The organism is Cyanobium sp. Copco_Reservoir_LC18 (genome assembly GCF_009834675.1).
Taxonomy (GTDB): Bacteria; Cyanobacteriota; Cyanobacteriia; order PCC-6307; family Cyanobiaceae; genus Cyanobium; species Cyanobium minutissimum.
The window spans coordinates 55,649-110,301 of sequence record NZ_ASAC01000023.1 but is presented as its reverse complement, the minus strand read 5'-3'; the positions used below and the strand labels follow the sequence as shown (position 1 = coordinate 110,301).

General features: G+C 71.2%; 57 protein-coding genes (2 of these 57 running past the window's edge). 17 read left to right on the top strand and 40 right to left on the bottom strand.

Annotated features, from left to right (window positions below; translation table 11 throughout):
• Positions 1–463, top strand: partial view of an ABC transporter ATP-binding protein gene (locus L107_RS13320; protein ID WP_236550693.1) — the final stretch only. It extends 722 nt beyond the left edge of the window; 463 of the gene's 1,185 nt are visible here — the last part of the coding sequence; its start codon lies off the left edge, out of view; its stop codon occupies positions 461–463.
• Between the two features lie 28 nt (positions 464–491).
• Here L107_RS13320 and gloB read toward each other — a convergent pair whose 3' ends face one another.
• Positions 492–1,274: a hydroxyacylglutathione hydrolase gene (gloB, locus tag L107_RS13315; RefSeq protein ID WP_236550692.1), complete on the bottom strand. Its 783-nt coding sequence runs from the start codon at positions 1,272–1,274 to the stop codon at positions 492–494.
• Positions 1,275–1,303: 29 nt separating this feature from the next.
• Between gloB and hisG the strand changes: the two genes are divergently transcribed.
• Together hisG and L107_RS13305 are read left to right on the top strand one after the other, a co-directional pair.
• Complete coding sequence (gene hisG, locus L107_RS13310; RefSeq protein WP_159819579.1) at positions 1,304–1,984, top strand: ATP phosphoribosyltransferase; 681 nt, start codon at positions 1,304–1,306, stop codon at positions 1,982–1,984.
• Positions 1,981–3,780, top strand: coding sequence for an ABC transporter ATP-binding protein (locus L107_RS13305; RefSeq protein WP_159819577.1), 1,800 nt, complete (start codon positions 1,981–1,983; stop codon positions 3,778–3,780). Before hisG ends, L107_RS13305 begins: the two co-directional genes overlap by 4 nt.
• On the opposite strand, the gene L107_RS13300 is transcribed toward L107_RS13305, so the two are convergent.
• On the bottom strand, positions 3,732–4,523 hold the full coding sequence (locus L107_RS13300) for an alpha/beta fold hydrolase (RefSeq protein WP_159819575.1): 792 nt from the start codon (positions 4,521–4,523) through the stop codon (positions 3,732–3,734). The genes L107_RS13305 and L107_RS13300 overlap by 49 nt on opposite strands.
• A gap of 154 nt (positions 4,524–4,677) precedes the next feature.
• On the opposite strand from L107_RS13300, the gene L107_RS13295 reads away from it, so the two are divergent.
• Positions 4,678–5,148: a GNAT family N-acetyltransferase gene (locus L107_RS13295; protein ID WP_159819573.1), complete on the top strand. Its 471-nt coding sequence runs from the start codon at positions 4,678–4,680 to the stop codon at positions 5,146–5,148.
• Here L107_RS13295 and L107_RS13290 read toward each other — a convergent pair.
• Genes L107_RS13290 through L107_RS13280 form a run of 3 tightly spaced genes read right to left on the bottom strand, consistent with a single transcriptional unit; the run spans position 5,091 to position 7,593 of the window.
• Positions 5,091–5,837: a TIGR04283 family arsenosugar biosynthesis glycosyltransferase gene (locus tag L107_RS13290; RefSeq protein WP_159819571.1), complete on the bottom strand. Its 747-nt coding sequence runs from the start codon at positions 5,835–5,837 to the stop codon at positions 5,091–5,093. The two genes, L107_RS13295 and L107_RS13290, sit on opposite strands and share 58 nt — an antisense overlap.
• Positions 5,834–6,469 carry a TIGR04282 family arsenosugar biosynthesis glycosyltransferase gene (locus L107_RS13285; RefSeq protein WP_159819569.1) on the bottom strand — a complete coding sequence of 212 codons (636 nt, stop codon included), beginning with the start codon at positions 6,467–6,469 and terminating at the stop codon, positions 5,834–5,836. The genes L107_RS13290 and L107_RS13285 overlap by 4 nt, the downstream gene beginning before the upstream one ends.
• Complete coding sequence (locus tag L107_RS13280; protein ID WP_159819567.1) at positions 6,466–7,593, bottom strand: trypsin-like peptidase domain-containing protein; 1,128 nt, start codon at positions 7,591–7,593, stop codon at positions 6,466–6,468. The genes L107_RS13285 and L107_RS13280 overlap by 4 nt, the downstream gene beginning before the upstream one ends.
• Positions 7,594–7,684: 91 nt before the next feature.
• On the opposite strand from L107_RS13280, the gene dnaA reads away from it, so the two are divergent.
• Entirely contained in the window at positions 7,685–9,115 is a 1,431-nt protein-coding gene (gene dnaA / locus L107_RS13275) for a chromosomal replication initiator protein DnaA (RefSeq protein WP_370515491.1), read from the top strand.
• 3 nt (positions 9,116–9,118) lie between these two features.
• On the opposite strand, the gene cbbX is transcribed toward dnaA, so the two are convergent.
• The 16 genes from cbbX to L107_RS13195 form a co-directional block, all read right to left on the bottom strand.
• Positions 9,119–10,087, bottom strand: a complete 969-nt coding sequence (gene cbbX / locus L107_RS13270) for a CbbX protein (protein WP_159819565.1) — start codon at positions 10,085–10,087, stop codon at positions 9,119–9,121.
• Positions 10,074–10,319, bottom strand: coding sequence for a 4a-hydroxytetrahydrobiopterin dehydratase (locus L107_RS13265; RefSeq protein WP_015107683.1), 246 nt, complete (start codon positions 10,317–10,319; stop codon positions 10,074–10,076). Before L107_RS13265 ends, cbbX begins: the two co-directional genes overlap by 14 nt.
• A 15-nt stretch (positions 10,320–10,334) precedes the next feature.
• Positions 10,335–11,495 carry a CO2 hydration protein gene (locus L107_RS13260; protein ID WP_201295898.1) on the bottom strand — a complete coding sequence of 387 codons (1,161 nt, stop codon included), beginning with the start codon at positions 11,493–11,495 and terminating at the stop codon, positions 10,335–10,337.
• Positions 11,492–13,024, bottom strand: a complete 1,533-nt coding sequence (locus tag L107_RS13255) for an NADH-quinone oxidoreductase subunit M (RefSeq protein WP_159819563.1) — start codon at positions 13,022–13,024, stop codon at positions 11,492–11,494. Before L107_RS13255 ends, L107_RS13260 begins: the two co-directional genes overlap by 4 nt.
• Positions 13,025–13,031: 7 nt before the next feature.
• Positions 13,032–14,876 (bottom strand): NAD(P)H-quinone oxidoreductase subunit F, encoded by a 1,845-nt coding sequence (locus L107_RS13250; protein WP_159819561.1) that lies wholly within the window; start codon positions 14,874–14,876, stop codon positions 13,032–13,034.
• A 13-nt stretch (positions 14,877–14,889) separates the two neighbouring features.
• A complete protein-coding gene (locus L107_RS13245) occupies positions 14,890–15,357 on the bottom strand; it encodes a ferritin-like domain-containing protein (RefSeq protein ID WP_159819559.1) in 468 nt (155 codons plus the stop codon).
• Between the two features lie 5 nt (positions 15,358–15,362).
• On the bottom strand, positions 15,363–16,034 hold the full coding sequence (locus tag L107_RS16940; RefSeq protein WP_304523563.1) for a BMC domain-containing protein: 672 nt from the start codon (positions 16,032–16,034) through the stop codon (positions 15,363–15,365).
• 50 nt (positions 16,035–16,084) lie between these two features.
• On the bottom strand, positions 16,085–16,336 hold the full coding sequence (locus tag L107_RS13235) for a carboxysome peptide B (RefSeq protein ID WP_159819557.1): 252 nt from the start codon (positions 16,334–16,336) through the stop codon (positions 16,085–16,087).
• The gene (locus L107_RS13230) at positions 16,336–16,593 is read right to left on the bottom strand and encodes a carboxysome peptide A (RefSeq protein WP_159819555.1); all 258 of its coding nucleotides are present in this window, start codon (positions 16,591–16,593) and stop codon (positions 16,336–16,338) included. The genes L107_RS13235 and L107_RS13230 overlap by 1 nt, the downstream gene beginning before the upstream one ends.
• Before the next feature lie 2 nt (positions 16,594–16,595).
• Positions 16,596–18,134: a carboxysome shell carbonic anhydrase gene (locus tag L107_RS13225; protein WP_159819553.1), complete on the bottom strand. Its 1,539-nt coding sequence runs from the start codon at positions 18,132–18,134 to the stop codon at positions 16,596–16,598.
• Positions 18,135–18,141: 7 nt separating this feature from the next.
• Complete coding sequence (locus L107_RS13220; protein ID WP_159819551.1) at positions 18,142–20,520, bottom strand: CsoS2 family carboxysome shell protein; 2,379 nt, start codon at positions 20,518–20,520, stop codon at positions 18,142–18,144.
• A gap of 72 nt (positions 20,521–20,592) precedes the next feature.
• Entirely contained in the window at positions 20,593–20,934 is a 342-nt protein-coding gene (locus L107_RS13215) for a ribulose bisphosphate carboxylase small subunit (RefSeq protein ID WP_015107693.1), read from the bottom strand.
• Between the two features lie 101 nt (positions 20,935–21,035).
• On the bottom strand, positions 21,036–22,448 hold the full coding sequence (locus L107_RS13210; RefSeq protein WP_159819549.1) for a form I ribulose bisphosphate carboxylase large subunit: 1,413 nt from the start codon (positions 22,446–22,448) through the stop codon (positions 21,036–21,038).
• A 51-nt stretch (positions 22,449–22,499) separates the two neighbouring features.
• Positions 22,500–22,811: a BMC domain-containing protein gene (locus L107_RS13205; protein ID WP_015107695.1), complete on the bottom strand. Its 312-nt coding sequence runs from the start codon at positions 22,809–22,811 to the stop codon at positions 22,500–22,502.
• A 211-nt stretch (positions 22,812–23,022) separates the two neighbouring features.
• Complete coding sequence (locus L107_RS13200) at positions 23,023–23,304, bottom strand: hypothetical protein (protein WP_015107696.1); 282 nt, start codon at positions 23,302–23,304, stop codon at positions 23,023–23,025.
• A 65-nt stretch (positions 23,305–23,369) separates the two neighbouring features.
• Positions 23,370–24,386 (bottom strand): sodium-dependent bicarbonate transport family permease, encoded by a 1,017-nt coding sequence (locus tag L107_RS13195; protein WP_106221404.1) that lies wholly within the window; start codon positions 24,384–24,386, stop codon positions 23,370–23,372.
• Positions 24,387–24,613: 227 nt separating this feature from the next.
• Here L107_RS13195 and L107_RS13190 point away from each other — a divergent pair, with 227 nt between their 5' ends.
• Positions 24,614–25,222: a non-canonical purine NTP pyrophosphatase gene (locus L107_RS13190; protein ID WP_255451618.1), complete on the top strand. Its 609-nt coding sequence runs from the start codon at positions 24,614–24,616 to the stop codon at positions 25,220–25,222.
• 27 nt (positions 25,223–25,249) lie between these two features.
• Here the strand turns inward: L107_RS13190 and L107_RS13185 are convergent, their stop codons facing one another.
• Entirely contained in the window at positions 25,250–26,050 is an 801-nt protein-coding gene (locus L107_RS13185; protein WP_181280124.1) for a BMC domain-containing protein, read from the bottom strand.
• Positions 26,051–26,192: 142 nt separating this feature from the next.
• The gene (locus L107_RS13180) at positions 26,193–27,902 is read right to left on the bottom strand and encodes a diguanylate cyclase (protein WP_159819547.1); all 1,710 of its coding nucleotides are present in this window, start codon (positions 27,900–27,902) and stop codon (positions 26,193–26,195) included.
• 140 nt (positions 27,903–28,042) lie between these two features.
• On the opposite strand from L107_RS13180, the gene L107_RS13175 reads away from it, so the two are divergent.
• From L107_RS13175 to bchL, 4 genes are all read left to right on the top strand, one after another.
• Positions 28,043–28,552, top strand: coding sequence for a hypothetical protein (locus tag L107_RS13175; RefSeq protein WP_201295897.1), 510 nt, complete (start codon positions 28,043–28,045; stop codon positions 28,550–28,552).
• A 73-nt stretch (positions 28,553–28,625) separates the two neighbouring features.
• Entirely contained in the window at positions 28,626–29,960 is a 1,335-nt protein-coding gene (locus L107_RS13170) for a ferredoxin:protochlorophyllide reductase (ATP-dependent) subunit N (protein ID WP_236550691.1), read from the top strand.
• A 7-nt stretch (positions 29,961–29,967) separates the two neighbouring features.
• Positions 29,968–31,650: a ferredoxin:protochlorophyllide reductase (ATP-dependent) subunit B gene (locus tag L107_RS13165; RefSeq protein ID WP_159819545.1), complete on the top strand. Its 1,683-nt coding sequence runs from the start codon at positions 29,968–29,970 to the stop codon at positions 31,648–31,650.
• A gap of 135 nt (positions 31,651–31,785) precedes the next feature.
• The gene (gene bchL, locus L107_RS13160; RefSeq protein ID WP_159819543.1) at positions 31,786–32,691 is read left to right on the top strand and encodes a ferredoxin:protochlorophyllide reductase (ATP-dependent) iron-sulfur ATP-binding protein; all 906 of its coding nucleotides are present in this window, start codon (positions 31,786–31,788) and stop codon (positions 32,689–32,691) included.
• 29 nt (positions 32,692–32,720) lie between these two features.
• Here the strand turns inward: bchL and L107_RS13155 are convergent, their stop codons facing one another.
• The 5 genes from L107_RS13155 to psaM form a co-directional block, all read right to left on the bottom strand.
• On the bottom strand, positions 32,721–33,605 hold the full coding sequence (locus L107_RS13155) for a hypothetical protein (RefSeq protein ID WP_159819541.1): 885 nt from the start codon (positions 33,603–33,605) through the stop codon (positions 32,721–32,723).
• Complete coding sequence (locus tag L107_RS13150) at positions 33,602–34,099, bottom strand: hypothetical protein (RefSeq protein ID WP_159819539.1); 498 nt, start codon at positions 34,097–34,099, stop codon at positions 33,602–33,604. The genes L107_RS13155 and L107_RS13150 overlap by 4 nt, the downstream gene beginning before the upstream one ends.
• Before the next feature lie 100 nt (positions 34,100–34,199).
• Positions 34,200–35,225, bottom strand: a complete 1,026-nt coding sequence (locus L107_RS13145) for a protochlorophyllide reductase (RefSeq protein WP_236550690.1) — start codon at positions 35,223–35,225, stop codon at positions 34,200–34,202.
• A 35-nt stretch (positions 35,226–35,260) separates the two neighbouring features.
• The gene (locus L107_RS16395) at positions 35,261–35,848 is read right to left on the bottom strand and encodes a hypothetical protein (RefSeq protein ID WP_201295896.1); all 588 of its coding nucleotides are present in this window, start codon (positions 35,846–35,848) and stop codon (positions 35,261–35,263) included.
• 72 nt (positions 35,849–35,920) lie between these two features.
• Complete coding sequence (gene psaM, locus L107_RS13135) at positions 35,921–36,025, bottom strand: photosystem I reaction center subunit XII (protein ID WP_043325215.1); 105 nt, start codon at positions 36,023–36,025, stop codon at positions 35,921–35,923.
• A gap of 91 nt (positions 36,026–36,116) precedes the next feature.
• On the opposite strand from psaM, the gene L107_RS13130 reads away from it, so the two are divergent.
• The gene (locus L107_RS13130) at positions 36,117–36,614 is read left to right on the top strand and encodes a CRR6 family NdhI maturation factor (RefSeq protein ID WP_159819537.1); all 498 of its coding nucleotides are present in this window, start codon (positions 36,117–36,119) and stop codon (positions 36,612–36,614) included.
• A 62-nt stretch (positions 36,615–36,676) separates the two neighbouring features.
• Positions 36,677–37,471 (top strand): lipoate--protein ligase family protein, encoded by a 795-nt coding sequence (locus L107_RS13125; protein ID WP_236550689.1) that lies wholly within the window; start codon positions 36,677–36,679, stop codon positions 37,469–37,471.
• Here the strand turns inward: L107_RS13125 and L107_RS13120 are convergent.
• Entirely contained in the window at positions 37,405–38,712 is a 1,308-nt protein-coding gene (locus L107_RS13120) for a site-2 protease family protein (RefSeq protein WP_159819717.1), read from the bottom strand. The two genes, L107_RS13125 and L107_RS13120, sit on opposite strands and share 67 nt — an antisense overlap.
• A 76-nt stretch (positions 38,713–38,788) precedes the next feature.
• Here L107_RS13120 and L107_RS13115 point away from each other — a divergent pair, with 76 nt between their 5' ends.
• Together L107_RS13115 and L107_RS13110 are read left to right on the top strand one after the other, a co-directional pair.
• On the top strand, positions 38,789–39,469 hold the full coding sequence (locus L107_RS13115; RefSeq protein ID WP_159819715.1) for a phosphoribosylanthranilate isomerase: 681 nt from the start codon (positions 38,789–38,791) through the stop codon (positions 39,467–39,469).
• A 54-nt stretch (positions 39,470–39,523) separates the two neighbouring features.
• The gene (locus tag L107_RS13110) at positions 39,524–40,057 is read left to right on the top strand and encodes a hypothetical protein (protein ID WP_159819535.1); all 534 of its coding nucleotides are present in this window, start codon (positions 39,524–39,526) and stop codon (positions 40,055–40,057) included.
• Between the two features lie 6 nt (positions 40,058–40,063).
• Here L107_RS13110 and folE read toward each other — a convergent pair whose 3' ends face one another.
• The 6 genes from folE to L107_RS13080 form a co-directional block, all read right to left on the bottom strand.
• Complete coding sequence (gene folE, locus L107_RS13105; RefSeq protein ID WP_159819533.1) at positions 40,064–40,807, bottom strand: GTP cyclohydrolase I; 744 nt, start codon at positions 40,805–40,807, stop codon at positions 40,064–40,066.
• A gap of 8 nt (positions 40,808–40,815) precedes the next feature.
• A complete protein-coding gene (locus L107_RS13100; protein ID WP_159819531.1) occupies positions 40,816–41,526 on the bottom strand; it encodes an SDR family oxidoreductase in 711 nt (236 codons plus the stop codon).
• A gap of 24 nt (positions 41,527–41,550) precedes the next feature.
• Positions 41,551–42,540: an acetyl-CoA carboxylase carboxyltransferase subunit alpha gene (locus L107_RS13095; protein ID WP_159819529.1), complete on the bottom strand. Its 990-nt coding sequence runs from the start codon at positions 42,538–42,540 to the stop codon at positions 41,551–41,553.
• Positions 42,541–42,560: 20 nt separating this feature from the next.
• Entirely contained in the window at positions 42,561–43,610 is a 1,050-nt protein-coding gene (locus L107_RS13090; RefSeq protein WP_106221375.1) for a long-chain acyl-[acyl-carrier-protein] reductase, read from the bottom strand.
• 83 nt (positions 43,611–43,693) lie between these two features.
• Positions 43,694–44,434, bottom strand: coding sequence for an aldehyde oxygenase (deformylating) (locus L107_RS13085; RefSeq protein ID WP_159819527.1), 741 nt, complete (start codon positions 44,432–44,434; stop codon positions 43,694–43,696).
• 35 nt (positions 44,435–44,469) lie between these two features.
• Positions 44,470–45,276 (bottom strand): creatininase family protein, encoded by an 807-nt coding sequence (locus L107_RS13080; protein ID WP_159819525.1) that lies wholly within the window; start codon positions 45,274–45,276, stop codon positions 44,470–44,472.
• A gap of 73 nt (positions 45,277–45,349) precedes the next feature.
• On the opposite strand from L107_RS13080, the gene L107_RS13075 reads away from it, so the two are divergent.
• The 3 genes from L107_RS13075 to L107_RS13065 are packed head-to-tail and all read left to right on the top strand — an operon-like array spanning position 45,350 to position 48,362.
• Positions 45,350–46,654, top strand: a complete 1,305-nt coding sequence (locus L107_RS13075; protein ID WP_159819523.1) for a S1 RNA-binding domain-containing protein — start codon at positions 45,350–45,352, stop codon at positions 46,652–46,654.
• Positions 46,651–47,541, top strand: a complete 891-nt coding sequence (locus L107_RS13070; protein ID WP_159819521.1) for a Tab2/Atab2 family RNA-binding protein — start codon at positions 46,651–46,653, stop codon at positions 47,539–47,541. The genes L107_RS13075 and L107_RS13070 overlap by 4 nt, the downstream gene beginning before the upstream one ends.
• 5 nt (positions 47,542–47,546) lie before the next feature.
• Positions 47,547–48,362, top strand: a complete 816-nt coding sequence (locus L107_RS13065; protein ID WP_159819519.1) for a polyphenol oxidase family protein — start codon at positions 47,547–47,549, stop codon at positions 48,360–48,362.
• Here the strand turns inward: L107_RS13065 and L107_RS13060 are convergent.
• The 5 genes from L107_RS13060 to ilvB form a co-directional block, all read right to left on the bottom strand.
• Positions 48,322–50,010 carry an NAD(P)/FAD-dependent oxidoreductase gene (locus L107_RS13060; protein ID WP_159819517.1) on the bottom strand — a complete coding sequence of 563 codons (1,689 nt, stop codon included), beginning with the start codon at positions 50,008–50,010 and terminating at the stop codon, positions 48,322–48,324. The two genes, L107_RS13065 and L107_RS13060, sit on opposite strands and share 41 nt — an antisense overlap.
• Before the next feature lie 312 nt (positions 50,011–50,322).
• Entirely contained in the window at positions 50,323–52,773 is a 2,451-nt protein-coding gene (ppsA, locus tag L107_RS13055) for a phosphoenolpyruvate synthase (RefSeq protein WP_159819515.1), read from the bottom strand.
• Positions 52,774–52,868: 95 nt separating this feature from the next.
• Positions 52,869–53,078: a GIVxVP protein gene (locus tag L107_RS13050; protein ID WP_159819513.1), complete on the bottom strand. Its 210-nt coding sequence runs from the start codon at positions 53,076–53,078 to the stop codon at positions 52,869–52,871.
• Positions 53,075–53,431 (bottom strand): hypothetical protein, encoded by a 357-nt coding sequence (locus L107_RS13045; RefSeq protein WP_159819511.1) that lies wholly within the window; start codon positions 53,429–53,431, stop codon positions 53,075–53,077. Before L107_RS13045 ends, L107_RS13050 begins: the two co-directional genes overlap by 4 nt.
• Positions 53,413–54,653 carry the 3' portion of a biosynthetic-type acetolactate synthase large subunit gene (gene ilvB / locus L107_RS13040; RefSeq protein ID WP_159819713.1) on the bottom strand. Its footprint extends 559 nt past the window's final position, so the window shows 1,241 of its 1,800 coding nt (coding positions 560–1,800); the start codon falls outside the window, past its right edge — the gene reads right to left on this strand; the stop codon is at positions 53,413–53,415. The genes L107_RS13045 and ilvB overlap by 19 nt, the downstream gene beginning before the upstream one ends.

Here is a 54,653-nt window from a genome sequence, read left to right as displayed (position 1 = left end):
GCACCAGTGCGCCCCACCGCGGCAGCTGGTCGACCAGCCCGCCACCGCCTTCGTCGGCCAGTTCGTGCTCCAGTCCAACCTGTTGCCGGCCCGCTGGCGGGGCCGGCGGCTGCAGACCGCCCTCGGCGAGCTCGAGCCCCTCTCCGGCGGCGACGCGGGCTCCGGGGGATCGGCGGCCGTGGAGGTGATGGTCCGCCCCCAGGCCCTGGAGTTCCTGCCTGATGAGGAGGGATCCGCCTGGATCAGCGGCCGGGAGTTCCTCGGCCGCGAGTGGCTCTACCAGGTGCAGCTCGGGGAGCAGCGGCTGCGTTGGCGGGCCCCCCTGGAGGCCGACCATCCCCATGGCCGCCGCGGCCGGCTGCGGTTCCGCTCCGGCGAGTCGGCGCTGCTGTTCCCCGGGGGCCGGCCCCTGGTGACCCTGCCGCCGGGGCGTCGCGGGGAGGGCTTCAGCGCCCCGGACTGACCCTGGATGGCCGCCCATGCCGTCCTGCTCATCCCGTCCAGTCATTCTTGCTGCGGCGCAGGGCCGCCAATTCCTCCGCATCCGCCGCCCGCACGAACAGGTTGGTGCGGCGTTCCTCGCCGATGCTGCTGGGGATCGTGGGTCCGGCCTGGGCGCGGGTGAGCCGCACCGCGGCCAGCCGTTCGGCGATGGCTCCGTCCCCCGGCCGCTGGGCGGCCGCCCAGCGCAGGTTCCCCTCAGTGTACTCATGGGCGCACCACACCCTGGTCGTCTCCGGCAGGGCCGCCAGCCGCTGCAGGGAGTGGTGCATCTGCTCGGGGGTTCCTTCGAACAGCCGGCCGCAGCCGGCGGCGAACAGGGTGTCGCCGCAGAACAGCTCCCCCTGCAGGGGCAGGTGGAAGGCGATGTGGGCGCGGGTGTGGCCCGGCACCGCCAGCACCTCCACCGGCTGGCCCAGCAGGGTGAAGCGATCCCCGTCCGCCACCCCCCGGGTCTGGAAGGGGATCCGCTCCCGGTCGTCACGGGCCGCCACCACCTCGGCCCCGGGCCATTCCCGCAGCAGGGCGGGGGTGCCGCCGATGTGATCGCTGTGGTGGTGGGTGTGCAGCACGGCCACCAGAGCCAGCTGCCGCTGCCGCAGCCAGGCGATCGCCGGCTCCGCCACCGCCGGATCCACCAGCACCGCCCGCCGGCCGTCGTGGAGCACGAACAGGTAGTTGTCCCGCAGAACGGGCAGCAGCTCCACCTGCAGGGGTGAAGGGGCCGGCGCCGGGAGTCCGTCGGCGATGGCGGCTTCGGCGTGATCCGGCATCGTTACAGTCCAGGTTGCTGCTGGCTTCCATGATCACCGCCAACCAGCGGTCCCCGATCACCGTCGCCCTGGCCAAGGGCGCCCTGCTGAAGGACTCGGTGCGCCGCTTCCAGGCGGCCGGCCTGGATTTCTCCGCCCTGCTGGAGGAGGACAACCGCCTGCTGATGGTGCCCAGCCGCTGCGGCACCGCCCGGGCCCTGCTGGTGCGCAACGCCGATGTGCCGGTCTATGTGGCCTATGGCCAGGCCCAGCTCGGGGTGGTGGGGTACGACGTGCTGCGGGAGCACCAGCTGCCGGTGGCCCAGCTGGTGGATCTGGGCTTCGGCGGCTGCCGCATGGCGGTGGCGGTGAAGGCCAGCAGCGGCTACCGCCGGGCCGCCGACCTGCCGGCCCACTGCCGGGTGGCGAGCAAGTTCACCCGTTGCGCCGAAGCCTTCTTCGAGCAGCTGGACCTGCCGGTGGAGCTGATCCACCTCACCGGGTCTGTGGAGCTCGGTCCGATCACGGGCATGTCCGAGGCGATCGTCGATCTGGTGGCCACCGGCCGCACCCTGCGGGACAACGGACTGGTGGCGATCGAGGATCTGTTCAGCAGCACCGCCCGGCTGATCGGCCACCCCCTGGCCCTGCGCCTCGACGACGGCACCCTCCAGGGCCTGGTGGAGCGGGTCGCCACCGCCCACAGGCCCGCCCCGGTGCCGTCCCGATGAGCCGCCTCGACCGCCAGCGGCTGCGGCGCCTGCTGCCCTACCTCGGCCGGGATCGCAAGCGGCTGCTGCTGTCCCTGCTGCTGCTGATTCCCCTGGCCCTGGCGGCCTCGGTGCAGCCGCTGCTGGTGGGCCAGGTGATCTCCAAGCTCCGGGGCGAGCCGGTGATGTCCTGGCTGGCGCCGCTGCCGGTGCCGACGGCCCTGCGGGTGCTGGTGGCGATGCTGCTGGCGGCGGTGCTGCTGCGCCTCTCCCTCCAGGGCACCCAGACCTACAACGTGCAGGTGGTGGGCCAGCGCCTCACCGCGCGCATCCGCGACGACCTGTTCCGCCATGCGATGGCCCTGTCGCTGCGCTTCCACGACCGCACCCCGGTGGGCAAGCTGCTCACCCGCCTCACCAGCGACGTCGACGCCCTGGCCGAGGTGTTCGGCAGCGGCGCGGTGGGGGTGCTCTCCGATCTGGTCACCCTGCTGGTGATCGGCCTCACCATGCTTTCCATCGAGTGGCGCCTGGGGCTGCTGCTGCTCGTCAGCCAGGTGCCCGTCACCCTCGGTGTGCTCTGGCTGCAGGGCCGTTACCGCAAGGCCAACTACCGGGTGCGGGAGGAGCTGGGCCAGCTCAACGCCGACCTGCAGGAGAACCTCCAGGGCCTGGAGGTGGTGCAGATGTTCCGCCGGGAGGCCGTCAACGGCGAGCGTTTCTCCCGCACCACCGACGCCTACCGCCGGGCGGTGACCGGCACGATCTTCTACGACAGCGCCATCTCCGCCTTCATCGAGTGGGTGGCCCTGGCGGCCGTCGCGCTGGTGCTGGCCCTCGGCGGTGCCATGGTCACCGGCGGGGCCATGGGCCTGGGCACCCTCACCACCTTCATCCTGTTCTCCCAGCGGGTGTTCGACCCCCTGCGCCAGCTGGCGGAGCGCTTCACCCAGATCCAGGGGGGCCTCACGGCGGTGGAGCGCATCGGCGAGCTGCTGGAGCAGCCGATCGAGATCGCCGACCTGCCCACCAGCCAGCGCAGCGCCGCCGCCCTGGTGTCGGGGGCGGAACGGTTCAGCCCGGGTGAGGTGGAGTTCGAGAACGTCTCCTTCGCCTACCGCCCCGACGACCCGATCCTCACCGATCTCTCCTTCCGCATCGCCCCCGGCGAGCACGTGGCGATCGTGGGTCCCACCGGATCCGGCAAGACCACCGTGATCCGCCTCCTCTGCCGGCTCTACGAACCCCAGCAGGGCACCATCCGCCTCGATGGCGTCGACATCCGCGAGCTGCCGATCGCCACCCTGCGCCGGCGCCTGGGGGTGGTGCTGCAGGACACGTTCCTGTTCAGCGGCAACGTGGCGGAGAACCTGCGCCTGGATGCGGCCATCAGCGATGCGGATCTGGAGCGCCTCTGCGCCGACCTCGGCCTCGGTCCCCTGCTGGCCCGGCTGGGGGATGGGCTGGCCTCGGAGCTGCGGGAGCGGGGCGGCAACCTCTCCTCCGGCGAGCGTCAGCTGCTGGCGGTGGCGCGGGTGGCGATCCGCGACCCGTCGGTGCTGGTGATGGACGAGGCCACGGCCTTCATGGATCCCTCCACCGAGGCCACCCTGCAGCGGGACCTCGACACCTTGCTCAGCGGCCGCACCGCCATCGTCATCGCCCACCGCCTGGCCACCGTCGAGGCCGCCGACCGGATCCTGGTGCTGCGCCGCGGCCGCCTGATCGAGGAGGGCAACCACCGGGAGCTGCGGGCCGTCGGCGGGCTCTACGCCCAGCTGGCGGAGCTGCAGGAGAAGGGACTGGCCACGCTCTGAGGCCCGGGCGGCTGGGTCGGCAGGGCCAGGTCGTCCGCCAGCCAGGCGTCGATCAGGGCCGCCAGCTCGCGGGGCTTCTCGACCATCGGCAGGTGGCCCAGCCCGGGAAGGATCGCCAGCTGGTGGTCGGGGCAGTAGCCGGCCAGGTGGCGCACGTAGCGGGGCTCCATCACCTGGTCGCGGCTGCCGGCGAGCCAGAGGCTGGGCACCGTGAGGGCGGCGGCCAGCCTGGGCAGCTGCCGCACGGCGCCCCGGTTGGTGCTGCAGGCCAGCAGCCCCCGGGCGGCGCGGTCGTCGGCCACCAGCGGGCTGCGGATTGCCTCCGTGCCCGGCAGACGGGCCAGCCAGGACGGCCGCCAGCGCAGGAAGGCGGCCCCACCTCGGCGCACCCGGGCGAAGGGGCGGGGCTGGAACACGCCGCCCCCCGCCGCGATCTGCACCAGGCCCCGCAGCTGCCCCCCCAGCAGGGGCGCCGCATGGAGGGCCACGCTGCCCCCCAGGGAATGGCCCAGCAGCACCACCGGTCGGCCGGCGGCCTCCCGCTGGACGGCCTCCGCCAGCCAGCGCCCGTAGCTGGCCAGGCTGGCCTGCAGCCCCCGGGGCCGGTCGCTGGTGCCGAATCCGGGCAGATCGGGGCACCACAGCGTCCAGCGGGGCGCCAGTTCCCGCTGGAGCGGGAGCCAGAGACGTCCCGCCAGCAACCAGCCGTGCACGCCCACCAGCAGGGGGGACACGGGCGTCACCGAGGCCGGGGCCGCCTGGGTCCGATCGGAGCCGGTGGAAGGGACGCCCAGAAGGGTTGCCGCGTCAAACCCCCACCCTGCCGCAGTCCGGCCGGCATCCGCCAGGATCTTCAGAACGCGTAGCCCTCTCGCCGTGCCCGGGACCCTTCCGCTGATGACCGACCTCTACGGGCCCGGGCACCGCCTCTGCGCCTGCCCCAACCCCAGCCTGGAGCTGGTGCTCAGCCAGGCCCGTCCGATCGATCTGATCGAGCTGGAGGCCCTCTGCGACGCGGTGGGCTGGAGCCGCCGTCCGTTGCGGCGCGTGCGCAAGGCCCTCCAGCACAGCCTGCTCCAGGTGGGGCTCTGGCGCCATGACGCCCGCCTGCCGCGGCTGGTGGGCTTCGCCCGCTGCACCGGCGACGGGGTGGTGGAGGCCACCGTCTGGGATGTGGCGGTCCACCCCCGCTACCAGGGGGCCGGCCTGGGCAAGGAGCTGATGGATTACGTGCTCGAGAAGCTGCGGGCCATGGGCATCGACCGGGTGAGCCTGTTCGCCGACCCCGACGTGGTGGGCTTCTATGCCGCTCAGGGCTGGGAGCTGGAGCCGTTGCAGCGCCGCTGCGCCTTCTGGTACGCCCCCTGAGGGGCGGGGCCGTAGTAGCGGGCTGCCAGCTGCTCCACCGGCGTGCCGCGGCGCCAGTCGCGCCGCAGGCGGGCGTTGGCCAGCATGGTCTGCCACACCCCCAGCCGCCGCCAGCGGCGGCCGTTGACCCGCAGGGCCGGGGCGAGGAGGGCGATCCTGGCCAGGGGCCGCAGCCGCTGCAGGAACTCCAGGTCCTCCATCAGGGGCAGCGGGGCGATGCCACCGGCGGCATCGTGCAGGCGCCGGGCCAGCAGCAGCCCCTGGTCGCCGTAGGGCAGCTGGCGCCAGCGGCTGCGCAGCGCCACCGCAAGCTCCACCAGGCGCAGGGCCGGATCGTCGCCGGCGATGCGCAGCCGGAAGGCCCAGGCGGTGGAGGCACCGCCGTCGATGGCGGCGGCCAGGGCCCCGGCCCATCCCGGCGGCAGGCGCACGTCCGCGTGCAGCAGCAGCAGCCACGGGGCCGTGCTGCGGTCCACCCCGGCGGCCAGCTGGCCGCCGCGGCCGCCCCCCTCGCGCAGCACCAGGGCGCCGGCCAGGGCGGCCAGCCGCGGGGTGCCGTCCCGGCTGCCCCCATCCACCACCAGCACCTCCCGCACCAGCGCCGGTGCCGTGGCCAGATCGGCCAGCAGCATCGGCAGGCCCCGGGCCTCGTTGAGGGCGGCGATCACCACGCTCAGGGGCGGGCTCATCGCCAGCGGTCCAGGTCGGCGGGGCGGTCGAGATCGTGGCGCTCCGCCAGCAGGGCCGTGCCCAGGCCCGCCTTCCGGGCCAGCTGCAGGGTCTGCTCCAGCACCCGGTCGCTGCCCCAGTCGATGCCGGCGAACACCTGGGGCGTCGCCCGGCGGCGGCCGATCAGCCAGTAGCCCCCGTCGCCGGCGGGACCCAGCACCAGCTCACTGTGCTCCAGCGCCCGGAAGGCCGCCAGCAGGTCGTCGGCCGCCAGCTCCGGCAGATCGCTGCCGATCAGCACCACCGCGGCCGCCCCCTCCCGCCAGCCGCGCCGCATCTGGCGCTGCATCCGCAGCCCCAGGCTGCCCGGACCCTGGTCCACCACCCGGTCGACACCGAGCCGGCGTCCCCAGCGGTCCGCGGCCCCGGGGCCAAGGCCGCTGGTGGCCAGCACCAGCCGCAGGCCAGCCATCCCGCGGCGGGCATCGGCGGCGGCGGCCAGCCCGTGCTGGGTGAGGCGGGCCTGGATCGCGGCCGCCCGCCCCGTCCCCACGCCGGGGACAAGGCGGCTCTTGCAACGACCCGGCGCCGGCCAGCGGGCCAGCATCACCAGCTGGGGCGGCCCGGTTCCCCGGTCCCTCGGCGGTCTCAACCCTCGCGCGGCAGTTCGGCGGGACGCACGGTCAGGTTCTGGCGGGTGCCGTTGCGCTGCACGGTGATCGTCAGCGGCTCGCCCACCTTGCCCCGGTCGACGGCCAGCTGCACCTCCGAAGCGTTCTTCACCGCCTTGTCGCCGACCTTCTCGATCAGGTCGCAGGGTTTGAGGCCGCCCCGGGCCGCCGGGCTGTTGTCCATCACCTCGACCACCACCACCCCGTTCACCTCGGGCAGGCGGCACTCGTTGGTGGTGGCGTTGATCTCCTTGGCCAGCTGGGGGGTGAGGGCCTGCAGGCGCACGCCGATGTAGGGGTGGCTGGCGTAGCCGCGCTCGAGGATCTGGGCGGCGATCTGGCGCGCCGTGTTGATCGGGATCGCGAAGCTCAGGCCCGCCCCGGGTGCCTGGCGGATGGCGGTGTTGATGCCGATCACCTGGCCCCGGTCGTTGATCAGCGGCCCGCCGCTGTTGCCGGGGTTCACGGCCGCGTCGGTCTGGATGTAGGGCACGCGCTGGCCCTCACCCACGGCGTTGGTGCGCTGGATGGCGCTGATGATCCCCGCCGTCACCGTGTTGTCGAGGCCGAGGGGGTTGCCGATGGCGATCGCCCATTCCCCCGGCCGCACCTTGTTGGAGTCACCCAGGGTGGCGACCGGCAGCTTGGAGGCCACCACCTTCACCACCGCCACGTCGGTGAGGGGATCGGCCCCCAGCACCTTGCCGGTGAAGCTGCGCCCGTCGGGGAGGGTGACGCTCACCTCGCTGGCGCCCTCCACCACGTGGGCGTTGGTGAGCAGCACCCCGTCGGAGCGGGTGATGAAGCCCGACCCCTGGCCCTGCTGCTGCTGGATGGCGGGCCCGCGGCCGAAGATGCCCCCGAGGGGATTCACGGTGCGCTTGACCGTGTCGATGCGCACCACCGCCGGACCGGCCTTCTCGACGGCATCGACGATCACCGAGCTGCTGGGTTGCAGGGAGGGACCGGGCGCCGCATCGCTGATGGGGGGCTGCTCGGGCTGGCGCACCCCTGGCAGGGCCAGTCGGGTGCCGGTGCAGGAGGTCAGCAGGCCTGCCGTGGCCGCCAGCAGGGTGAGGCGTGACAGGAAACGGGGCTGGACCATCGGAGGTGGGCGGTCGGCGCTGAGGGAGTCATTAAAGACGAACCTCCGGGCCTGGGATGCCTATATTCGACCATCGCGTCGTGGGCTCCTGGTGCAGCAGGGTGATCAGCTGTGGCACCGGGTGAGCCAGGATCTTCAGGGCAGGCTCAGCAAGCCCACCTACGAGACCTGGATCCGCCAGGCCCGTTGCCGCGACTACGCCGACGGCCTGCTGCGTCTGGAGGCCCCCAACAGCTTCGCCTGCGGCTGGCTGCGCAAGAACTACCTGGTGATGATCGCCGCGGTGGCCAGCGAGCATGCCGGCCGGCAGGTGCGGGTGGAGGTGGCGGTGGCCCCCGATGCCGAACCCCTGGGCGGGCCCCCGGACCTGGTGGGTGAGAACGGCGCCGGCTCGCCCCCGGCTCCACCGGCCGCGGCCCCCGAGCGGCCCCAGGGTTCCCCAGCGGGCTCGGCCACCCCTGCCCGGCCCCTGCCCGTCCAGCAGCGCCCCGGGGCGGGCCTCAACACCCGCTACGTGTTCAACCGCTTCGTGGTGGGGGCCAACAGCCGCATGGCCCATGCCGCCTCCCTGGCGGTGGCCGAGGCGCCGGGCCGGGAGTTCAACCCCCTGTTCATCTGCGGCGGGGTGGGGCTGGGCAAGACCCACCTGATGCAGGCCATCGGCCACTACCGGCTGGAGATCGACCCGGAGGCGCGGGTGTTCTACGTGAGCACCGAGACCTTCACCAACGACCTGATCCAGGCCATCCGCAAGGACGGCATGCAGGCCTTCCGGGATCGCTACCGGGCCGCCGACCTGATCCTTGTGGACGACATCCAGTTCATCGAGGGCAAGGAGTACACCCAGGAGGAGTTCTTCCACACCTTCAACGCCCTGCATGAGGCGGGCCGCCAGATCGTGATCGCCAGCGACCGGCCCCCCAGCCAGATCCCCCGGCTGCAGGAGCGGCTGATCTCCCGCTTCTCGATGGGGCTGATCGCCGACATCCAGATCCCCGATCTGGAGACCCGCATGGCGATCCTGCACAAGAAGGCGGAGGCCGAGCATGTGGCCCTGCCCCGGGAGCTGATCCAGTACATCGCCGGGCGCTTCACCTCCAACATCCGCGAACTCGAGGGCGCCCTCACCCGGGCGGTGGCCTTCGCCTCGATCACGGGTCTGCCGATGACCGTGGAATCGCTCGCCCCGATGCTCGATCCGGTGGGTAACGAGGTGGCGGTCACCCCCCAGCAGGTGCTGGAGAAGGTGGCCGAGGTGTTCGAGGTGCGCATCGAGGAGATGCTCAGCCCCAGCCGCAAGCGGGCCGTGAGCCAGTCACGCCAGGTGGGCATGTACCTGATGCGCCAGAACACGAATCTGTCGCTGCCGCGCATCGGCGAAGCCTTCGGCGGCAAGGATCACTCCACCGTGATGTACGCGGTGGAGCAGGTGGAGAAGAAGCTCAGCAGCGATCCCGCCCTGGCGCGGCGGGTGCAGCAGGTGCGGGACCTGCTGCAGATCGCCTGCCGCCAGCGGCGCTGAGGCTCAGCCCGCGCCGGTGAGCGGCCGGGCCGGATCCAGCCCTTCCACTTCGCCGTGGAACACCCGGCTGGCAATGATGTCCTCGGCCTCGATCGTCATCAGGTCGGTCTTGGAGAGGGCCCGCCCCATGCCGCTGAACAGGCGGTTGGCCTGGCGCATGCGGGCCCGGTCGATGGCGTTGCGGATCGAGCGGGCATTGGCGAAGAAGGGCAGCTGCATGCGGCGCTGGATGTACTCGGCGAAGGCGGCGGCGGCCTCGGGGCTGAAGCGGTAGTTCTCGGCCGCCAGGATCAGCTGGGCGATCGCCAGCAGCTCGCTGGCGGAGTAGTCGGGGAAGTCGATGTGGTTGGCCACCCGCGAGGAGAGGCCCGGATTGCTCTGGTAGAAGACGTCCATCCGCTCCTTGTAGCCGGCGAAGATCACCACCAGGTCATTGCGGTTGTTCTCCATCACCTGCAGCAGGATCTCGATCGCTTCGGCGCCGTAGTCCCGCTCGTTCTCGGGCCGGTAGAGGTAGTAGGCCTCGTCGATGAACAGCACGCCGCCCATGGCCTTCTTGAGCATCTCCCGGGTCTTGGGGGCGGTGTGGCCGATGTACTGGCCCACCAGATCGTCGCGGGTGGCCGTCACCACATGGCCCTTGCGGACATAGCCGAGCCCGTGCAGGATCTTCGACATCCGCTCCGCCACCGTCGTCTTGCCGGTGCCGGGCCGGCCGGTGAACGACATGTGCAGGCTGGGGGGGGCCGTGTCCAGGCCCACCTGGGTGCGGGCCCGGTTGATCACCAGCAGGGCGGCGATCTCCCGGATGCGGGCCTTCACCGGCCGCAGACCGATCAGTTCCCGGTCGAGCTGGTCAAGCACCTCCTTGATGCCGGCGGCGTCGTAGGCCGCCCGCAGATCCACCAGCCGCGACTCCTGCGGCGCGTCCCCGTCGTCTCCGTCGGGAGCGGCGCCCTCAGAGGAGACCATCGATCGCCCGCGCGAAGGTTTCCTCCGGCTCGCCGATGGGGTCCTCGTCGGCTTCGGCCCGCACAGTGAGGTTCACGTAGGTGCGGCCGAAGCTGATGTCCGGGAAGCGACCCTCCTGCTCCGAGAGCCCGTTGAGGCGCTCCAGGAAGACGCGGGTGCGTTCGTAGTCGTCGAACTCGATGCGGCGCTCGAGCCGATCGGGGCGGGGCCGTCGGGTCCAGGGCTGATCCATGGGTCCGACCCTAGATCAGCCCGGATCGTCGAGGCAGTCGGTGCGGGCCACGCACAGGCGTGCGGCCCAGGCGGTGGCATGGGCCCGGTTGGCCGCCTGTTCCGCCGGCGACTCGGTGCTGAGTGGATGGGGGAAGGTGCCGGCGATGGCCGCGTTGGTGACGCAGAACATCGCCTTCTGGAAACTCATGCAGATCTTCACCCGCATGTCCCCGCCGCCGCGGATGCCGGCCAGGTAGCGGTGGCGCAGCCGTTCGGGGAGGTGGCGGTACATGTCCTGCATCAGCAGGCTGGGGGGGATGCCCGATCCCATGGTGGGCAGCGGGTCGGCGTAGAGGGCGCCGTACATGAACTGGGCCTGGTCGGGGGAGATCTGCTGGGCCTGGGCGTTGAAGGACACCGTGCCGAGGAACGGGGTGCCGCGCAGGAACACCGCCTCCACATAGGGCACGGCCACATCCCCCAGGAAGGTGAGACCGGCCTCGGGGGGCAGCACCCAGAAGGAGCTGCCGGCGATCTCCACCGCATAGGTGATCGGCGCCGCCGCCGCCGCCACCAGGCCCTCCTTGATGAACGTGACCACCGCGGCGATCGAATCCACGCGCCCGTCCCGCTCGGCCCGGGCCAGATCGAGGAACAGATCGCTCATCACCCGCCAGAACTGGCCCAGGGCATGGGTGGTGGCGGCCGAACGGATCAGTTCCGTGAGGAACTGGGGGAAGAGCGGATGGAGCACCGCCAGCAGGGGGTCGCGCCGGGTCTTGCGGGCGACGATGGCGGCGCAGTTGGCCGCGAACGCCTCGCTGTCGAAATAGGCATCGAGGCCGCCGGTGCCGTGCCAGAACATCGCCTTCTGGCAATACTCCGCGTACTCGAAGTTGATCCGGTCGTGCAGCAGGTGGCGCCAGATCTTCGCCGGGCTGAGGTCGCCGTCGAGGAAGCGGAACACCGGGAAGGGATTGAGGAACTGCTTCTCGGCCTGGTGGATGAGATTGATGCTGTAGGCATCCAGCACCTCGCCGTAGCTCTCCAGCACGTCCACCACCTGGAGCAGGTGATCGGGGGATTCGGCCAGCAGGGTGTGACCGGCCAGCAGCGTTTCCACCAGATCGCCGCTGGTGGGGCGGCCCCCGGCGAAGGTGAGGGGCGGCTTGGGGGAGCGGGGGATCGGTTTCATGACAGCAGCCCTCCGCCCTGCAGGGCCGCCACCAGCGCCGGCAGCTGGGCCATGGCGGTGGTGGCCTGTTCGCTGAGGCGGCCCAGGCCGAAGGGCAGCACCCCCACGGCCACCACGCCGCTGGCCAGGGCCAGGGCGGGCAGGGTCTCCCGCAGGGCCACCGCCGGCAGCCGCACCTCCAGGCGGGAGTCCGCCACCGCATCACCGCTGGGCGGGGTCACCGCCAGGCGGCCGAAGAAGGCCCGGTTGACGAGCAGCAGGAAGTACACCGCCGTGAGGCCTGATCCCACCATGCACAGCAGGGTGGCCACCGGGAAGGCGGCCAGGCTGCCGCGGAACACCAGGAATTCGGAGATGAAGCCGGCCATGCCGGGCATGCCGGCGCTGGCCATCACCCCCAGGATCATCAGGGTGCCGGTGAACGGCAGGCCCCGCTCGGGGTTGAGCAGGCCCCGCAGCACCTCCAGGTCCCGGGTGCGGGTCTTGCGGTAGACGATGCCCACCAGCAGGAACAGCAGGGCGGAGATCAGCCCGTGGCTGACCATCTGGAAGACGGCCCCCAGCAGGCTGACCGGGGTGGCGGCCGCCGCCGCCAGCAGGATGTAGCCCATGTGGCCCACCGAGCTGTAGGCCACCATCCGCTTCATGTCCCGCTGGGCGATGGCCGCCAGGGAGCCGTACAGCACCGACACCGCCGCCCAGCCCGCCAGCCACGGGGCGAGCAGGGCCCAGGCCTCGGGGAACATTCCCAGGCAGAAGCGCAGCAGGCCGTAGGTGCCCAGCTTCAGCAGCACCCCCGCCAGCAGCACCGACACGGGGGTGGAGGCCTCGGTGTGGGCGTCGGGCAGCCAGGTGTGGAACGGCACCAGGGGGATCTTGATGGCGAAGCCGATCAGCAGCGCCCCCAGCAGCGCCAGCTGGGTGCCCATGCCCAGCTGGGCGGTGGTGACGGGGTTGATGCTGAAATCCGCCTGGCCGGTGAACAGGGAGAGGCCCAGGAAGGCGCCCAGGATCAGCACCCCGGAGACGGCCGTGAAGAGCAGGAACTTGGTGGCGGCGTAGCCCCGGTTGGCGCCGCCCCAGATGGAGATCAGCAGCCAGAGGGGAATCAGCTCCAGCTCATAGAAGAGGAAGAACAGCAGCAGGTTTTCGGAAAGGAACGCCCCGTTGACCGCCCCGCTGATCGTCAGCAGCAGGGCGAAGTAGAGCCGGGGGCGCTGGCTGAGGTCGCGGGTGCAGATGCCCGACACCAGGGTGAGGCCGGCGTTCACCAGCACCAGGGGCATGGCCAGGCCATCGACGCCCAGGCGGTAGTCGAGGCCGATGCTGTCGACCCAGGCGAAGGACTCCTGCAGCTGCAGGCCGGCCTGGCCGGGGTCGAAGGCCAGCAGCACCCGCAGGCTCCAGAGCAGCTGCAGCCCCAGCAGGGCCAGGGCGGCGCGGCGGATGCGCTCGGTGGCCAGCTCGCCCGGCCAGCAGAGCAGGCCGAGGGCGCCGAAGAAGGGAATCAGCAGCAGGGCGCTCAGCATCGTGCGATCAGCCCCCCAGCCAGGAGAGGCTGCCGACCAGCAGCACGATCGCGGCCACCACGGTGAAGACGTAGGTCTGCAGCCGGCCGCTCACCCCCAGTTTGAGGCTTTCGGCCGAGCCCATCGAGACCGCGGCGATGCGGTTGACCATGCCGTTGACCACCAGCTGGTCGAAGCCGTTGGTGATCCGGGCCAGGCCGGCCACGAAGGCCACGATCGTGGCCCGGTAGATGCGGTCGGTGTAGAAGTCGAAGGCCAGCAGGTCCTGCAGGACCCGCAGGGGCCGCAGCACCGAGCGGGACCAGAAGGTGTCCAGCGGCACCAGGCTGCCCACCAGCAGGCCGCCCAGGCCGCTGCCCACCAGGACCAGGGCGGTGCCGCCCGAGAAGGCGCCGATGCCGGGAACCCGGTCGATGCGGGCCATCACCAGCGGTGTCACCAGCACCAGCACCGCGACCGTGACCATGGGCAGGGCCATCAGCCAGTTCACCTCCGGGGTCCGCCGGGTCTTGGGGTGGGGCGCACCCAGGAACACCTGGCGGTAGACCCGGGTGAGGTTGAGGGCCGTCAGGGCGTTGGTGAGCAGCACCACGGCGGCGAAGAAGGGGGCCCGCGAGCCCAGGCCCTCGAGCATCAGGCCGAAGCTCCAGAAGCAGCCCAGGGGCAGCAGGCCGGTGAGGCCCGCGGCCCCCACCAGGAAGCCGGTGGTGGTGGCGGGCATGCGGGTGCCGAGGCCGCCCAGTTCGGTGAGGTCCTGGCAGTTGGTGGTGGCGATCACGCTGCCGACGCTCATGAACAGCACGGCCTTGGCCAGAGCATGGGAGAAAAGCAGCAGCAGGGCGATGAAGGGCTGCTGCAGGGCGATGGCGATGAACACCAGCCCCAGGTAGGAGGTGGTGGAGTAGGAGCAGGCCCGCTTCAGGTCGACCTGGGAAATGGCCACCAGGGCGCCGCCCAGGGCACTGATGGTGCCCACCGCCAGCAGCACGTCGATGGCCACCGGCGAGATCAGCAGCAGCGGCATCACCTTGAGGAGCACCACGGCGCCGCAGGTCACCACCACGGAATTGCGCAGGATCGAGGCCGGATTCGGCCCCTCCATCGCCTCATCGAGCCAGAGGTGCATCGGGAACTGGGCGCACTTGCCCATCGGTCCGGCGATCAGGGCCAGGCCCAGCAGGGTGGCCCCGAGGGCCGGCAGGGTCCCGTTGGCCGCCCAGGCGTAGAGGTCGTTGAACTCCAGCGATCCGGCCCAGGCCGACAGGGTCACCACCCCCATCAGCAGCAGCACATCCCCCACCCGCTTGGTGAGGAAGGCATCGCGGGCGGCGGTCACCACCAGGGGCTGGGCGTACCAGAAGCCCACCAGCAGGTAGGTGGAGAGGGTGAGCATCTCCAGCAGGAAATAGCTCATGAACAGGTTGCTGCTCAGGACCACCCCGGCCATGGCGCCCTCGAAGAAGCCCACCAGGGCATAGAAGCGGGCCAGCGACCATTCCTTGTCGAGATAGCCGAGGGCGAACACCTGCCCCACCAGGCTCAGGCCGGTCACCAGCTCCAGGGCCGCCAGGTTGGTGAGGGACAGATCGAAGCCGATGCGCAGATCCAGATCGGCGGCCGAGAACCAGGCGATGTCGAGGTGCTGGGGGCCCAGGGCCAGCACGGCCCGCAGCACCAGGCTGCCGTGCAGCACCGCCAGCAGGGTGACGAGCAGGTTGAGATAGGCGGCCGGACGGGGACCATTGCGCTTCACCCAGCCCGCCGCCCAGGGCAGCGACAGGAGCATGCCGCTGAACCCGTAAAGGGGAATCAGCCAGCTGAGCTGGATCGACAGGGGAAGGGGGTCCGGCAAAGGGGGAGAGACGTCAGAAGGTGGCCCGTTGCAGGGCCCTGGACGGGACGGCGGCAAGGCTGCCGATCCAGGCCGCCAGATCCTCCCCATGCTGCTGTTCTTCGTCCCGCAGGGCACGGAAGAAGGACGCATTGTTGCCATCGCCGATCAGCAGGCAGAAGCGCATCGCTTCGCCGTAGTGCTGGATCAGGTCCTCCTCGAGGACGGCATTGAGGCGCAGCAGACCCTCCAGGTCGGCGGCGTGGGCGACCGGCCGCAGCTGGGAGGCGGCGGGGGCCACCCCCAGCTGGAGCATGCGCTGCACCAGCCGTTCCGCGTGCCGCATCTCCTCGACGGTCTCCTGGCGGAACCGTTCGGCGGCAGCGGTATCGCCCCAGAGCTCCACGAGGGAGGCCTGGGTCATGTATTGCTGCACGGCGGACAGCTCCAGACTCAACGCGCGGCCCAGGTAGCCGAGGACGCGCGGATGGGCGGCGTCCATGGGGATCAGCCCCTGCGGCCGACGCCGGAGGCCGCCAGGGCCGGCTCCACCTCGCTGTGGGGGCGGGCAATGATGTGGGCCGCCACCAGGCCGTCGCCGACCCGCTCGCAGGCATCGGCGCCGGCCCTTACGGCGGCGTTCACGGCGCCGGTCTCACCGCGCACCATGACGGTGACGTAGCCGCCACCGACGAACTCGCGGGCGATCAGGGTGACTTCCGCGGCCTTGGTCATGGCGTCAGCCGCCTCGATCGCCGGCACCAGGCCCCGGGTTTCGATCAGACCGAGGGCGATGCCGTGGATGGTGGGGGCCATGGAGGGGGTACGGGGAGTGGGGGTCGAAGGGGGGGTGCCGGCACCGCCGCTGCCGCGGCGGCTGGGGCTCGAGGCGCTGGAGCGCTGGCTGGTCGCCGTGGCGGCCTTGGCGGTGGTCCGGCGCGGCTGCCGGGTCGCCGGGCTGGAGCGGGCCGCCCGTGGGGCCCTGGTGGCCGCCACCGGCTTGGGATCCGCCGGCTTGGCCGCTGCCGGCTTGGTCACCGCCGCCGGTGGCAGGGCCGGTGGGCTGCCGCCTCCGGCCGCCCCCCCGACCGCCGCTGCAGGGGCGGAAGCTGGCGCTGCCGCCGGGGGGGCCGGTGTGACGGTGGCGTCGGGACCGGAGCGGGGGGTGCGGCTGGCCATGGGACGGGCGGGGGGAGGAGGAACTGGCGGGGCGGCGATGGGAGGGGCGCTTACCCGTCCGGTTCCCAGAAGTCGATGATGCCGCCGATGGTGAGATCGGTGTGCGTCTCGGGGTTGCCGCAGGCGAAGCGGGCGGCCGAGCCGCTGGCGGTGAAGACCCAGTTGCCGGGGGAGGCCCCGACCGGATCGACGGCGACGCTGAGCTTGCCCTTGGAGCTGCGCAGCACCCGCAGGTTCCAGTGCTCGAGGCCGGGCACCCGCTGGGTGCAGACCAGGGAGCCGGTGACCTGCATGATCTCCATCAGGCCTTGCCTCCCTCGGGATCCCAGTGGTCGATGATCCCCACGATCGTGAGGTCGCTCGGATACGACTTGCTGCCCGCCGCCTCGCGGGCGGCGGAACTGCCGACGCAGATCACCCAGTCGCCCGGGATGCAGCCCACCGCGTCGACGGCCACCTTCTGGGTGCTGCCGTCCTGGACCACCTGCAGGTGCTTGTGCTCGAAATCGGGGATGCGGTTGGTGGAGACCAGGGGTTTGACCACCTTGCAGATCAACATGGTCAGTGTCCTCCTGCGGTGGTGAGGCTGATGGTGGAACCTACCGCCTCGGCGGGCGCGTGGCGCTCCTGATCGCGCACGGTGAGCAGGGCATGGAGCAGGCCCTGGGCGAACAGGTCGGAATAGCGGTTCTCGATCGCCTCCTGAACCCGGCGGGCGTGGCGCACGGCCCGCTCCCGGGCGCCGGGCACCTTGCCGTTGTAGTCGAAGCGCACCACCACGGGCACCGGCAGGCCCCGGGAGACGTTGAGGCCCTTGAAGATCTTCACCCCCACGTCCATGTCGGGGGCGCCCTCCTCGACCGTGTCCATGTAGGCGAAGTAGGTGAGGTTGCGCAGGTGGATCTCCTTGAAGCCGATGCCCACGCCGATGAAGCGCTCGGCATGGCCCGCATCGGCGTAGTGGCCGTCGTGGTACTGGCGGACGTAGTCGATCTGGGAGATGTTGTGCTCCAGCAGCCGGGCGATCAGCCGCACCATGCCCGGGTCGGGGGCGGAGGCCGCCGCGGCCTCCGCCAGTTCGGCGATCCGGCGCCGGGCCTGCTCGGGAGCCAGATGGCGGGTGGCCTCGTACACCGTGGCGGCATCAAGCCACTGATCCAGGCGGGTGCTGCCGTCCATGCCCGGCACGTGCACCCGGATGGCGTCGGTGTCGGTGTCGATCCCCAGCAGCAGCAGGTCGACGGAGGCGCCGCAGCAGAAGCTGTTCTCCACGGCCTGCTGGAACTCCATCAGCCGCTGGCGGCCGCAGCTGGCCGCCAGGGCGTCGTCGCTGCCGTGGGCGGCGCAACCCTCGTGGCTCGGGTCAAGGGAACTGAAGTGGTACAGCACCACCTTCAGGTAGCGCGTGTCCTCGTGGGCAGGATTGGGGACGCCCTCCCGGTAGCGGCGGTGCTCGGTCTTGACCCAGCGGTTGACCGTGTTCTCCACATCGAACAGGGCCCCGGCATGGGGACGGCGCCGCACCGAACTGAAGGGCAGGCGCAGGGCGAAGGCGATGGCATGGGCCAGGCGGCCATCGGCGCAGGGGGTCACATCCAGCAGGTGGAAGCCGCAGGAGAGCAGGAAGGCGTTGAAGTCCTCGGCGGCGGCGCTGCCGGGCTGGCCATGGAGCGGATCGTCGCGGAAGAAGCCGTCGCTAGTCTGTTCGTAGGTCTCGAAGACGCACCAGGCGAACAGGCTGCGCATGTCGAGCTGGCTGACCCAGGCCTTCTCCAGGATCGGCAGGGGCAGGCTGAAGCCCAGCTCCGCCTGGGCCAGGGCCTGGGCCCGCTCGACGAAGTCATCCTCGTGCTGCAGGCCGGAGAGCCGCTTGAGCACGGGCACGATCCGGTCGAAGGCGTCCTTGACGCCCCGGTCGTAGCTCTCCAGGGCGGCGTTGGCCGCGTGGTCGGTGAGCGGATGGGCGCTGCCGGTGGTTCCCTGGCCGAGCCGCACCGCCGCCAGGCGCCGGGAGAGGTCGGCGCCGGAGGGGGCATCGGGGCGGCGCCGGGGGGCTCTCGGAGCGAGGGGACGGATCGTGGGGGCCGGGCGGCGGGGCATCAGGGGTTCAGCCGCGGGCTCCGCCGGAGACCGTGATCAGGGAGCCGGCGCTGGTGCTGCCGCTGGATCCGGTGATCTTGTTGGTGGGCTCGGGCACCGCCTCGTTGCGCTTGTTCTGGAAGCCGGGCATGGCCGACATCGGGCCGACGCGGCTGGGGTTGCGGCGGCGCGCCGAAGCCCCTTCGGTGCCGGTGACGTGCTTGCCCCGGTCCCAGTCGTCGCCGGTGATGTTGAGGCCGGCGGAGATCCCTTCGCCGGTGACCCGGGAGGTGGGACGGGCGTCCTCATCCACCGTCACCGCGGCTGCCGCCGCCGGCGGGCGAAGGCGCACCCGCTCCTGGCCAGGACGGTCGAAGCGGAACTGCTCGGTGCCGGTCACCTTGTCGGCGGCCATGTCGAAGGGCCCGGTGATGCGGTTGCCCTGCTCGTAGCTGTTGCCGGTGACCCCACCGGGGCGCTGGCGGGCGCTCTGGGCGGCCCGAGCCGGGGACTGGACGCTGAACTGCTGCCAGGGCTGGGCGCTCAGGGGCTGGGGAAAATCGGCGTCGGCGCTGGTGGCGGCCCCGCAGACCTCGGCCAGCTGGGCGCCGCCGATGTAAGGGGTGCCGGTGATGTCCTCGCAGGCGCCGCGCTCGGCACCGGTCATGGGTCCGCCGATGCCGGGCTGGATGCCGGTCATCACGGTGCCCATGCGCACCGGGGTGCGCTGGCGGATCTCGGCCACCTTGCTGGTGGGGCACCAGGCGCCGGCCTCCTCGAGGCCGGCATAGGGGGTGCCGGTGACCGCCTTGCAGGTGCCGGGCTCATCGCCGGTGACCTTTTCGGAACGGCCCGTGCGGGTGCCGCTCACCACCAGCGCCTTGTTGGTGACGCTGAAGCCCACCTTGGGGGCTTCCGGCGCCGGTTTGGTGCCGCAGAACTGCTCGTATTGCTGGGTGCCGATGTATTCGTCACCGGTGACCATGCGGCAGGAGCCCGGCTCGTCGCCGGTGACGTGCTGGCTGCGGCCCACATGGGTGCCGGTGATGCCGGTGCCCCGCAGGGTCTGCAGGCTGCTCACCTTGGTGGGGGCCCGGCCGGGGGCCGGGGATTCGGCGCCGATGTACTGGTCACCGGTGAGCCGGCGGCCGGAGCCGGGTTCGTCGCCGGTGACCTTCTCGCTGCGACCCACCAGGACACCGCTCACGGGCTGGCCGCCCAGGGTCTGGCTGCGGCCCACCTTGCGCACGGAGGGGTTGACGCCACCGCACCAGGCGGCTGACTGATTGGCGGAGATGTACTCGGTGCCGGTGACGTTCTTGCAGGTGCCGGGCTCGTCGCCGGTGACCTTCTCGGAGCGGCCCACTTCGTTGCCCGTCACCCGGTTGCCGTGGCTGGTGTCGGTGACCCGCACCTTGGGCGGCTGGATCGGGGTGGAGGGCTGGGTGCCGCAGAAGGTCTGAAACACTTCGGCGCCGAGATACTCGGTGCCGGTGATGGTGCGGCAGGTGGCCGCCTCGTTGCCGGTCGTGCGGGAGGAACGGTTGGCCTGGGTGCCGGTGACGGTCTGGCCGGAGAGGGTCTGGCTGGCGCCCACCTTCCAGTGGGCATCGGCGGCGGCATCGATCTTGGCCTGGCCGCGGCGGGGCCCGGTGGGACGGCTGCCGCCGCTGCGGGCGCACCCGGCGGAGCCCACCTTGCACTTCAGCTCACGCACCTTCTGGGCCAGCTCGCGGCTGCTCATGTCGGGGTTCGACTGGCGGGCCACCGAGGCGGCGACGGAGCTGGTGGGGGCGCTGGCGGACTTGCCCCGTTTGGAGAGGGCTTCGCGGCGGGCCATGACGATGGCCCGGCTGGGGTTGTGCTGGGCGGTGCGCTTGGGGGTGCCGTTGCGGCGCTCCCCATTGCGGGCGCTGCGGTTGGCGAGCGATGCCCCCAGACCGGAGGACGCGGGGGCGGGGGCAGCGGCGGCGGCCGGGCTGGCGGCCACGGGGGCGGGGGCGCTGACGTTGGCGGCGCTGGACCTGGTGGCGCGCATCACCTCCTGGCGGGTGCGGTCGCTGGAGGTGTCGGCCCGCTTGCCGCGGCGGGAAAGGGCTTCACGGCGCTCCAGCACCAGGTTCCGGCTGGGGTTCGCCAACGGCTTGGCGTTGCTGCGATGGCCGGAGACCGAGGCGGAGGTCAGGGAGGGGGAAGCCCCCCGGCGCGGGGCGGCGCTGACGCGGGAGGGGGCCGGGGCCGGCGTGGCCGGGGCGGCACTCACGGCCTCGGTGCGGCTGCGCTGGGCATCGGCGGCCGTGCGCACCCGTCCCGGGGAGGACATGAACTGGGCGGAGGCTTTCTTGCCGCCGTTGGTGAGGGCCTTGCGGCGCTCCAGAGCTGCTTCCCGACTGGTGGTTCTGGCCATGTCCGCCCCGTGAATGGATGATCAAAAGTGATGGATCCCGACCGCCGGCCGGGATCCGCTGTGGTCGCTGGATCAGCGGCCTTCGAACACGACGAAGCAGGCGCCCTGGCTCTGGGTGTAGGCGTCGTAACCGACGAGGCGCACGTGGTGGTCGGGGTAGGCCCGGTGGCAGGACTCCAGTTCGTTGACGATCACACCGAGATCCTTCTCACCGAAGAAGGGCAGCTTCCAGTACGACCAGTAGGTGGCCATGGAGCGGCTGGGGTGGACGTGCTCGACCAGGGGGCTCCAGCCCTGGGCAATGATGTAGGCGATCTGGTCGTAGATCTCGTCCTGGGTCATCGGCGGGAGGAAGCCGAAGGTCTCCAGGGTGGCGACTGTTTGATAGTCACCCACGGTGCTCTTGAAGGGCATGGGGATCCTTGTGGGAAATGGGTTGGGGAACCCGGCCCCGCCGACCCTGGGTGGGGGCACCCTCGGTCAGCGGTGGCAGGGCATGGGGCCGTGGTGTCGGATCAGCCGACGTCGAGCTTGTCGACGGTGTCGAACTCGAACTTGATTTCCTTCCAGGTCTCGAGGGCGATGGCCAGCTCGGGGCTGTGCTTGGCGGCTTCCGTGAGGATGTCGCGGCCTTCCTTCTCGATCTCACGGCCGGCGTTGCGGGCCTTGACGCAGGCTTCGAGGGCCACCCGGTTGGCGGCGGCGCCGGCGGCCGAACCCCAGGGGTGGCCGTGGGTGCCACCACCGAACTGGAGCACGGAGTCGTCACCGAAGATGGCGACCAGGGCCGGCATGTGCCACACGTGGATGCCGCCGGACGCCACGGCGAAGACGCCGGGCATCGAACCCCAGTCCTGATCGAAGAAGTTGCCGCGGGTGCGGTCTTCGGGGATGAAGGATTCGCGCAGCTGGTCGATGAAGCCCAGGGTGGTCTGACGGTCACCCTCGAGCTTGCCCACCACGGTGCCGGTGTGCAGCTGGTCGCCACCGGAGAGGCGCAGGCACTTGGCCAGCACCCGGAAGTGGATGCCGTGCTTGGGATGGCGGTCGATCACCGCGTGCATGGCGCGGTGGATGTGCAGCAGCATGCCGTTCTTGCGGCACCACTTCGACAGACCGGTGTTGGCGGTGAAGCCACCGGTGATGTAGTCGTGCATGATGATCGGCTGCCCGAGTTCCTTGGCGAACTCGGCCCGCTCGTACATCTCCTCGGGAGTGGCGGCGGTGCAGTTGAGGGAGTGCCCCTTCTTCTCGCCGGTTTCTTCCTGGGCGAGCTGGACGGCTTCGGCCACGAACTCGAAACGGTTCTGCCAGCGCTGGAAGGGCTGGGAGTTGATGTTCTCGTCGTCCTTGGTGAAGTCAAGACCGCCGCGGAGGCACTCGTAGACCACCCGGCCGTAGTTCTTGCCGGACAGGCCCAGCTTCGGCTTGATGGTGCAGCCCAGCAGGGGACGGCCGTACTTGTTCATCCGGTCGCGTTCGACGTGGATGCCGTTCGGCGGGCCGGGGCAGGTCTTGATGAAGGCCATCGGGAAGCGGATGTCTTCCAGGCGCAGGTGGCGCAGGGCCTTGAAGCCGAACACGTTGCCCACCAGGGAGGTGAGCACGTTGGTCACGGAGCCTTCCTCGAACAGGTCGAGGGGGTAGGCGATGAACGCGTAGAAGGACTCCTTGTCACCAGGGACGTCTTCGATGCGGTAGCAGCGGCCCTTGTAGAAGTCGAGATCGGTGAGGAGCTCGGACCACACGGTGGACCAGGTGCCGGTGGAGGACTCGGCGGCCACGGCGGCAGCCACCTCTTCCTTGGGCACCCCTTCCTGGCCGGTGCACTTGAAGCAGGCCAGCAGGTCGGTGTCGAGGGGGACGTAATCGGGAGTCCAGTAAGTGTCGCGGTACTCCTTGACCCCGGCGTCGTACTTCTTGCTCATGGGATTGTTCGGATGGGTTCGGATGGAAAACTCAGAGGGTCAGCTGACCGCTCAGTCCTTCGATCCCAGGCCGAAGCTGCTGTTCAGCGCCGGCTCCACCTCGCGGTGGGGACGGGCGATGATGTGGGCGGCCACCAGGCCGTCGCCCACCCGCTCGCAGGCATCGGCGCCGGCACGGACGGCGGCGTTCACGGCACCGGTTTCACCCCGCACCAGGACGGTCACGTAGCCGCCTCCGACGAATTCGCGACCGATGAGGCGCACCTCGGCGGCTTTGGTCATGGCGTCAGCCGCTTCGATGGCGGGCACCAGACCGCGTGTCTCGATCATGCCGAGGGCGATGCCCATGGTTTCGTTTGCCATTACCTGCTCCTGGAGGAGGGGGGTGGAATGTTCGTTGGCAACCTTGCTCCTCCGTCAAACCCTCCGTCAAGCGATTGGGAGCCGGGCGGCCATCAAGGTTTTCGGATCGGCTGATAAGGGCAGCTGATCAGTGCAACACAAAAAGCAAGCTTTGCTTGATCGCCGCCGGGCCGCCCGGCCTGCCCGGCGGCCCGGCGTCCGTCCCGGTGCCTCAGAGCGGCTCGGCGCTGGAGACGAAGCCGACCCCGCCGTAGCGCTTCAGCAGGGGCCGCAGGGCGGTGCCCACCGCGCCGAGCAGCTCGTCCTCCACGAACACGATCACGTGGGCGTTGGCCCCCAGCCCGCTGAAGTCCATCGCTTCGGAGATCTCTCCCGAGGGGCCCATGCCGGTCACGTGCCGCATCACCGAATAGCCCTTCGCCCCGGCCGCGGTGATGGTGCGGCAGACACGGTTCAGTTCCCGCTCGCTGAGAAAGAGATCAATGCGCTTCATGGGAATGGGGCGACGGGTCGGCAGGGGGTCGACGGTTCGGCGAGGGTCGGCCGCGGGGGCCGGGCTCAGCCGAGCGGAATGAACTGGCGGGTCAGCGCCATGTAGAGCGGAATCCCGATCACCACATTGAAGGGGAAGGTGAGACCCAGGGCGGTGGAGATGTAGAGGCTGGGGTTCGCCTGCGGGACGGTCATGCGCATCGCCGCCGGCACCGCGATGTAGGAGGCACTGGCGCAGAGCACCATGAACAGCAGGGTGTTGCCCTGGCTCAGGCCGAGAAGGGCGCTCACCAGCAGCCCCAGCAGGGCATGCAGGGGAGGGGCCAGCAGGGAGAAGCCGATCAGGAACGCCCCCGCCTGCCGGAGGTCCCGCAGCCGCTGGGCCGCCACGATGCCCATGTCGAGCAGGAAGAAACAGAGGGCTCCGTAGAAGAGTTTTTCCGTGAAGGGATCCATCTTCGCCAGACCCGCCGGACTGAAGGCCGCCACCACATAACCGATCACCAGGCTGCCGATCAGCAGGTACACCGAGCCATTCAGAAAGGCCTCCTGGAGAATCTCCTTCCAGCGCAGACTGCCGCCGCCGTTCTGCTGATCGGCGGGGATCTCCGCATCCTCGGCGGGGGCCGAAAGCCTGGCCAGGATCACCCCCACCACGATCGCCGGCGATTCCATCAGGGCCAGCGCCGCCACCATGAACCCGTCGAAGTTCACCTCCACGACATTGAGGAAGCTCTCGGCGGTGATGAAGGTGACGGCACTGATCGAGCCGTAGGAGGCGGCGATGGCGGCGGCGTTGTAGCCGTCGAGGCGCAGGCGCAGGAACAGGAAGCTGGTCAGCGGCACCAGCAGCGACATCGCCACCGCCGCCCCGATCGTCAGCAGCACCTGGGGGCCCAGGCCGCTGTGGGCCAGCTCCATGCCCCCCTTGAAGCCGATCGCCAGCAGCAGATAGAGGGAAAAGAGCTTGGGCAGCGGCGAGGGGATCTCCAGGTCGGAGCCCACGAGCACCCCGAGGATGCCCAGGAAGAAAAAGAGAACCGGCGCGGAGAGAAGGTTCTGTAGGACCAGGCTCGACTGCATCGCCCTCCGGCGCCCAAAGGGTGGAGGCAACTTAGGGGCGAATCCGGCCGTGGGCGGTCACCGGTCGCGCAACGTTGTCGGGTCCTTCCGTCCGATCGGCGGCGGATTCCCTATCGTCCGCCCGGGGCAGGAACCCTGGAGTTTTCCGGGGGTGGAATGTTCAACCCGTCCTGCCCCACCCCTTCCCCACCGCGCTGCACCACAATGGGGCCCCCCGTGGGCCCGGCTTGACCCTTTCCCCTCCCCCCTCGGTGCTGGTGATCGCGAGCGGCAACCCCCACAAGGTGGCGGAGATCACGGCCATGCTCGCGGGGGTGGGACCGGAGGTGGGGCTGGAGGTGCGCCAGCAGCCCAGGGATCTGGAGATCGAGGAGACGGGCCTCACCTACGCGGAGAATGCGCGCCTCAAGGCCTCCACGGTGGCGTCGCTCACGGGCCACTGGTCGCTGGCCGACGATTCGGGTCTGGAGGTGGATGCCCTCGGTGGCCGCCCCGGTCTGCATTCGGCCCGCTACGCCCCAACCGACCACGAGCGGATCCACCGGCTGCTGCACGAGCTGGGCGATTCCCTCTACCGGGGCGGCACCTTCGTCAGTGCCATGGCCCTGGCCGATCCCACCGGTGCCGTGGTGCTGGAATCGGAGGGGGTCTGCCGGGGTCTGATCCTGCGGGAGCCCTCCGGCCAAGGCGGCGGCTACGACCCGATCTTCCATGTGCGGGAGGCGGGCTGCAGCTATGCCGAGATGGGCGAGCACCTCCGCAGCCGGCTGGGCAGCCGCGGCAAGGCCGCCCGGGCGATGGCCCCGGGACTCAAGCGGCTGCTGGGGCTGGCCTGAGCCGGACGGGTCGCGAGGCGGCGGAGCTTAGCCGCGGGCCCCGGCGTTGATCTGGGCCACGGCCCGCATGGCGGCGGCGGCGGCCTCCTCCACATCGCCCTCCTTGCCCGCCAGGGTGAGGCGGCCGAAGGCCCCCACCGCCTTAACGTCCACCACGGTGATGTTGGAGCTCTTCTCGGCTTCGTTGGCGGCGATCAGCACGTAGCCCGCCGGTTCGGTCTCGAGGATGAACATGCTCATCCCGGCCTGGATCATCGAGCCGCGGCGGTTCTGGCGGTTGATCAGCACGGCGTGGTCGGGGGTGATCGCCCGGATGATCTCGGTCCAGGTGACCTCGCAGCGGCTGCGCAGCTCCACCCGGCTGGCGATGGCCTCCAGCACCACGTCGCCGGAGTGGAGCACGTTGCTCTGGTCGCGGTGGTAGAGGGCCAGGGAGCCGAAGGCCCGCTCCACCACCATCTGGCCGAGCCGCACCGTGCTGGCCTTGAGGGCGATGTCGGTGACCCGGTGCACCGCCATCCCCGGGGAGACCTCCAGCCAGAGGCAGGCATCACCGGGGATCGGCAGGAAGCCATGGGACACCGTGCCCATGTACGACGCCAGCTGGGGCTGGAGGGAATCCAGGAAGACGTAGGTGCGCAGTTCGATCGACTGCACATGGCTCGACTGGCGGGCCAGACGCCGGCCTTCGCTGTCGGTGGTGATCACACAGCTGGCCCCGGAGGCCTCGCCGCTCACATCGGTGCCGGTGATGCGCAGGCTCGCCGCCTTCCTGCGGGCGTCCGACCGGTCGTCGCGAAGGAAGGAACGGGCACTCTGCGAATCCATCACGGCGCGAGGCGCCAACCCCCGGAACAAATGGTCATGGCGATCCTCGGGGTGGTTGAAGCGCCGGGATCCCTGGCCGCCGCCAGGGGCAGTCCAGAAGGGGAGGGTACTCCCGGGCGGGGCGTAAGCGGGCGGCCATGCCCTAGCGGTTGCTGAGGGAAAGGCCCTCGGCGACCCGGACCCGGTCACGGCCGGCGGCCTTGGCGGCATAGAGGGCCCGGTCGGCCAGCGCCATCATGCGCGGGAAGTCGGCCGTCGGCTCGGCCGCCGTCGTGCTCACCCCCAGGCTGACCGTGAGGCGTCCGCCGGGGGCCTCCCCCCGGAGGTCGAGACGGTGCATCGACCGCCGGATCCTCTCGGCCACCAGCAGGGCCGTGGCCCGGTCGGCCTCCGGCAGCAGCACCAGGAACTCCTCGCCGCCGAGGCGGAAGGTCCGGTCGTGCTCCCGCACCGAATCCGTCAGGACCCGCGCCACCTGCCGCAGCACCCGGTCGCCGGCGTCGTGGCCGAAGCTGTCGTTGACCTGCTTGAAATGGTCGAGGTCCAGCTCGATCAGGGCGTAGCAGGGGGGCAGGGGGGCCGCCTCCAGGGCGCGGCGGTTGGCCAGACCGGTGAGCGGATCGCAGTGGGCGGCGGTGTTGAGGGCCGCCACCTCATGGGCATGGCGCTGATCCTCCAGGAGATGCTCCACCCAGGGGCGCATCGACTCGGCGAACTCCCGCACCATCCGCTCCATGTCGGGATCGAACGGCGTGGCCGAGGTCCCATCCCGGATCGCCAGCACCATGGCGGGCTCGCCGGTCAGGCAGATGTGGTGCCAACCGGAGGTCGGCTGCCGTCGTTCGGGGTGGTCGGCCTGGGTCGACCAGGTGGTCCAGCCGTCGCCGGGCATCCGCACCGCCAGTTCGCAGGCGCTGGTCTGGCCGGTGGCGTCGAGGATGTGGCCGATGGCGCGCACCATCCCCAGGGGAGAGCTCTGGTGGATCAGGGCCTCCTGCAGTCGGCGCCGGGCCTCGGCGATGCGCAGCAGGCGCCTGAGGTCGAGGTCGGCGTCGGCGAGGCAGTAGACGCCGCACTCCATGGCCCCCAGGGCATGGAACACCTGGTCGACGATGGCGGCGGGGACGATGTGGCCGTGTTGCGGGGCGATCCGCTCGATGCGGCTCCAGCGGGAGCGGATGCGGGCCAGACCGGCGCTGAGCAGCTCACGGCTGGGCATGTAGTGCTGGTGGAAGGGCCGGGCGTTCTCGATGATGTAGGCGGCATCCTCCGACTCCAGAACGTCGCTGTCGGGGACGAAGCCGCCGAACAGGTCGGAGGAGAACAGGGTGCCGGTGCCGCTGTCGTGGGACACCATCGCCCCGGGGAAGTGGAGGTAGGGCGTCAGCTGGAACTCCAGCCGCCGGTCCCCCGCCAGGGGCAGGCACCAGTCGTGCTGCTCCACCAGGTAGGTGGAGAACCCATGGCCGTAGTGGCGGATCAGGGCATTGGCGCGCCACTCGGTGACCACCTGGACATCAGGGCGCGTCAGCTCCTGCCCCAGCCGGGGCAGGGCGGCGCAGATGTCGGGGTCGCAATGGTGACAGACGAGCCAGCGGATCGACTCCAGATCGGTGATGGCGCGCAGCTTGGCCAGGGTGCCCTCGATCGTGAGCGGCGAGCCCGGATCGATCAGCACACTGTCCGAACCATTGGCGATGAAATAGGTGTGGCACTGGAAGTGGTCGTGGGCCAGCCGCACCCCCCCCCACCACACACCGGGGGCAATCTCGACGGGATCCTCCCGGAGGGCCGCCGTGTCGACCGGATGGGTGGAGGCCTGGTCGCAGGGCCGATGGAGCGAACGGTCCATGGGGACGGAAGGGAAGCACTGCGCCGCGCCCGGACCGAGACACGGAGGGATGCTTGTTTCCATAGTGATCGCTTCCATCCGAACCCTTGCGACTCCGAAGGCAACCGATACCTTCCAGTTCAACCTCTCCAGGCGCGACCATGGCCACCCGGCGCACCGCTTCCGCCTCTCCTGACGCCACCTCCCACGGCTCCCCCGCCCCCGGGGTGGCCAGCGAGACCCAGCCCCTGCGCCATGCCCTCGACCAGGACACGGTGTCCGAATGGATCACCCGGGCCCTCGATGAGGGGGTGCGGCCGGAGCAGGCCCTCGCCTTCATCGGCCTCGGCCTGATGCGGCGCATGGGCGGCGGCATCGGCGACGGCTTCGCCGACTGGAAGGAGGCCCCCGAGGCGGATCACCCGGTCGACCTGGCGGGCCTGCGCCAGCGGCTGGAGATCACCGACCTGGCCATCCGCACCGGCGCTCCCCTCAGCACCGCCGAGGTGACCCAGTTGATGGGGGCCCGGCCGGGATCGGCGCAGGTGGAGCGGGGCGGACTGACGGCCCGCCGCCTGGGGCGCAACGTGTGGAAACTGAGCCGCAGCGCCGATGGCGAGCGGGAGGAGCGCAGCATCGGCTTCAGCGAGGGTTTCCGCCGCCGCCTGTGAGCGCGGGAACCCGCACACGATCCCGAAAAGATGTAACGCACCCGGGCGCGGACCCCGCCGTCCCCGCTAACCCATGGAGGCTCCATACCTGGCGATCCCCTCCATGGGTGTATCCGCTCCACCGGTTCAGCCTCCCACCGGCGACATCCCCGGGACCCTCCCCAGCGACAACCTCAGCGACATCCTCAAGGAGAGCGGCCAGCGGGAGGTGTTCTGCGGTCTCACCTCCATCGTCTGGCTGCACCGCCGCATGCCCGACGCCTTCTTCCTGGTGGTGGGTTCACGCACCTGCGCCCACCTGATCCAGTCGGCGGCCGGCGTGATGATCTTCGCCGAACCCCGCTTCGGCACGGCGATCCTGGGGGAGCGGGACCTGGCGGGTCTGGCCGATGCCAACGAGGAACTCGACCGCCTGGTGAAGGATCTGCTGGAGCGCCGGCCCGAGATCCGCACCTTGTTCCTGGTGGGCTCCTGCCCCAGCGAGGTGATCAAGCTCGACCTGGCCAAGGCGGCCGAACGCCTCAACACCCAGCTGCTGGGGCGGGTGCGGGTGCTGAACTACTCCGGCAGCGGCATCGAGACCACCTTCACCCAGGGGGAGGACAACGCCCTGCTGGCCATGCTGCCCCTGCTGCCCTCCTCCGATGAGGAGCAGCTGCTGATCGTGGGCACCCTGGCCGATGCGGTGGAAGACCGCTTCCGGCTGATCTTCGAGCGGCTGGGCATCCCCACGGTGCGCAGCCTGCCGCCGCGGCGCTCCACCGAGCTGCCCCCCGTGGGCAAGGGAACGCGGGTGCTGCTCGCCCAGCCCTTCCTGAGCGCCACCGCCCGGGCCCTGCAGCACCGGGGCGCGACACTGCTGAGCGCCCCCTATCCCTTCGGTGTGGAGGGCAGCCGCGACTGGATGGCCGCCGCCGCCACCGCCTTCGCCGTGCCCGCCGAGCGCTTCAATGCGGTGCTCGACCCCCTGGTGGAGCGGGGGCGCCGCGCCCTGGAGCCCCACCGCCAGGTGCTCGCCGGCAAGCGGCTGTTCCTGCTGCCGGACTCCCAGATGGAAATCCCCCTGGCCCGCTTCCTGTCCCGGGAATGCGGCATGGAGCTGGTGGAGGTGGGCACCCCCTATCTCGACCGCCAGCTGATGGCCGCCGACCTGGCCCTGCTGCCCCCCGCCACCCGGCTCAGTGAGGGCCAGGACGTGGACCTGCAGCTGGAGCGGGTGCGGGCCGCCCGCCCCGATCTGGTGCTCTGCGGCCTGGGGCTGGCCAATCCCCTCGAGGCCGAGGGCATCGCCACCAAGTGGTCGATCGAGCTGGTGTTCAGCCCGATCCACGGCTGCGACCAGGCCGGTGAACTGGCCGAACTCTTCGCCCGCCCGCTGCGGCGCCGGGCCGTGCTGCAGCTCTCCTGAGACCCCCATGGAACTGACCCTCTGGACCTACGAAGGCCCCCCCCACGTGGGCGCCATGCGCATCGCCACCTCCATGGAGGGGGTGCATTACGTGCTCCACGCCCCCCAGGGCGACACCTACGCCGACCTGCTGTTCACGATGATCGAGCGGCGGGGCCTGCGGCCCCCCGTCACCTACACCACCTTCCAGGCCAGGGATCTGGGTGGTGACACCGCCGAGCTGGTGCAGCGCTCGATCCGCCAGGCCGTCGAGCGCTTCCGGCCCGAGGCCCTGCTGGTGGGCGAGAGCTGCACCGCCGAGCTGATCCAGGACCAGCCCGGCGCCCTGGCCGCCGGCATGAACCTGGGGGTGCCGATGGTGAATCTGGAGCTGCCGGCCTACTCCAAGAAGGAGAACTGGGGCGCCGCCGAGACCTTCTACCAGCTGGTGCGCACCCTGCTCAAGGGCCAGCTGCCGGCGCCGGGCACCCCCAAGCCGTCCCCGTCCCGCTGGCGCGACGAGGGCCGCCGGCCCAGGGTCAACCTGTTGGGCCCCAGCCTGCTGGGCTTCCGCTGCCGCGACGACGTGCTGGAGATCACCCGGCTGCTGGCCCAGCACGGCATCGATGTGGCGGTGGTGGCCCCCCTGGGCGCCCGGCCCGCCGACCTGGAGCGCATCCCCACGGCGGACGCCAACGTCTGCCTTTACCCGGAGGTGGCGGGCCCGGTGTGCAGCTGGCTGGAGCGCAGCTTCGGCACCCCGGTGGTGCGCACGGTGCCGATCGGCATCGGTGCCACCGCCGCCTTCCTGCGGGAGCTGCACGGGGTTCTTGATCTGCCGCTGCCGGCCGAGCTGGAGGAGGTGGAGGGTCAGCCGAGCGAGGCGGAGCGCCGCTCCCGCCTGCCCTGGTACTCCAGGTCGGTGGATTCCACCTACCTCACCGGCAAGCGGGTGTTCATCTTCGCCGATGCCACCCATGCCATCGCCGCCGCCCGGATCGCCTCCAAGGAGCTGGGCTTCCAGGTGGTGGGCCTGGGCAGCTACAGCCGGGAGCAGGCCCGGGAGGTGCGGGCCGCCGCCGCCGAGCTCGGCCTGGAGGCCCTGATCACCGACGACTACCTCGTGGTGGAGAAGGCCATGGCCGAAGCGGCCGCGGAGCTGGTGCTCGGCACCCAGATGGAACGCCACAGTGCCAAGCGGCTGGGACTGCCCTGTGCCGTGATCAGCGCCCCCCTGCACGTCCAGGACGTGCCGGCCCGCTATTCCCCCCAGATGGGCTGGGAGGGGGCCAACGTGATCTTCGATTCCTGGGTGCACCCGCTGATGATGGGCCTGGAGGAGCACCTGATCGGGATGTTCCGCCACGACTTCGAGTTCGTCGACGGCCACCGCAGCCACCTCGGCGACGGGGCACCGGCGGCGGCCTCGGGCGCCGACCCCGAGGCCGTCACGGCTCCGACCCAGGTGTCGGCGCCGGCTGCCGTCGCCACCGCCGCACCGGCACCGGGCACCACCACCACCGCCGGCGCCGCTGTCCGGGAGGCCCTCGAAAGCCTCTGGACCGCCGATGGTGAGGCCGAGCTCGCCAAGATTCCCTTCTTCGTGCGGGGCAAGGTGCGCAAGAACACCGAATCCTTCGCCCGCGAACGGGGCCTGGAGAGGATCGATGCCGAGGCCCTCTACGACGCCAAGGCCCACTTCAGCCGCTGAGGACCCTCGTCTGCGGTTGAGGGCCTCTCTGGTGATGTGTCGGTTTGCGTGATCCCCTGACAGCCGGGATCCGATCTGAGCAGGCTGTTTCTGACGCGTGATCCGCCGGTTCTCCGGCTTCCCTTTGTTTTTCCTATGACCACCACACTCACGTCTCCCCCGAGCACCAACCCCCGCGAAGATGGCGAGGGCAGCCTGCAGGTGCATCAGGACGCGTCGATGAACATCGAAGAGGGGGCCCTGGTGATTGCCGTCTACGGCAAGGGCGGCATCGGCAAATCCACCACCTCCTCGAATCTCTCGGCCGCCTTCTCCAAGCTGGGCAAACGGGTGCTGCAGATCGGTTGTGACCCGAAGCACGACTCCACCTTCACCCTCACCAAGAAGATGGTGCCGACGGTGATCGACATCCTCGAGACCGTCGATTTCCACACCGAGGAACTGCGGCCCGAGGACTTCGTCTTCGAGGGGTACAACGGCGTCATGTGCGTGGAATCGGGTGGCCCCCCGGCCGGCACCGGCTGCGGTGGCTACGTGACCGGACAGACGGTCAAGCTTCTCAAGGAGCACCACCTGCTCGAGGACACCGACGTGGTGATCTTCGATGTGCTCGGTGACGTGGTCTGCGGCGGCTTCGCGGCCCCCCTCCAGCACGCCCACTACTGCCTGATCGTCACCGCCAACGATTTTGATTCGATCTTCGCCATGAACCGGATCATGCAGGCGATCAATGCCAAGGCCAAGAACTACAAGGTGCGTCTCGGCGGGGTGATCGCCAACCGCTCCGAGCAGACCGACGAGATCGACAAGTTCAACGAGCGCACCGGCCTGCGCACCATGGCCCACTTCAAGACCGTCGATGCGATCCGTAAATCACGGCTGAAGAAATGCACCATCTTCGAGATGGAAAGCACACCGGAAGTGGAGGCTGTGCAGCAGGAATACCTGAGTCTGGCCCGCAAGATGCTTGAGGATGTGGAGCCGCTGGAGGCCGAATCCCTCAAGGATCGGGAGATCTTCGACCTGCTGGGCTTCGACTGATCGTCCACTGACGGACCCCGGCGGGTCCGTCAGATCTCCGCGGCGGCCCGTTCCACGAGCCGGCGCGCCACCGCCTGAACGCCCGTGTGCTGGTAGGTGTCGGTGAAGGCGTCGAGGAAGGTGGCCATCTGCTGGAAGCTCCCCTGCCAGGGGCCCAGGGTTCCCTCCAGGGCCTGCACCGCCTTCTGGCCGGTGAGCCCCAGTTGACGGCTGAAGCCTTCCGCCCAGCCCAGCCACGGCTCGAGGCCCCGGCGCAGGAAGGTCAGGTGGGCCCCATCACCCCGACCCGGCAGCAGTCGGGCCATGCCGGCGTAGGCGGGCAGCTGGTGCAGGTCCCGCCTGTCGAGGCCCCCCAGCAGCCCATCCAGCCGCTGCAGGGCCTGGTCGCCCAGGGGCAGCAGGGCATCGAAGCAGATCAGCACGGCCATCCTCACCCGGGCCTCGCCGGCGTAGTCGCCCAGGGCGGCGGCGAAGTCGCCGAAGCTGTCACCGGGGAGGCCATTCACCTGGGTGAAGGCCAGCATCTCGGCGGCCACCTTGAGGCTCAGATCCGCCGCCTGCAAGGTGTCGCTTGCGGGAGTGAGATCGGCGACACGCTTCACCAGCGGCAGGGCGCCGCCGATGTTGGCCAGCAGCCGCAGGCCACCGGCGGCCTTCTGGGAGCGGTTGACGGCGTCGTACAGGCTCAGGGCACGGCCATAGCCTTCATGGCGCGCCCGGCTCAGCACGTCGGCCCGGGCCCGCACCTGGCGGATCAGCTCCGGATCGCTGCTGCCCAGCACGTCGGCGATCAGCGCGTCGGCACCGGTGGTGTTCTGCCAGCCGCCGGGCACCAGGGTGCTGAGGCCCTTGATGGCCAGCACCGTCAGGTTGCGGCGGGGCAGTCGCTCGAGGCGCTCGAGAACGGCGCTCATGCCGCCCCCTGCAGGGCCGCCAGGCCCCTGAGGTTGAAGCGGCCGAGCAGGTCCTGGCGCTGCTCCGGATCCAGTCCCTCACCCTGGCCGATCACCTTGACCTGGAAACGGTCGGCCACCAGCAGGGCGGTGGCCTGCGGCCCCTGCTCCACCAGCGGCCAGCCCTGCAGGAGGCTCTGGCTGGCTTCGAACTTGAGGCGGGCCTCCGGCGCGGTGGTGACATCGGAGATGGCCAGCAGGGCCTTCACCTGGCCGCCATGCCTGAGCCGGGCCTCGCTGAAGCCCCGCTTCTCCTGGGTGAACACCAGCTGGTCGCCGTCCAGGGGCTCGGGAAACAGCCGGTTGAAGGCGGCACCGTTCACCACCTGGCTCAGCGGCACATCGGCCACCGTCCCGCCCGGCAGCCAGGAGCGGAAGGGCACCAGCAGGAAGGCGCCGATGGAGAGGCTGACGACCAGCAGCAGTCCCACTCCCCAGCGCAGCGTGCGGGTCATCGGCTCCAGAAGGTGCTACTGGAAGACTCCTAGCGGCTTCTTCCGGCCGTGGGCCCCAATCGGCAGATTCCGATGCAATGGCGCCCGCCCGGCGATCGCCTCAGGCCAGCCCCACCAGCTGCATCGAGTAGTCCCACATCCGCTGGGCGGTGACGGGGTTGCTGGCCTTCTCCGAGAGCTCCTGGCTGAACTGCCTGCCCCCCTTGGTCTGCCGGTTGCCCCAGCTCCAGTGCACCCCGGAGACGGCGAACTCCGGATCAGCCACGACCTGGGCCACCCGCTCGCCCGCCAGGGCCTGGCTCACGTAGCCGCCGGTGATGTTCTTCTGGAACCAGGGGAAGATCGTCTGGAAGGCCCGCGGGGTGTGGCGGAACAGGGGGGTGTCGGCCACACAGCCCGGATAGAGGGAGGTGAACACGATGCCGGTGCTGTCGTGCAGCCGGCGGTGCAGCTCCTGGGTGGTGATCATGTTGCAGAGCTTGCTGTCCTTGTAGGCCTTGCCGGGCTTGAAGCTCTTGCCGCTGGCCATGGCGATCGGGGCCTTGAAGCCGGCGGCGAAGCCCGAGAGGTCGCCGAGGTCGGCGGGCGCCGGGATGGGGATCTTGCCCCCCAGCTCCTTGGAGTTGGCGGTGACGGTGCCCAGGATGACCAGGCGCCGCGACGGGTGGGAGGAGCGCTTGAGGTTCTCCAGCAGCAGGTGGATCAGCAGGAAATGGCCGAAGTGGTTGGTGGCCATCGAGATCTCGTAGCCCTGGGGCGAGCGCTCCGGGTGCTTCAGCCGCGGCAGGTAGACCGCCGCATTGCAGACCAGGGCATCCAGGGGGCGGCCGGTGGCACCGAAGGCGTCGACGAGGGCGCGCACGCTGTCGAGATCCGCCAGATCCACCTTGAGGTGGGTCACCGCGCCATCGGCCATGCCCAGGGCCGCCTGGGCCCGCCGGGCCTTGTCGGTGTCCCGGCAGGCCATCACCACGTGCCAGCCCCGGTCCACGAGGGCCTTGGCGGCGAACAGACCGACACCGGAGGAGGCGCCGGTGATCAGGGCCGTGCCGGGAACGCCTGGGCCGGCAGCCGTGCCCCGGGACGCGGCGGGGGAGAGGGCGGTGTCACCGGATGGGGTCACCATGGCGTTGCTGATCCGCGGGCGAAGGGGGCCCCAACCTACGGACGGGTGCCCTGGTTTCCGGATCCGGACGCGGGGGATTCAACAGTTGGAAACGGACGGTTCGACTGCCAGATCACCCGCAGGCGGTTCGGGGCGATCCACTGGCTCTGCTCCCGGATCAGGCGCTGCTCCCCCTCCACCATGAACAGGGCGTCGAAGCGCTCCCGGGCCTTGACCAGCTTGGCGTTCTCGAGCTCGAGCACGGCGGCGATCTCTCCCTGGCTCTCCATGCGCTGCTGGTAGGCGCCGGCGAGGCGGAACAGACTCACGCCGGTGAGGGCGACCAGCCCCAGCTTGACGGCCAGGCCGATCAGGCTGCAGACCAGCTCCTGGCGCTCGGCGGACAGGGACAGCAGCTGGCTTTCGCGGCCGCAGCCGCCGGGCTCGCCGCCGGCATGGAGGGGCTCAAGGCTGGAGCCGGCGACCGCCGGCTGGCCAGGGAGGCTGGGAATCGGCCGCAGCGAAAAAGGGCCGCCTGCGCCATCCCCGGCCGTCTGGAGGGACCGGGAACGCCGTGGACGGCCCGTGGAGCTTCGTGCAGCGGGGGGTTGACGCCGGGAAGGCTGGGGCTGGGTCTGGCGCACCTGAGGGAAGGCTGCGAGCCCTCCGCTTGTAGCAGCCTGCCCGGGCCTTGCCAAGGGAGCGGCGCAGCAGCTTCAGGCTTTGTAGAGGCTGAAGCAGAGACGGACGGCCAGCACACCGGCATGGGCCGCCACGATGAGGGCGATCAGCACTTCGGCCTGATTGATCGGAGTGACCATGTCCTTGACGGTGGATGGAGTTTGACCGACCCATTCTTCGGCCATCGCGAGCTACGGTCCAGCCTCCGGCCCTGCCCTGTCACAGCTCTTGATGGCGCCCCCACCCTCTCCCGAGCCCCCGCCCGAGCCCCTGAAGGTGTCCGCCGATCAGGTGCGCGGCCTCGACCTCTCCCCCCTGGCGCCCCTGACGTCGCTGGCGCCGGCGGCGCTGCTGAGCGCCGCCGGCGGTCTGGCCCTCGACTTCGACTGGCCCCGGCAGGCGGAGGATCCGCGCGAACTCTCGGAGATCCCCGAACTGCGGCTCTGGAGCCTGCGGGCCGATGCACTCCATCCCTGGCTGCCCCTGGTGCTGGAGCGCAGCGGCGGCCAGCTCACCCGCCATGTGGCCATGCTGCTTCCCCATGGCTTCAGCCCCACCGAGGGGATCCGGTTCGCCCCCGAGAGTCTGGAGCTCTGGATCACCCAGCGCCTGTTCCTGCTCGACCACTGGGCCGCCGGCGGCGGGATCGAGTGCCGCGCCAACCTGGGCCAGATGGCCGCCGTGCTCGGCTACGAGCTCGACCCCGGCTTCTGGAGCGTGTTGCCCTGAGCGTCGAACCCCGGACCGAGGGCGCGGCGGCCGCCGCCCCATCCCTGCCGCCGGAGGCGCCGGTGCGCTGGATCGGGACGACGTGCCTGGGCGGGGACTGGCAGATGGCGATCGACGCCTGGCTGCTGGACGGCCCGCCGGTGCCGGCCTTCCGGCTCTACCGCTGGTCGCGGCCCACCCTCTCCCTGGGCAGGCACCAGCAGCGGCTGGAGCCCCACTGGTGGGACCTGCGGCGCCAAGGGCGCCTCGACCTGGTGCGTCGCCCCAGCGGCGGCCGGGCCGTGCTCCATGGTGCCGATCTCACCTATGCCCTGGTGTGGCCCCGGCCCCAGGGAACCCGATCCGAGGTCTATGGCCTGGCCCTCACCTGGCTGGTGGAGGCCTTCGCCGCCATGGGCCTGCCGTTGCACGGCGGCCGCCAGGCGGCCAGCCTGCAGCGCAGCAGCTGCTTCGCCACCAGCACCGTCGCCGACCTGGTCCACGCCAATGGAGCCAAGCGGGTGGGCAGCGCCCAGCTCTGGCGCGGCGGCCACCTGCTGCAGCACGGTTCGATCCAGCTCGCCCCCTGCCCTGCCCTGTGGCGGGAGGTGTTCAGCGGCGATCCCCCGGACCTCGATCCCCTGCCGCTGGCGGGGATCGCGCTGGAGGAGCACCTGCTCCGCTCGGCCGCCCGCTGGCTGCCCTGGCTCCCGGTTCCCGATCCAGGTGGTGCAGGCGGGTCGTCACCGGTGCCGCCCTTGGCCCCCCTGGCGCCGCAGGAGCTGGGCGCGATCGCCGCGCGGCTCGGCCGCTACCGGCTGACCGAATCCGTCAGCGGTGAGACCTCTCCCGAGCTGACCATCCCGCGGGCCACCTGACCGAGGGCCATGCCGAGGGGATAGCCGTTCTCCCGCCGGGCGACGGAGAGAAGATTGGCGGGGAGGCGCAGCCCCAGTTTCTTGAGCACCGCGTCCCCCAGTTCGGGCCGCTCGACCGTGCCGCACGGCAGTCCGGCCGGACTCAGCACCAGCAGCCGCTGGTGGTTGCCGTCGTCGAGCTGGAGGGCGGCCTGCCAGAGCGGGGCCGATTCGGAGATGGCGGGCAGGCTGGAGAGGGGCTGGAGGTGGTGTCCCACCGTCTCCCGGTCCCAGCACTGGACCGGCAGGGACTGGAGGGGCCCGTCATCGATGACCCCCTGCCAGCGACCCCGGTCGCAGACCAGGAGCCACTCCGGCGGGCCGCCGGACTGCCGCTCGGCGGGGGGGGCACCGTCGCCGGCGTCGGCGATGGGCGGCGCCGCGGTGCCCAGGCGCATCCGGCTCAGCTCCCGCAGGGTGGTGTCGGCCTCCAGCACCCGGAAGCGGCGCTGGGCCACATCCCGGACCTTGAGATCCTTGAGGGCCTGCTGGACGACCAGCATCTGTTTCTGGTTGCGGGCCGCCCCGAGGCCGAACCAGCCGAGCAGGATCAGCCAGGCGCCGCCGATGCCTCCGCCCCGGAGCAGCAGCACGGTGCCCATGCCGACGGCGAACAGGGACAGGAACCGGCCGCAGGCATTGGCCACCTCCACGCCCCGACGCTGGCTGCCGGAGAACTGCCAGACCAGGGCCTTGACGATCAGCCCCCCATCCAGGGGCAGGCCGGGCAGCAGGTTGAACAGGCCCAGGATCAGGTTGAGGGCCGCAAGCCGTTCCACCATCTGACCCAGCACCGGGGCCACGTGGCTGGCGGCATGGGTGGAGGCCAGCAGGCCGAACCCCAGCACAAGGCTCACCGCCGGTCCCGCCGCCGCCACCATCAGGGCGCCGCGGGCGGTGGAGCATTCCCGCTCCACACTGGCGACGCCACCCAGCAGGAACAGGGTGATGCTCTTCACCTTGACCCCCTGGCGCAGGGCCACCAGGGAATGGCCCAGCTCGTGCAGCAGCACGGAGACGAACAGGGCCAGGGCGGTGACCAGGGCCACGGCCCAGAGGGCCGCCGGGGCGAGCTGGCTGCCCAGGCTGAGGGCGTACTGCTGCTGGAAGGCCAGGGTGGCCAGCAGCAGGATCACGAACCAGCTCGGATGGATGCGCAGGGGGATGCCGCGGATCGTCAGCAGTTGCCAGCCTTCACCCACGCGCACCGTCCGCTCGGAGATCCGGCCGTGGCCGGAATTGTTGCTCCCATCCTAGAAAGACTGGCCAGCCGCCCCGATTCCGGTCGCCACTCCCCTGCTCAAGATCTGCGGGCTCCGGGAGCCGGCCCAGGCCACCGCCATCGCGGCCCTGGGGGCCGATGCCATCGGGGTCATCGCCGTTCCCGGCTCGCCCCGCTACGTGCCGCCGCCGCAGCGGCCCGGAGTGTTCGCCGCCATGGCCACCGGCTGTCCCTCCATGGCCGCCGGCCACCCAGCCTGCTTCGGTGTGCTGGTGGTGGCCGATCCCGCTGACGACCAGCTGGAGGAACTGGCGCCGGGGCGGGGCCATGCGGTGCTGCAGCTGCATGGGGAGGAGAGCGTCGAGCGCTGCCGAGAGCTGGGCGACAGGCTGGGGGTGCGCCTCTGGAAGGCCCTGCGGGTGCGCACCCCCGCAGACCTGGAGCGGGCGGCCGCCTATGCCGGCGTGGTGGAGGCCCTGCTGCTCGATGCCTGGTGCTCCGGCCAGCTGGGGGGGACCGGGCACCGGATCCCGATCGAATGGCTGGAGGATTTCCGCCCGCCCCTGCCCTGGTGGCTGGCCGGTGGTGTGGGCCCCGGGACGGTGGCGGAGCTGCTGGCCCGGCTGCAGCCCGATGGCCTCGATGCCTCCAGTGCCCTGGAGGAGCGCCCCGGCGTCAAGGATCTGGCGCGGGTCGCGGCCCTGGTGGCGGCGGTGCGTGGATCCGCCCGCGCCTGATTGGCGTTTGGCCCCGCCGGGTGCAGGATCGGTGCAGCCCATCCCTGAGCCCCCTTGGCCTTCCTCCGCCTCTCCTCCCCAGCCCGTGTCGTGCTTCCCCTGGCCCTGGTGCTGGCGGCCCTGCCGGGGGCTCCCGGTCTCCGGGCCCAGGATCTGGTGGGTTGCCAGCTGGTGGATGGCACGCTCCAGTGCGTCCCCGGGGTGACGGCCGATCCCCAGCAGCAGATCCGGCTGCTGCGCCAGCAGATCGCCGGCGACCAGGGGCTCGAGGGGGCGGTGGAGCAGCGGATCGCCGGGCTCGACCAGCTGCTGCTTCAGGGGGAGGCCGTGCAGGGGACCCTGCTGCAGGCCACGGCGGCCGCCGAAGGGCTGGCCGCCCTGCCGCCAGCCGCCTTCCACTGGTACCGGCTGGCCCCCGGACAGGTCCAGTGGCAGCTGATCGAGGGGGCCAGCGGCCCCACGTACGCCCTCACCCCCGCCGATGTGGCCTCCCAGGTGATGCTGGTGGTGGCGGTGCCCACCCCGGGCGGCAGTCAGCGCAGCGTTTCCCAGGTGGTGGGGCCGGTCCAGCCGCGGCCTGCCAACTGAGCGGGCTCAGGTGCTGAGCAGGGCCTCCTGCTGACGCACGAGCTCGAAGAACTCCTGCTTGAGGCTCGGGTCGTGGCGGAAATCACCGCGCACGACCGAGTTCACCATGCTGGTCTGGGGCTCCTTCACCCCGCGCCATTTCATGCAGTAGTGCTGGGCCTTGACCAGGATCGCCAGGCCGAGGGGCTGGCAGAGCCGCTCGATCTCGTTGGCCAGGATGATCACGGCCTCTTCCTGGATGTGGGGCCGGGAGAAGACCCAGTCGGCGACGCGGGAGAACTTCGACAGGCCGATCACCCGTTCGCCGGGCTTGATGCCGATCCAGCAGTTGCCGAGGATGGGCACCAGGTGGTGGGAGCAGGCGGAGCGCACGGAGATGGGCCCGACGGTGTAGATCTCATCGAGCTGCTTCACGTTGGGGAAGCTGGCGATCTTCGGCTGTTCGTGGTAGCGGCCCTTGAACACCTCGTGGAGGTACATCTTGGCGACGCGCTCGGCCGTCTCCTCGGTGTTGTGGTCGTTCTCGATATCGATCACCAAACTGCGCAGCAGGTCGCGCACCTTGCCGGCCACCTCGATCTCCAGCTGGTCGAGCTCACCCTCGCGCAGGTGGTCGGAGATGTTGTCGTTGGCCAGAAACGGGATGCCTTCCTTCTGCAGCCGCTCGCGGATCCGCAGGCTGACGGGGATGGGGGTCGTGACCGGAGCGGCCTGACGGGCGCTGAGGCCGCTGGGGAGGGTGGATGTCATAAGGGGGGTTAGAAGGCTCCGGCGGCCGGCATCAGGGTGAGGTCCTCAACCGTCTGGCTGTGGGGTTGCCGCGCAAGGTAGAGCAGAGATTCGGCCACCTGCTCGGCTGAAAGCATGGCACGTCGGTCGAAGGAACTGTGGACGGTTTCACTGTCCCAGAGGGGTGTATTCACCGCCCCCAGGGTGAGGGTGCTCACGGCGATGCCGGCGGAGCGCTCCTCCGCCTCGAGGCAGCGGCTGAAGGAGGCCAGGGCCGCCTTGCTGACGCAGTAGGCCCCCCACTCGGGAAAGGCGTTGCGGGCGGCGTGGCTGCTGACGTTGATGATCCGTCCGCCCCCCGCCCGCCGCAGGGCCGGCAGCACCGCCAGGCAGACCTGGAAGACACTGGTGAGGTTGAGCTGCAGCAGCCATTGCCAGCGCTCGATCGGCATGTCGGCCAGGGGGCCGGTCCAGGCGGCACCGGCGTTGTTGATCACCACCGAAGGAACCAGCCCGCGCCCCAGCAGTTCGGCCAGGGCGGGGCCGATGGCCCCAGCCTGGCTCAGGTCGAGGGCCAGGGTCTCGACCCGGCGGCCCAGCGCCCGCAGCTCGGTGGCCAGCCCATCGAGGTCGGCCAGGCTGCGGGCCACCAGCAGCAGGTCGTAGCCCTCGGCGGCGAAACGACGGGCGCTGGCGGCGCCGATGCCGCGGGAGGCACCGGTGATCAGGGCGACGGGCAAAGGCGGTGAGGCGGGGAGCAAACCCTACGGTGCGTGGGCGGGATCCGGCGTCGCCCCCTCGAGGACCTGTCCCATGCGCCGGTACTTGGCGTAGCGGGCCTCCAGCAGCTCGGAGGGGCTGCAGGTCTGCAGCTCGGCGAGGTGGCTGAGCAGCGCCCGGCGCAGGGTTTCGGCGGCCTGGATCGGCGCCCAGTGGTTGCCCCCGGAGGGTTCCTTGAGCAGGGCATCCACCAGCCCGAGCTGCAGCAGATCGGCGCCGGTGATGCGCAGGGCCTCGGCGGCGGCGGGGGCCTTCGCCGCGTCGCGCCAGAGGATCGAGGCGCAGGCCTCGGGACTGGCCACGGTGTAGACGCTGTGCTCGAACATCAGCAGCCGGTCGGCCACACCGATGCCGAGGGCGCCGCCGGAGCCCCCTTCGCCGATCACCACGGCGATGATTGGCACCCGCAGCCGGAACATCTCGCGCAGGTTGACGGCGATCGCCTCCCCCTGGCCCTCCTCCTCGGCCTTGACGCCGGCGTAGGCCCCGGGGGTGTCGATGAAGCTGAGGATCGGCAGGCGGAAGCGGTCGGCGTGCTCCATCAGCCGCAGCGCCTTGCGGTAGCCGCCCGGGGAGGCCATGCCGAAATTGCGGGCTACGTTCTCCTTCATGTCGCGGCCCTTCTGGTGGCCGAGCAGCACCACGGGCTGGTCGCCGATGCGCCCGACACCACCCACCAGGGCGCGGTCGTCGTTGCCACGGCGATCGCCGTGCAGCTCGATCCACTCGTCGGTGATGACCTGGATGTAATCGAGGGTGCTGGGCCGCTGGGGATGGCGGGCCACCTGGATCTTCTGGGCCGGGGAGAGGGAGCTGAAGATCTCCTCCCGCCGTCGGGTGGCGAGGGTTTCCAGCTGCAGCAGCTGCTGGCTCACGTCCACCTCGGAATCACGGGCCAGCTGGCGGATCTGTTCGATCTGCTCCTCGAGCTCCACCAGCGGTTTCTCGAAATCCAGCAGGACGCGGCGGGCCATGGGCGCTCAGGCGGAGGGGATCAGGTGATGGAGAGGCTGGGGATCGCGGCCGGAACCTCCAGGCCCAGGGCCTGGAAACCGTGGCGCAGGGAGGCGGCGCCGATCAGGTCCATCTTCTCGAGGCTGATGTTGTTGCGGCCCCAGCTGAAGTTGGTGTGGATCCCTTCGAACTCCAGCAGCATCGCTTCGGCGAAGCAGGCGAACATCTGGCGCTGGGGTCGGGCCATCTCGGCCGCCTCCATCATCTGCCAGCCGATGTCGGAGCCGAATTCGACGATGCCCCCCTTGAGCACGTGGATGCCGTCGCCGGCGGCCCTGGTGTCCAGGTTCTTGGGGTAGCCGCCGTCGACCATCAGGCAGGGACGGGGCAGCTGGCTGGGGTCGATGCTGCTGGCCTGGGCCAGGCTGGCGACCCAGACCACCACGTCGGCCTCGGCCAGGGCCTCCTCGAGGGGCAGGATGCGGCCACCGCCGAGCTCCTGCTGGAGATCCGCCAGGGGCTGGGGCCGGCGGGCCACCAGCAGCAGCTCCTGGACGCCGGTGCGCTGGGAGAGCCAGCGGCAGACGGCGCTGCCGATGTCCCCGGTGGCTCCCACCACCGCCACCTTCGCCCGCCGCAGGTCGATGCCCAGCTTGGGGGCGTTCTCCTCCACCTGCCGGCAGAGGACCCAGGCGGTATGGGTGTTGCCGGTGGTGAACCGGGTCCAGTCGAGGGTGGTGGCCCGCACCTGCTGCTCCCGCAGCAGCTTGAAGTCCTCGAAGATGATCGAGGTGAAGCCCCCCAGGGCAGTGATGTCGATGCCGGTCTTCTGGGCCAGCTCCATGGCGTTGAGCACCTTGCGCTTGGCCGTCTTGAAACGGCCCAGCATCTCGGGCACGAACACCGAATCGATGTAGGCCCCTTCGATGCGCCTGCCGGTGGGGCTGGTGACGCTGATCCGCTCCACCAGCTGGGGCGGAGCGCTGCACCACATGTCCAGATCCCCCTCGGCGTACTCCTCGAAACCGAGGCTCCGCGCCAGGTTGCGGGCCGACTCGAAGCTGGTGGAATGACCGATCAGGCCGAACATGCAGGAAGGAGAAAGCGGCGGCAGGGGCGGGGCCGGATGTCGCCGACGCTACATCCTCCCCAGGGGTGGGGAAGGGGGGCGGTTCAGCCCACCAGGGCCGCGGCGGCCATCCGGGCGATCTCCCTGGGGGTGAAGCCGATGTCGGTCAGGGCGTCCTGGTAGGCGATCAGGAAGTCCTCGATCAGATCCTCCTTCTCCATGTGGAGAACGGCGGCATCGGCGGCCACTCGCTCGAGCATGCGGCGCACGTGGGGGAGATTGTCGCGGTTGGCCTGCTCCAGCTCGGCGCGGGACTCCTCGAGATGGGCCTTGAGCCACTCCTGGCCGTAGTTGAGGTGGGTGTACTCGTCCTTGACCACCCCTTCCGTGATCTTGCGGGCGAACGGATCGGCGACGGGGATATAGATGTGGTAAGCCGAGATGGCGAAGGCTTCGATCAGCAGGGCCTGGATCAGCAGGCAGGTGACCACCTTGCCCTCCTGGAGGGCCGCCTGGAAGTTGTTGCGCAGGGGGGAGAAGAACTCCTGGGCGAAGGGCATGTCGGCGGTGACGCCGAGGTTGTTGCCGCAGGCGGTGAAGCCCTTCATGTGCTTCAGCTCCATGCGGGCCAGGCGGGCCAGCTCCTCGGCCTGGTCGGGCAGCAGGGTGCCGAGGGACATGTAGTTGTCGTGGGCTTCCTGCTCACCTTCGATGACGATCGCGTTGATCCGGCTGTAGGCGTCCTTGTAGGCGGCGGTGGTGAAGTCGGGCAGGTCGCTCCCCTCGATCGGGCCCACCGGATCCAGGGAGGAATCGACGGACGTGGTGGTTGCGAGGGTGGGCATGGGAACCACGGGGATATGCAATCCCCCGACTTTAGTCACGCTCCGCCGGATGTCGGCGGCCAGTCGCTGTGCAGCAGGGCCTCCAGCCGCCGCTGCCAGCTCTCCACCAGGCAGTCGAACAGCTGGCGGCCCAGCTCCTCGCTGGCGCCGCACGGATCGCCGATCACGCCGCTGGCACTGATCTCCTGGGTGCGCCAGGCGCTGGGGCAGGCCCCCTCCAGGCTCCAGCCCTCGGGCGGGGCCTGGAGGGGGCCGGGGCCGTCGGCGGCGGGCAGGGGCCCGGCGGTGCCCGGTTCGAGAAACAGCATCAGGCTGGTCTCGGCCAGGCCGGCGTGGAGGCCGTGGCTGCGTTCCGGCTCGGGAATCAGCGGCGCGAGCCCATCGACGCCGCGCCACAGGAAGCAGGGCAGCACCGCCAGGGCGGGTTCCAGCACCCGCAGCTCCCGGGCCGCCGCCTCCAGCAGGCCGATCTGGCCGCCATGGGCGTTGAAGAGCACCAGCCGCCGGAAGCCCGCCGCCGCGACTCCCCTGCCGACGGAGCGCACCAGGTCGATCAGCAGCTCGGCCGGCAGGCTCAGGGTTCCCGGGAAGCCCAGGTGCTCCGGCGAGAAGCCGAGGCTCTGCAGCGGCAGGCGCCAGATCGGCAGGTCGGGGGCGAGCCGGTCGAGCACCGCGGCGGCCACCCGTTCGGCGAACAGGGCATCGGTGCCCAGGGGCAGCAGCGGACCGTGCTGCTCGACGGCGCCCAGGGGCCAGAGCACCGTGCTGCCCGGACGGGCCGCCTGCTCACGCACCGTCGTCCAGCTGAGGCTGGCGAGGCGTCGCTCGGTGCTGGGGAGCATCGGCGGGGGGGAGGACCGGCCTCTGAGGGGTGATTCGTACAGTGTGGAGCCCCGTGCTTCGCTGAGGACCTCCATGGCAGGAACCGGCAACCCCGCGCCGCGTCAGCCCCGGAACCCCGCCCAGCGCCCCACGCCGCCGGCGAGGCCTGCCGGGTCGGCCCCGGCGCCGCTGCGCAAGCCGCCCCAGGTGTTGATGATCAAGAAGGAGGACGAGGCGGCGCCCGAGTCCCCCCTCGCCCCGGCCGCCCCCGGTCCGTCCGGCGCCCCGTCGGCGGCCGCCGCCCCTGTGGCCGCGCCGGTGCGGCCCGCCCCGCCCGCCGCCGAAGACGACGACCGCTTTGGTCTGGAGGGCCTCGAGGGCCTCACCATGGCCGATCTGCTCGGACCGGCCCCCGATCGGCGCGGCGGTTCGGCGCGATCGGCGGGCCGGGGTCCGGCCGCCGCAGAGGCGGCCCCGGGTGAATCGCCCCGCCAGGCCCGCACCGTCGACGATTTCGACTTCGACGAGGAGGCCTTCCTCGCCGCCCTCGACGAGAACGCCCCGGTCGGCACCACCGGGGAGGTGGTCCAGGGGGTCGTGATCGGCATGGAGAGTGACGGGGTCTACGTGGACATCGGCGGCAAGGCCCCCGGCTTCATGCCCAAGAGCGAGTGCGGCCTGGGGGTGATCACCAACCTCAAGGAGCGCTTCCCGAAGGGGCTGCCGATCGAGGTGCTCGTCACCCGGGAGCAGAACGCCGACGGCATGGTGACCATCAGCGCCCGCGCCCTGGCCCTGCGCCAGAGCTGGGAGAAGGTGCGCCAGCTGGAGAAGGAGGGCAAGGTGGTGCAGGTGAGGGTCAACGGCTTCAACCGTGGCGGCGTCACCTGTGACCTGGAGGGCCTGCGCGGCTTCATCCCCCGCTCCCAGCTCAACGAGGGCGAGAACCACGAGGCCCTGGTCGGCCAGAATCTGGGCGTCGCGTTTCTGGAGGTCAATGCCGAGACCCGCAAGCTGGTGCTGTCGGAGAAGCGCGCCGCCACCGCCGCCCGTTTCGCCACCCTGGAGGTGGGGCAGCTGGTGGAAGGCCAGGTGGTGTCGATCAAGCCCTACGGCTTCTTCGTCGACCTGGGCGGCGTCAGCGGCCTGCTGCACCAGTCCTCGATCACCGGCGGGGCCCTGCGGGATCTGCGCGAGGCGTTCCAGCAGGGTGAGCACCTCAAGGCCCTGATCACCGCCGTCGACCCCGCCCGGGGCCGCATCGCCCTCAACACCGCCCTGCTCGAAGGTCCCCCCGGCGAGCTGCTGATCGCCAAGGACACGGTGATGGCCGAGGCCGAGGACCGGGCCCACCGGGCCCGCTCGCTGCTGCGCCAGCAGGAACAGGACGCAGGATGAGCGCAGCCGTAGCGGTGCAGGCCCCCGGCCCCGACTGGGAGCTCGATTACTACTCCAGGCCGATCCTGGAGGCCGATGGCAAGAAGCGCTGGGAGCTGCTGATCTGCTCGACGCAGGGTCTCCAGCCGGCGCCGGACCCCTTCCGCTGGTCGATGGCCTGTCCGGCCGCCAGCGTCAATTCCCAGTGGCTGCGCGGGGCGATCGAAGCCGCCCTGGCGGCGGCCGCCGAGCAGGGTTACGGACCGCCGCGGCGGCTGCGCTGCTGGCGCGGCTCGATGCGGGCCATGGTGCAGCGGGCGGCCGAAGGGCTCGGCCTGGAGCTGGTGCCGAGCCGGCGCTGCTACGGCCTGGTGGAGTGGCTGCGGGAGCGGCAGGCCAGCGTCTACCCCCAGGAGCCGGGCTACATGGCCGGCCCCCTCGCCCCGCCACCGCAGCCGATTCCCCCCGTGGCCCTGCCCCTGCCGGAGGCGGCCCGGGGCGACAGCTGGAGCTGGGCCACCCTGCCGGCCGCCACCCTGGCCGAGGCCGGCGGCTGGGAGATCGCCTTCCCCGGCCTGGTGGCCCTGCCCTCCGAGGTGGATCCCGCCACACCGGTGCCCGGGATCCGGCTGTTCAGCCGCCGGCGGGCCCTGGCCATCGCCGGCTGGCTGTCCGGCCTGGAGCCGACCCGGCTGGAGGTCAGTTCCGGCCAGCTGGTGCTGGAGGCCGGCCTCGAGGATCGCTGGATCCTGGCGCGCCTGCCGGAGGAGGAGGCTCGGCTGGCCCAGCAAGCCCTGGCGGAGGCCAGGGAGCGGGCCGGTGGCCTGCAGTTCATCGCCATCCAGGCCAGCGAGGAGGCCTCCAGCCTCGAGGGCTTCTGGCTGCTGCGCGACCTGCCCGAGGGCTGAGGCGGATGGCTGAGGCGCTCGAGCCCCCCTTCGATCGGCCCGACGCCGGCTTCAACGACCTGCCCGGCTGGACCTGGGTGGGCACCTATGGCGGCCACTACCTCCAGTGCGACCTGCTGGCGGCCTTCGAGCACGGTTTCTTCACCCGCCAGTGGCAGGGGCGGCCGCCGGAGGAGCTGGCCGGCGCCCTCAGTGCCGGCGTCAGCGTGCACCGCACCCGCCAGGTCCATGGCGCCGTGGTGCTGGCCGCCTCCGCCGCCGACCGGGACCCCTGGCCGGAGGCCGACGGACTGCGCAGCGACCGGGGCGGCCAGAGCCTCTGGGTGTGCGGGGCCGACTGCACCCCCGTGCTGATCGCCGACCCCGCCAGCGGCCGGGTGGCGGCCTGCCATGCGGGCTGGCGCGGGGTCGCGGCCAGGATCGTGCCGGCGGCGATCGAGGCGCTGGTGGCGGGTGGCGCCAGCCGTGATCGGCTGCTGGTGGCGCTCGGCCCGGCCGTGGCCGGTTTCCGTTATCAGGTGGAGCGCTCCGTGACCCTGCAGGTGGCCGCCGCCATGGCGCCCGAGGGCAGCGGTCCGTCGCCGGAGCGGGCCCTGGCCGATCTGGAGCGCTGCGGTGCCCTGCTGCCGGATCCCGCCCCCGGCCGGGACCGGCTCGACATCCGACGGGCCACGGCCCTGCAGCTGGAAGGCCAGGGGATCGGGCCGGAGCGGATCGGCCTCTGCCCGCTCTGCACCGTGGCCGAAACGGCCCTGTTCCATTCCTGGCGCCGCGACGGGGTCAGGGCGGTGCAGTGGAGCGGTGTGGTGTCCCAAGGCTGAGCGCCACCGCCTCGGCCACCTTGATGCCGTCGATCGCCGCCGAGAGGATGCCGCCGGCATGGCCGGCCCCCTCCCCGGCCGGGAAGAGCCCCGGGGTGCTGAGGCTCTCCAGCCCGGTGGGGTGGCGCAGCAGCCGCAGGGGTGAGGAGGTGCGGGTCTCGACGCCGGTCAGCAGCGCCCCCGCCATGGCGTAGCCCGGGATGCGCCGGGCGAAGGCCGGCAGGGCCTCCCGGATCGCGTCGAGGACGTAGGCCGGAAGGCAACCATCCAGGCTGCCGAAGCGCAGGCCGGGCTGGTAGGAGCCCACCACCGCCTCCGAAGGGGGCTCCCGGCTGGGTCTGTGCTCCAGGAAATCCGCCAGCCACTGGGCCGGTGCCCGGTAGTCGCCGCCGCCGGCGTCGAAGGCCTGCCGCTCCCAGTGGCGCTGGAAGGCGATCCCGGCCAGGGCCTCCTCCCCCTCCTGGGCGTAGGGCGCCAGATCCTCCTGGCTGATCGGCACCACCAGGCCACTGTTGGCATTGCGCTCCCGGCGGGAGTGCTGGCTCATGCCGTTGGTGACGACGCAGCCCTCCTCCGAGGTGGCCCCCACCACCAGGCCGCCGGGACACATGCAGAAGCTGTAGACGCTGCGGCCGGCGCCGGCCCCCCCCTCGGCGTTGCCGTGGTGGACCAGCTTGTATTCCGCCGGCCCGAGCCGCGGATGGCCCGCCGCCTCCCCCCAGCGGGCCCGGTCGACCAGGGCCTGGGGGTGCTCGATCCGCACCCCGACTGCAAAGGGCTTGGGCTCCATGGCCACACCGAGGCGATGCAGCATCGCGAAGGTGTCCCGGGCGCTGTGGCCCGGAGCCAGCACCAGATGGTCGCAGGCGATGGCCGTGCCGTCGGCCAGCCGCACGCCCGCCAGGCGCCGCTCGGGTCCGTCCCCCAGCAGCAGCTCCACCACGTGCTGACCGAAGCGGACCTCGCCCCCCAGGGCCTCGATCCGGGCCCGCAGCCCGCGCACCACCGTGGCCAGCTTGAAGGTGCCGATGTGGGGGTGGTGCAGGGTGAGGATCTCCGGATCGGCCCCGGCCGCCACCAGCTCCTCCAGCACCTTGCGGATGTAGGCGGGGTTCTCGCTCACCTGGCTGTAGAGCTTGCCGTCGGAGAACGTGCCGGCGCCCCCTTCGCCGAACTGGGCATTGGAGCCGGGATCGAAGCGGCGGCGGCCCTGCCAGAAGCCGAAGGTGTCCGCGGTGCGCTCCTTCACCGCCTTTCCGCGCTCCAGCAGCAGCGGCCGCCAGCCCATCTGGGCGAGCAGCAGGGCGGCGAAGTAGCCGCAGGGGCCGGCACCCACCACCACCGGGCGCAGCTCCGCGGCGGCTGCCTCGGCCCGGGCCACGGGCCGGTAGCGGCTGTCCGGGGTCGGACGCAGGTGGGGGTCGCCGGCGTAGCGGCGCAGCAGGCGGCGCCTGGCGCCGGCCTCGAGCTCCAGGTCGAGGCAGTACACCAGGGCGATGGCACCGCGCTTCCGGGCATCGACGCTGCGCTTCACCAGGTGATGGCCGCGCAGTTCCCCCGGGGCGAGCCGCAGCCGGCGGGTGATGGCCGCCTCCAGGTCGTCGGCGCTGTGGTCGAGCGGCAGTTTCAGCTCGCTGAGGCGCAGCACGGCCGGGGCAGGCGGGGGGCTGGTGGCGTTCTAGGGCACGGCGCGGCAGGGGCGCCAACGCTCATGGCGAACCCTGCCGATCCGGCGCCGAAGGTGCCATGGTGGAGTCTGATCGCGCCTGGGGCCGGATTTCGGATGGGTCTGGCTCACTGTCCCCTCTGCATGGGTCTGGCGGCGCTCTGCCTGGTGCGTTGCGGCGCCCATGCCGTGCTTCTCCGGCGCCTCTGGTTTGGGAGGGTCGGGACGCCGGCGGGCCCAGGGCCGGTGCGGCTCCGCCAGGCCGCCTGCTGAGGCGAACCGGAGACCGCCCCGTCAGGCCCTCCCTGCCGGGCTGGCCACGTTCCGCTCGGCCTCCAGGGCGGCGATGGCGATGCGGGTGGGCACCACCGCGTCGGGGTTGAGGCTGATCGAGTCGATCCCCTCCTCCACCAGGAAGCGGGCGAAGTCGGGGTAATCGCTGGGGGCCTGGCCGCAGATGCCGATCTTGCGGCCGCAGCGGCGGGCCGTGCGGATCGCCAGCCGGATCATGTCCTTGACCGCGGGATGCCGCTCTTCGAACAGGTCCGCCACCAGGGCCGAATCCCGGTCGAGCCCCAGGGTGAGCTGGGTGAGGTCGTTGGAGCCGATCGAGAAGCCGTCGAAGCGCTCGGCGAAGGCCTCGGCAGCGATCACGTTGCTCGGCAGCTCGCACATCACATACACCTCCAGGCCGTCCTTCCCCCGCACCAGCCCCTCGCCGGCCATCACCGCCAGCACCCGGTCCCCTTCCTCGGGGGTGCGGCAGAAGGGGACCATCGGGATGACGTTGGCCAGCCCCATCGACTCCCGCACCCGCCGCAGGGCCCGGCACTCCAGCGCGAAGGCGGCGCGGAAGGCGGGGGCGTAGTACCGCGAAGCCCCGCGCCAGCCGATCATCGGGTTCTCCTCGGTCGGCTCGAAGGCTGCCCCGCCCAGGAGGCGGGCGTACTCGTTGCTCTTGAAGTCGGAAAAGCGCAGGATCACCGGCCGGGGATGGAAGGCGGCGGCGATCCGGGCCATGCCCTGGCTGAGCAGGTCCACGTAGTAGTCGGCCGGTGTGTCGTACCCCGCCACCAGCGCGGCGATGGCGGCCCTCTCGGCTGGGTCCGCCACCCGCCCGGGTTCCAGCAGGGCCATGGGGTGCACCCGGATGTGGTTGGCGATGATGAACTCCAGCCGGGCCAGGCCCACGCCGTCGCAGGGGATCGAGCCCAGGTGGAAGGCCTCCTCGGGGTTGCCCACGTTCATCAGGATCCGGGTGCGGGTGGCCGGCAGGTCGCCGATGGCCTGCTCCTCCACCCGGAACGGCACCGCCCCCCGGTAGACGTGCCCCACGTCCCCTTCGCAGCAGCTCAGGGTGATGGTGTCGCCGTCGGCGATCCGGCCGGTGCCGTCGCCCGTGCCGACGATCGCCGTCAGGCCCATCTCCCGGGCGATGATCGCCGCGTGGCAGGTGCGGCCCCCCTGGTCGGTGACCACACCGCTGGCCTTGCGCAGGATCGGTTCCCAGTCGGGGTCCGTGCGGCGGGTCACCAGCAGGTCACCGTCCATGAACCGGGCGATCTCGCCGGGATCATGGATCACCCGGGCCCGGCCGCTGCTCACCGAGGCGCCGATGGCCCGGCCGCTGGTGATCTCTTCGGCCGTGTGCGGCTCCAGGTGCCAGCTGCGCAGCACCGCCCCGCCCCGGCGGGATTCCACCGTTTCCGGCCGGGCCTGGAGGATGAACAGCTCGCCGCTGAGGCCGTCCTTGGCCCATTCGATGTCCATCGGGGTGGGTACCCCGCGGCGCTCGCCGTAGTGGCGTTCGATCACGCAGGCCCAGCGCGCCAGGGTCAGGGCCTCGGCGTCGCTGAGGGCGAAGCGCCGGCTGTCCTCGGGGGCCACGGCCTCGTTGCGCACCGCCCGGCCATCGCCGCCGCCGGGGTCGGCATAGACCATGCGCAGGGCCTTGCTGCCCAGCCGCCGGCTCAGGATCGGGGCGAACCCCTGCTCCAGGGTGGGCTTGAAGATCAGCCACTCGTCGGGGTTCACGGCCCCCTGCACCACGTTCTCCCCCAGCCCCCAGGCGGCGGTCAGCAGCACGGCGTCGCGGAAGCCGGTTTCGGTGTCGATGCTGAACATCACCCCGGAACTGGCGAGGTCGGAGCGGACCATGCGCTGCACCCCGATCGAGAGGGCCACCTCCAGGTGATCGAAGCCGTGCTGCTGCCGGTAGACGATGGCCCGATCGGTGAACAGCGAGGCGTAGCAGCGCCGGCAGGCCTCCAGCAGTGCCGCCTCCCCCTCGACGTGCAGAAAGGTCTCCTGCTGCCCGGCGAAGCTGGCTTCCGGCAGATCCTCGGCGGTGGCGCTGGAGCGCACCGCCACCACGGCCGGGCCACCGCCGGAGGCCAGTTCATTGCTGAGCTCCCGGTAGGCCGCCACGATCGCCTGCGCCAGCTCAGGGGGCAGCTCCGCCTGGCCCAGCCGCTCCCGGGCCCCCTGCCCGGCCGCCTGCAGGGCCGCCAGATCGTCGGCATCCAGCCCGTCGAGCAGCCCGGCCAGGACGGGTCTGAGCCCGTTGGCGGTGATGAACAGCCGGTAGGCGGCCGCCGTGGTGGCGAAGCCCCCCGGCACCCGGACGCCGGCGGGCTCCAGCCGCTGGATCATCTCGCCCAGGGAGGCGTTCTTGCCGCCCACCTCGGCGATGGCGTCGAGGCCGACCCCGGCCAGGGGCACGACGAGCCGATCGGAGTCCCGCATCCCCTTCGCCCTGACTGAGCCAACTCTGGGCCCGCCCTCCCCTGGCGGCGCCGGGCTGTGATCTTTGGTCGTCGCGCCGGTGCCTGGGCCGGCGCTCAGGGGTCAGGGTCGGGGTCGGGCGGGCCGGATTCGGGCAGCAGCTGGGCCAGCAGGCCGGCTCCCATCAGGACGGCGCCGAGGGTGAGGGCCAGGCCCCGGTTGGCGGCGGCGGGGCCGTCCACCCAGGTGCCGGCGGCCAGGAAGGCCCCTCCCAGCAGCAGGGTGGGCACCAGCACGATGCCCTTCGCGGTGCGGTTGAGGCTCATGGGCAGGCCTCCGGCCGGGCCAGGCCGGCACCGATCAGCCCGTCGGCGATGTCCTCGCCGCCGGCCAGCAGGCTCACCCGGGCCAGCAGGGTGCCGTCCCGCTGCCCCAGGGGGCGCAGGTTCACCCGGGTGCGGCGGGGCAGGGCCTGCCGCAGCCAGCTGATCGCCTCGGCTTCCTGCCCGGGAGCCAGCTCCATGCAGGCCAGTTCCACGGGATAGCTGCGGTTGCCGTCCCCCACCTGCAGCAGGGTGCCGCTGCGCACCTGGTACACCTCTGCCGCGGCGGCCGCCCCGGGCCAGGCGATCACCAGGGCCAGCAGGACCCCCAGCAGGGTCAGAGCTTGGCGCCGCAACTGGGGCAGAAGAGGTGGGCGCTGGCCGTGGTGCTGCCGCAGGCGTTGCATTGGCGGATGGTGTCGATGGCCAGTTCGGGATGGCTGGGCAGGCCCACCATCTGGGCGTTGCTGGCGCCCGGGGGCACCATCGGGTAACAGTTCTCGTTGCGGCGCACGCGCACATCGACGAACACCGGGCCCGGATGGGCCAGGGCCTCGGCGAGGCCGGAGCGCAGCTGGGCCCGGTCGGTGATGCCGATGCCCTTGACGCCGAAGGCTTCGGCCAGGGCCGGGAAATCGGGCATGCCGCCGGTCATCTCGGAACTGGAGTAGCGCTCCTCGTAGAAGCTCTCCTGCCACTGGCGCACCATCCCCTGCCAGCCGTTGTTGAGCACCACCACCTTCACCGGCAGCTGGTACTGGCTGAGGGTGCCCAGCTCCTGGATGTTCATCAGGATGCTGGCGTCGCCGGCCACGCAGATCACCGTCTCGTCGGGGAAGGCGGTCTGGACGCCCATGGCGGCGGGCATGCCGAAGCCCATGGTGCCCAGGCCGGCACTGCTGATCCAGCGCCGGGGTCCGTTGCGCAGGAACTGGGCCGCCCACATCTGGTGCTGGCCCACATCGGTGGTGTAGAAGGCCTCGGGCGCCAGCTCCCGCAGGGCGATCACCACCTCCTGGGGGGCGATCTCGCCGGTGGGCTGGGGGATCACCAGCGGGTAGTGGTGCTTCCAGGTGTCGATGCGCTCCAGCCAGGCGTCGGTGCGGCGGTTGGAGCCTTCGCCGACCGAGGCCTGCAGCAGGGCCTCCAGGGCCTGCTTGACGTCGGAGACGACGGGCACCTCGGGCACCCGGTTCTTGCCCACCTCGGCCGCATCGATGTCGATGTGGATCACCTGGGCCCGGGGGGCGAAGCTGTCGAGACGGCCGGTGACCCGGTCATCGAAGCGGGCCCCGACGGCGATCAGCAGGTCGCACTCGGTGACGGCGAAGTTGGCGTAGGCGGTGCCGTGCATGCCGAGCATGCCGACGGAAAGGGGGTGGTTCTCGTCGAAGGCCCCCTTGCCCATCAGGGTGGTGGTGACCGGCAGCCGGAACCGTTCGGACAGCTGGTGCACCTCGGCGTGGGCGTCGGAGGCGATGGCGCCGCCACCCACATAGAGCAGGGGGCGCCGGGCCTGGCGGATCAGGCCCAGGGCGGCGGCGATGGCCTCCGGTCGGGGGGCCGGGGAGCGCTTGA

Bases quoted from the DNA above. Each gene is read 5' to 3' on its own strand.
- gloB (WP_236550692.1), bottom strand. From the start codon at position 1,274: ATGCCGGATCACGCCGAAGCCGCCATCGCCGACGGACTCCCGGCGCCG.
- hisG (WP_159819579.1), top strand. From the start codon at position 1,304: ATGATCACCGCCAACCAGCGGTCCCCGATCACCGTCGCCCTGGCCAAG.
- L107_RS13305 (WP_159819577.1), top strand. From the start codon at position 1,981: ATGAGCCGCCTCGACCGCCAGCGGCTGCGGCGCCTGCTGCCCTACCTC.
- L107_RS13295 (WP_159819573.1), top strand. From the start codon at position 4,678: ATGACCGACCTCTACGGGCCCGGGCACCGCCTCTGCGCCTGCCCCAAC.
- L107_RS13290 (WP_159819571.1), bottom strand. From the start codon at position 5,837: ATGAGCCCGCCCCTGAGCGTGGTGATCGCCGCCCTCAACGAGGCCCGG.
- L107_RS13280 (WP_159819567.1), bottom strand. From the start codon at position 7,593: ATGGTCCAGCCCCGTTTCCTGTCACGCCTCACCCTGCTGGCGGCCACG.
- cbbX (WP_159819565.1), bottom strand. From the start codon at position 10,087: ATGGTCTCCTCTGAGGGCGCCGCTCCCGACGGAGACGACGGGGACGCG.
- L107_RS13265 (WP_015107683.1), bottom strand. From the start codon at position 10,319: ATGGATCAGCCCTGGACCCGACGGCCCCGCCCCGATCGGCTCGAGCGC.
- L107_RS13260 (WP_201295898.1), bottom strand. From the start codon at position 11,495: ATGAAACCGATCCCCCGCTCCCCCAAGCCGCCCCTCACCTTCGCCGGG.
- L107_RS13255 (WP_159819563.1), bottom strand. From the start codon at position 13,024: ATGCTGAGCGCCCTGCTGCTGATTCCCTTCTTCGGCGCCCTCGGCCTG.
- L107_RS13245 (WP_159819559.1), bottom strand. From the start codon at position 15,357: ATGGACGCCGCCCATCCGCGCGTCCTCGGCTACCTGGGCCGCGCGTTG.
- L107_RS16940 (WP_304523563.1), bottom strand. From the start codon at position 16,034: ATGGCCAGCCGCACCCCCCGCTCCGGTCCCGACGCCACCGTCACACCG.
- L107_RS13235 (WP_159819557.1), bottom strand. From the start codon at position 16,336: ATGGAGATCATGCAGGTCACCGGCTCCCTGGTCTGCACCCAGCGGGTG.
- L107_RS13230 (WP_159819555.1), bottom strand. From the start codon at position 16,593: ATGTTGATCTGCAAGGTGGTCAAACCCCTGGTCTCCACCAACCGCATC.
- L107_RS13225 (WP_159819553.1), bottom strand. From the start codon at position 18,134: ATGCCCCGCCGCCCGGCCCCCACGATCCGTCCCCTCGCTCCGAGAGCC.
- L107_RS13220 (WP_159819551.1), bottom strand. From the start codon at position 20,520: ATGGCCAGAACCACCAGTCGGGAAGCAGCTCTGGAGCGCCGCAAGGCC.
- L107_RS13215 (WP_015107693.1), bottom strand. From the start codon at position 20,934: ATGCCCTTCAAGAGCACCGTGGGTGACTATCAAACAGTCGCCACCCTG.
- L107_RS13210 (WP_159819549.1), bottom strand. From the start codon at position 22,448: ATGAGCAAGAAGTACGACGCCGGGGTCAAGGAGTACCGCGACACTTAC.
- L107_RS13205 (WP_015107695.1), bottom strand. From the start codon at position 22,811: ATGGCAAACGAAACCATGGGCATCGCCCTCGGCATGATCGAGACACGC.
- L107_RS13200 (WP_015107696.1), bottom strand. From the start codon at position 23,304: ATGAAGCGCATTGATCTCTTTCTCAGCGAGCGGGAACTGAACCGTGTC.
- L107_RS13195 (WP_106221404.1), bottom strand. From the start codon at position 24,386: ATGCAGTCGAGCCTGGTCCTACAGAACCTTCTCTCCGCGCCGGTTCTC.
- L107_RS13185 (WP_181280124.1), bottom strand. From the start codon at position 26,050: ATGGATTCGCAGAGTGCCCGTTCCTTCCTTCGCGACGACCGGTCGGAC.
- L107_RS13180 (WP_159819547.1), bottom strand. From the start codon at position 27,902: ATGGACCGTTCGCTCCATCGGCCCTGCGACCAGGCCTCCACCCATCCG.
- L107_RS13175 (WP_201295897.1), top strand. From the start codon at position 28,043: ATGGCCACCCGGCGCACCGCTTCCGCCTCTCCTGACGCCACCTCCCAC.
- L107_RS13170 (WP_236550691.1), top strand. From the start codon at position 28,626: ATGGAGGCTCCATACCTGGCGATCCCCTCCATGGGTGTATCCGCTCCA.
- L107_RS13165 (WP_159819545.1), top strand. From the start codon at position 29,968: ATGGAACTGACCCTCTGGACCTACGAAGGCCCCCCCCACGTGGGCGCC.
- bchL (WP_159819543.1), top strand. From the start codon at position 31,786: ATGACCACCACACTCACGTCTCCCCCGAGCACCAACCCCCGCGAAGAT.
- L107_RS13155 (WP_159819541.1), bottom strand. From the start codon at position 33,605: ATGAGCGCCGTTCTCGAGCGCCTCGAGCGACTGCCCCGCCGCAACCTG.
- L107_RS13150 (WP_159819539.1), bottom strand. From the start codon at position 34,099: ATGACCCGCACGCTGCGCTGGGGAGTGGGACTGCTGCTGGTCGTCAGC.
- L107_RS13145 (WP_236550690.1), bottom strand. From the start codon at position 35,225: ATGGTGACCCCATCCGGTGACACCGCCCTCTCCCCCGCCGCGTCCCGG.
- psaM (WP_043325215.1), bottom strand. From the start codon at position 36,025: ATGGTCACTCCGATCAATCAGGCCGAAGTGCTGATCGCCCTCATCGTG.
- L107_RS13130 (WP_159819537.1), top strand. From the start codon at position 36,117: ATGGCGCCCCCACCCTCTCCCGAGCCCCCGCCCGAGCCCCTGAAGGTG.
- folE (WP_159819533.1), bottom strand. From the start codon at position 40,807: ATGACATCCACCCTCCCCAGCGGCCTCAGCGCCCGTCAGGCCGCTCCG.
- L107_RS13095 (WP_159819529.1), bottom strand. From the start codon at position 42,540: ATGGCCCGCCGCGTCCTGCTGGATTTCGAGAAACCGCTGGTGGAGCTC.
- L107_RS13090 (WP_106221375.1), bottom strand. From the start codon at position 43,610: ATGTTCGGCCTGATCGGTCATTCCACCAGCTTCGAGTCGGCCCGCAAC.
- L107_RS13085 (WP_159819527.1), bottom strand. From the start codon at position 44,434: ATGCCCACCCTCGCAACCACCACGTCCGTCGATTCCTCCCTGGATCCG.
- L107_RS13080 (WP_159819525.1), bottom strand. From the start codon at position 45,276: ATGCTCCCCAGCACCGAGCGACGCCTCGCCAGCCTCAGCTGGACGACG.
- L107_RS13075 (WP_159819523.1), top strand. From the start codon at position 45,350: ATGGCAGGAACCGGCAACCCCGCGCCGCGTCAGCCCCGGAACCCCGCC.
- L107_RS13070 (WP_159819521.1), top strand. From the start codon at position 46,651: ATGAGCGCAGCCGTAGCGGTGCAGGCCCCCGGCCCCGACTGGGAGCTC.
- L107_RS13065 (WP_159819519.1), top strand. From the start codon at position 47,547: ATGGCTGAGGCGCTCGAGCCCCCCTTCGATCGGCCCGACGCCGGCTTC.
- ppsA (WP_159819515.1), bottom strand. From the start codon at position 52,773: ATGCGGGACTCCGATCGGCTCGTCGTGCCCCTGGCCGGGGTCGGCCTC.
- L107_RS13050 (WP_159819513.1), bottom strand. From the start codon at position 53,078: ATGAGCCTCAACCGCACCGCGAAGGGCATCGTGCTGGTGCCCACCCTG.